General features: G+C 38.5%; 38 protein-coding genes (1 of these 38 running past the window's edge). 8 read left to right on the forward strand and 30 right to left on the reverse strand.

Features of this window, described 5'->3' with window-relative positions:
- The 7 genes from DUT68_RS16210 to DUT68_RS16240 all read right to left on the reverse strand — a co-directional run.
- Positions 1–182: the 5' portion of a hypothetical protein gene (locus tag DUT68_RS16210; protein WP_113639274.1), read on the reverse strand. 163 nt of this gene lie to the left of the window's left edge; the window shows 182 of its 345 coding nt (coding positions 1–182); it begins with the start codon at positions 180–182; its stop codon lies beyond the left edge, outside the window.
- Positions 183–384: 202 nt separating this feature from the next.
- On the reverse strand, positions 385–1,461 hold the full coding sequence (locus DUT68_RS16215) for an alpha/beta hydrolase (RefSeq protein ID WP_113639275.1): 1,077 nt from the start codon (positions 1,459–1,461) through the stop codon (positions 385–387).
- Positions 1,461–3,383: a TlpA family protein disulfide reductase gene (locus tag DUT68_RS16220; protein WP_113639276.1), complete on the reverse strand. Its 1,923-nt coding sequence runs from the start codon at positions 3,381–3,383 to the stop codon at positions 1,461–1,463. The genes DUT68_RS16215 and DUT68_RS16220 overlap by 1 nt, the downstream gene beginning before the upstream one ends.
- A 22-nt stretch (positions 3,384–3,405) precedes the next feature.
- Complete coding sequence (locus DUT68_RS16225) at positions 3,406–4,803, reverse strand: RagB/SusD family nutrient uptake outer membrane protein (protein WP_113639277.1); 1,398 nt, start codon at positions 4,801–4,803, stop codon at positions 3,406–3,408.
- Positions 4,804–4,814: 11 nt separating this feature from the next.
- Positions 4,815–8,402: a SusC/RagA family TonB-linked outer membrane protein gene (locus DUT68_RS16230; protein ID WP_113639278.1), complete on the reverse strand. Its 3,588-nt coding sequence runs from the start codon at positions 8,400–8,402 to the stop codon at positions 4,815–4,817.
- Between the two features lie 43 nt (positions 8,403–8,445).
- Positions 8,446–9,465: a FecR family protein gene (locus tag DUT68_RS16235; protein ID WP_113639279.1), complete on the reverse strand. Its 1,020-nt coding sequence runs from the start codon at positions 9,463–9,465 to the stop codon at positions 8,446–8,448.
- Between the two features lie 77 nt (positions 9,466–9,542).
- Positions 9,543–10,145, reverse strand: coding sequence for an RNA polymerase sigma factor (locus DUT68_RS16240; protein ID WP_157960893.1), 603 nt, complete (start codon positions 10,143–10,145; stop codon positions 9,543–9,545).
- 179 nt (positions 10,146–10,324) lie between these two features.
- On the opposite strand from DUT68_RS16240, the gene DUT68_RS16245 reads away from it, so the two are divergent.
- Positions 10,325–10,819 (forward strand): nucleoside deaminase, encoded by a 495-nt coding sequence (locus DUT68_RS16245; protein WP_113639281.1) that lies wholly within the window; start codon positions 10,325–10,327, stop codon positions 10,817–10,819.
- Between the two features lie 119 nt (positions 10,820–10,938).
- Here the strand turns inward: DUT68_RS16245 and DUT68_RS16250 are convergent, their stop codons facing one another.
- From DUT68_RS16250 to DUT68_RS16285, 8 genes are all read right to left on the reverse strand, one after another.
- Complete coding sequence (locus DUT68_RS16250) at positions 10,939–11,826, reverse strand: S1 family peptidase (protein ID WP_113639282.1); 888 nt, start codon at positions 11,824–11,826, stop codon at positions 10,939–10,941.
- A gap of 23 nt (positions 11,827–11,849) precedes the next feature.
- Positions 11,850–12,956: a thioredoxin family protein gene (locus DUT68_RS16255; RefSeq protein WP_113639283.1), complete on the reverse strand. Its 1,107-nt coding sequence runs from the start codon at positions 12,954–12,956 to the stop codon at positions 11,850–11,852.
- A gap of 11 nt (positions 12,957–12,967) precedes the next feature.
- On the reverse strand, positions 12,968–14,314 hold the full coding sequence (locus DUT68_RS16260; protein WP_113639284.1) for a TlpA family protein disulfide reductase: 1,347 nt from the start codon (positions 14,312–14,314) through the stop codon (positions 12,968–12,970).
- A gap of 200 nt (positions 14,315–14,514) precedes the next feature.
- Complete coding sequence (locus DUT68_RS16265) at positions 14,515–15,438, reverse strand: hypothetical protein (RefSeq protein ID WP_113639285.1); 924 nt, start codon at positions 15,436–15,438, stop codon at positions 14,515–14,517.
- An 11-nt stretch (positions 15,439–15,449) separates the two neighbouring features.
- Complete coding sequence (locus DUT68_RS16270; protein WP_198659614.1) at positions 15,450–17,024, reverse strand: RagB/SusD family nutrient uptake outer membrane protein; 1,575 nt, start codon at positions 17,022–17,024, stop codon at positions 15,450–15,452.
- Between the two features lie 10 nt (positions 17,025–17,034).
- Complete coding sequence (locus DUT68_RS16275) at positions 17,035–20,703, reverse strand: SusC/RagA family TonB-linked outer membrane protein (RefSeq protein WP_113639287.1); 3,669 nt, start codon at positions 20,701–20,703, stop codon at positions 17,035–17,037.
- Between the two features lie 126 nt (positions 20,704–20,829).
- Positions 20,830–21,984, reverse strand: a complete 1,155-nt coding sequence (locus DUT68_RS16280; RefSeq protein WP_113639288.1) for a FecR family protein — start codon at positions 21,982–21,984, stop codon at positions 20,830–20,832.
- Positions 21,985–22,060: 76 nt separating this feature from the next.
- Positions 22,061–22,651, reverse strand: a complete 591-nt coding sequence (locus DUT68_RS16285; RefSeq protein WP_157960894.1) for an RNA polymerase sigma factor — start codon at positions 22,649–22,651, stop codon at positions 22,061–22,063.
- A gap of 346 nt (positions 22,652–22,997) precedes the next feature.
- Here DUT68_RS16285 and DUT68_RS16290 point away from each other — a divergent pair, with 346 nt between their 5' ends.
- Positions 22,998–24,020 (forward strand): PAS domain S-box protein, encoded by a 1,023-nt coding sequence (locus tag DUT68_RS16290; RefSeq protein WP_198659615.1) that lies wholly within the window; start codon positions 22,998–23,000, stop codon positions 24,018–24,020.
- Between the two features lie 209 nt (positions 24,021–24,229).
- Positions 24,230–24,973 (forward strand): LytR/AlgR family response regulator transcription factor, encoded by a 744-nt coding sequence (locus DUT68_RS16295; RefSeq protein WP_113639291.1) that lies wholly within the window; start codon positions 24,230–24,232, stop codon positions 24,971–24,973.
- Positions 24,974–24,998: 25 nt separating this feature from the next.
- Here DUT68_RS16295 and DUT68_RS18400 read toward each other — a convergent pair whose 3' ends face one another.
- Positions 24,999–25,151: a hypothetical protein gene (locus tag DUT68_RS18400; protein WP_157960895.1), complete on the reverse strand. Its 153-nt coding sequence runs from the start codon at positions 25,149–25,151 to the stop codon at positions 24,999–25,001.
- A 184-nt stretch (positions 25,152–25,335) separates the two neighbouring features.
- On the opposite strand from DUT68_RS18400, the gene DUT68_RS16300 reads away from it, so the two are divergent.
- Complete coding sequence (locus DUT68_RS16300; protein WP_157960896.1) at positions 25,336–26,361, forward strand: sensor histidine kinase; 1,026 nt, start codon at positions 25,336–25,338, stop codon at positions 26,359–26,361.
- On the opposite strand, the gene DUT68_RS16305 is transcribed toward DUT68_RS16300, so the two are convergent.
- Complete coding sequence (locus tag DUT68_RS16305; protein ID WP_198659616.1) at positions 26,267–29,005, reverse strand: lantibiotic dehydratase; 2,739 nt, start codon at positions 29,003–29,005, stop codon at positions 26,267–26,269. The two genes, DUT68_RS16300 and DUT68_RS16305, sit on opposite strands and share 95 nt — an antisense overlap.
- A 414-nt stretch (positions 29,006–29,419) precedes the next feature.
- Here DUT68_RS16305 and DUT68_RS16310 point away from each other — a divergent pair, with 414 nt between their 5' ends.
- Entirely contained in the window at positions 29,420–30,817 is a 1,398-nt protein-coding gene (locus DUT68_RS16310; protein ID WP_113639294.1) for an MBL fold metallo-hydrolase RNA specificity domain-containing protein, read from the forward strand.
- 50 nt (positions 30,818–30,867) lie between these two features.
- On the opposite strand, the gene DUT68_RS16315 is transcribed toward DUT68_RS16310, so the two are convergent.
- Positions 30,868–31,146 carry a hypothetical protein gene (locus tag DUT68_RS16315; RefSeq protein ID WP_157960897.1) on the reverse strand — a complete coding sequence of 93 codons (279 nt, stop codon included), beginning with the start codon at positions 31,144–31,146 and terminating at the stop codon, positions 30,868–30,870.
- Positions 31,147–31,279: 133 nt separating this feature from the next.
- On the opposite strand from DUT68_RS16315, the gene DUT68_RS16320 reads away from it, so the two are divergent.
- Both DUT68_RS16320 and DUT68_RS16325 read left to right on the forward strand, forming a co-directional pair.
- Positions 31,280–31,795: a DUF892 family protein gene (locus tag DUT68_RS16320; RefSeq protein WP_113639296.1), complete on the forward strand. Its 516-nt coding sequence runs from the start codon at positions 31,280–31,282 to the stop codon at positions 31,793–31,795.
- A gap of 11 nt (positions 31,796–31,806) precedes the next feature.
- Complete coding sequence (locus tag DUT68_RS16325; RefSeq protein WP_113639297.1) at positions 31,807–32,007, forward strand: hypothetical protein; 201 nt, start codon at positions 31,807–31,809, stop codon at positions 32,005–32,007.
- Positions 32,008–32,090: 83 nt separating this feature from the next.
- Here DUT68_RS16325 and DUT68_RS16330 read toward each other — a convergent pair whose 3' ends face one another.
- The 12 genes from DUT68_RS16330 to DUT68_RS16385 all read right to left on the reverse strand — a co-directional run bounded on the left by DUT68_RS16330 (position 32,091) and on the right by DUT68_RS16385 (position 50,878).
- On the reverse strand, positions 32,091–33,473 hold the full coding sequence (locus DUT68_RS16330; RefSeq protein ID WP_113639298.1) for a glycoside hydrolase family 30 protein: 1,383 nt from the start codon (positions 33,471–33,473) through the stop codon (positions 32,091–32,093).
- A gap of 10 nt (positions 33,474–33,483) precedes the next feature.
- Complete coding sequence (locus DUT68_RS16335) at positions 33,484–34,911, reverse strand: glycoside hydrolase family 30 protein (protein WP_113639299.1); 1,428 nt, start codon at positions 34,909–34,911, stop codon at positions 33,484–33,486.
- A 7-nt stretch (positions 34,912–34,918) separates the two neighbouring features.
- Positions 34,919–36,370 (reverse strand): glycoside hydrolase family 30 protein, encoded by a 1,452-nt coding sequence (locus tag DUT68_RS16340; protein ID WP_113639300.1) that lies wholly within the window; start codon positions 36,368–36,370, stop codon positions 34,919–34,921.
- 57 nt (positions 36,371–36,427) lie between these two features.
- The gene (locus DUT68_RS16345) at positions 36,428–37,231 is read right to left on the reverse strand and encodes a PKD domain-containing protein (RefSeq protein WP_113639301.1); all 804 of its coding nucleotides are present in this window, start codon (positions 37,229–37,231) and stop codon (positions 36,428–36,430) included.
- Between the two features lie 89 nt (positions 37,232–37,320).
- On the reverse strand, positions 37,321–38,814 hold the full coding sequence (locus DUT68_RS16350) for a RagB/SusD family nutrient uptake outer membrane protein (protein ID WP_113639311.1): 1,494 nt from the start codon (positions 38,812–38,814) through the stop codon (positions 37,321–37,323).
- Between the two features lie 10 nt (positions 38,815–38,824).
- Positions 38,825–41,761, reverse strand: coding sequence for a SusC/RagA family TonB-linked outer membrane protein (locus DUT68_RS16355; protein WP_113639302.1), 2,937 nt, complete (start codon positions 41,759–41,761; stop codon positions 38,825–38,827).
- A 273-nt stretch (positions 41,762–42,034) separates the two neighbouring features.
- Positions 42,035–43,966 carry a 7TM diverse intracellular signaling domain-containing protein gene (locus DUT68_RS16360; protein ID WP_237088362.1) on the reverse strand — a complete coding sequence of 644 codons (1,932 nt, stop codon included), beginning with the start codon at positions 43,964–43,966 and terminating at the stop codon, positions 42,035–42,037.
- A gap of 375 nt (positions 43,967–44,341) precedes the next feature.
- Positions 44,342–46,018 carry a sodium:solute symporter family transporter gene (locus DUT68_RS16365; RefSeq protein ID WP_113639303.1) on the reverse strand — a complete coding sequence of 559 codons (1,677 nt, stop codon included), beginning with the start codon at positions 46,016–46,018 and terminating at the stop codon, positions 44,342–44,344.
- Positions 46,019–46,050: 32 nt separating this feature from the next.
- Complete coding sequence (xylA, locus tag DUT68_RS16370; RefSeq protein WP_113639304.1) at positions 46,051–47,382, reverse strand: xylose isomerase; 1,332 nt, start codon at positions 47,380–47,382, stop codon at positions 46,051–46,053.
- Positions 47,383–47,389: 7 nt separating this feature from the next.
- Positions 47,390–48,877 (reverse strand): xylulokinase, encoded by a 1,488-nt coding sequence (locus DUT68_RS16375; protein ID WP_113639305.1) that lies wholly within the window; start codon positions 48,875–48,877, stop codon positions 47,390–47,392.
- A gap of 36 nt (positions 48,878–48,913) precedes the next feature.
- On the reverse strand, positions 48,914–50,053 hold the full coding sequence (locus tag DUT68_RS16380) for a DUF4861 family protein (protein WP_113639306.1): 1,140 nt from the start codon (positions 50,051–50,053) through the stop codon (positions 48,914–48,916).
- 12 nt (positions 50,054–50,065) lie between these two features.
- Positions 50,066–50,878: an SDR family oxidoreductase gene (locus tag DUT68_RS16385; protein ID WP_113639307.1), complete on the reverse strand. Its 813-nt coding sequence runs from the start codon at positions 50,876–50,878 to the stop codon at positions 50,066–50,068.
- A gap of 202 nt (positions 50,879–51,080) precedes the next feature.
- Between DUT68_RS16385 and DUT68_RS16390 the strand changes: the two genes are divergently transcribed.
- Positions 51,081–55,238 (forward strand): hybrid sensor histidine kinase/response regulator transcription factor, encoded by a 4,158-nt coding sequence (locus DUT68_RS16390; protein ID WP_113639308.1) that lies wholly within the window; start codon positions 51,081–51,083, stop codon positions 55,236–55,238.
- Positions 55,239–55,385 lie beyond the last annotated feature (147 nt).

Consider the following 55,385-nt stretch of genomic DNA (forward strand, 5'->3'; position numbering starts at 1 on the left):
TTCACTTCAAGCACCACAATCCCATTATCTTCGCTTACTTCGCCCGGTTGGTAGTCAACGGCATCAGTGAATAGATCAACAAGATATGTAACGGCCTCTGTCGCCTTTTGCTGGTAGGTTTTTGATTTGCTTTTTGCCGAAGTTCCACCTCCTGAAAGACGGCTTAATTGTATCTGCTGCATCTATGGTATATTGTAACTTTGTAACAAATCGTTAAATAAAATGTTTGGCGCAACAAATATATTTTGAGCAAATATTTTTCAGACGTATCAATCTGTCACATTTCCATTTAATAAATGCGCAATTACGTACTAACCAAAAAAAAAGTGGGCTGACATCCATCACAAACCCACTCTTAATTATTAACTAGACCTAAAAATTATTCTACTTCGTTACACTATCCAGCCAAGTGGCTATAGTGTTTAATATTGCTCCACTCACCCCAGTTTTAATCTTGGCGTACTCGTCAGGTTTGCAAGTTTCGCATTGCTGCAGTAAGTGGTTCACATTTGGAAAATGTTGCGTTGTCACTTCGGTATTTCCACCTGAGGCAATGTAATTTTTCCAATTAGTCAAATTAATGGTTGGATTTACCATCAAGTCCTTATCGCCATTAATTGCTAGCACAGGCACCTTAATTTGCTTCATTGTTTGTTGTGCATCATACTTGATGAAATAACGATACCATTTGCCCGTTGCTTGTTTAACGTAGCTGTAAATTGGAAATCGGAAATGATCATAGGCCACACCCGAAAGTTTAAATAAGGAGTCATCAACCTTTTTCCAGTTATTGTAGGTTTCGTTCAACTCGTTACCCATGTTCGGCGAATCAGCATATTTTAAGGCCGTCTCAAACATCAATTTATTAATACTGTTGGCCCTATTTTTATCTGTCTGAGATAATGGGGAATGATTGACCAGGTCCTCATTTTGCTGTATTAAGGAAGCAAAACCATTGCTGGCCAATCCCGCTAGGCTAATTAAAAACTTCACATTGGTAGATTTGGCCGCCGCAATTGCGCTAGCCGCACCACCTTCGCTATGTCCAATTAAGCCTATTTTATCCCTATTGATTTGCGACACTGTTCTCAAATATTCCACCGCTGCTAAGGCATCATTTGCAAAATCAGCAGTTGTGGCATAGGCGTAGTTTCCAGTTGATTTACCAACGCCCCTATCATCCATTAATAAAATTGCGTAGCCTTTATTGGCCAAAAAAATCGCTATTTGCTTAAAAAATGGATAACCCGCCATCGTTCCATTACGGTCTTGCGCACCAGTTCCTGATACCATTACCAAGGCTGGCACTTTAGTTTTTTTAATAGGCAGATATAAAGACGCACCCAATTGAACGGTATCATTTTTTATGACGATGGTACTATCCACTGTATAGTTTTGCTGGGCAAAAGCTAATGCCGTTGAGAGCATCAAAAAAACATACGCTATCAAAAATTTACGCATTACTTCTCCTTCTTCGCCAATTCAACCATCATGCTTATTTCGTCGGCAAGTTCCGATGGGCTACCCATATAGCCTACTTCCGAAAAACGTAGTACGCCATTTTTATCAAGCACCATTTTATGAGGTATTGGCCCTACGCCATAGCTTTTAGAAAATTTGGCATCGGCATCAAACAATACATTAAAATTATAGTTGTTTTCTTTCAAATACTTAGTGACATAAGTCTCGTAATCGGCCATTTTTTCCTGTGTATCCACAAAATAGAAAACCACATCAGGATCGTTTTTATATTTCTGCACTGCCAAATTCATCCCAGGGAAGGCAGCTTTACATGGTGCACACCACGAGGCCCAAAAATCAAACACCACTACCTTGCCTTTTAAATCAGCTAATGAAATCATTTTACCATTCTGGTTGCTTTTCACTTTAAAATCGGGAACGGCTTTTTTTATCATTGATTTCTTCACCTTAGCTTCCAAAGCAGCATCAAGCTTGATGTCTTTTAAGGATGCCAAATAGCTTTCGTAACCTTCATCCGATTTATTTCTAGCGATGTAGTTTTTTCTCATCATCTCTAGCATGTTTACGCCCATCTGGTTTTTGCGCATGCTATTTTCCAGCACCTTTTGAAGCTCATCAGTTTTACCTAATTTTTCCAATAAAGTAGCCTGCAACTCATTTAAAGTTGCTTTTTCATATTGGTATTTTTGCTGGCAAGAACTTGCGAGATTTAAAGCCACTTCATTTTTACCTAAATGCATTAAAATATCTGCATAAATGGGCATGGTAGTAAAATAGGTATCCATGTAACCTTCAGGTTTTTCATCATTAAATTGAAAAAAGCGATTGACAATTGGACGAGCGTAAGCGTAAACCTGTTCGGCATTTAACGATTTCTGCGACACGTAAGGCACATCTACACACTTGTAAAAAATAGTAGATATGCTTTTAAAAGGAGCTTCAGCAACGTATTGCTTAAACAAAGTGGTATCCTTTTCTATAGCCGCTATGATGATGATATTGCTATAAATTCTCGAATAATCTATCCAGTTCTGCTTATCAAATGCTCTATCGGCTTTTGCGGCGGGGTACCTGTCAATAAAATTGATGTTTAATCCCAATACTTTTTTATAATCCCGCTCTGTGCTCATCGCTTTGTAAGCCGCAATTTTTTCGGGATTTAACTTTTTGATGGCAACCGAATCCGTTGTTGAAATTACCTTAGCCACAGAATCAGCAGCTGATTGGTTATGTAGCACCTCTGCATATATTTTCTTTAAGTTCACCAAATCTTCAGCCTTTGGATCTTGCAAATTTTTAAGGTAGAAAATATCTTTTTGGGCTTGTGCTTTTGCTTTTTCAGCATCCAATTTATTAAGCACTTTTAACCAAGGGTAGGCCAGTTCTCTTCGGGTTGATGGTTGGTGCATTACCTGTTGCTGCATCCAGTAAACAAACACATCATCGCCAATCATCTGTTTATTAGCAGTATAATCTGGAAAAAATTCTGGTACCGAGCCATTTCTTAAAAATGCCCATGCCGCATAAGCACCTGGCATATTTTTGCCATTCTTATCCATCAGCATCCAGCCGTAACCATTACCAATATCGGTTTTTTTACCGTTTTTAAACTTGAAGGCAATAAAGGCCGCATCGGCGGGAAGTAGGTAATCCGCTGTCCATAAACTATCTTGCTTAACCAGCTTAATTTCTTCTTTACTCCATTTGTAATTACGAAACTGATATACTTCAGCGTTGATTTTTTTCTCGTTTTTTAAAATGGTACGAGATGGATTATAGGTCACTTTTACAGTAGACCCAGGGCTAGCAATTTCGGGTGTTACGGCAAATACCTTTTGCGCTTTACTTGTGGTAATTGCAAGCACCAAAAAGGCGCTTGCAATAAGGATACTTCTTTTCATTTGTGTGTAATTAAAGTAAGTATTATGGATTTGGCTCTAACTCTGGATTAAAATTGATCAACGATTGTGCGATTGGGAAAACATAGCGATCGCTGTTTGGAGTTAACGTATAGGTTGTGCCGTTAAAAGTTTTGGTATATGTTTTTTGGAAAGCAGCTTCGTTTTTCAAACGGCGCATATCCCACCAACGTAACATTCTGCCAAAAAATTCCCTACGTCTTTCTTCAATTACTTTTGTTAAGGCATCAGCAGGTGACGTAGCAGTGAGAGCTACATAGTCGGCTGGTTTGAAACGTTTTTGGCGCAGGCGATTTACCCACAACATGGCATTAGCCGCATCGTTGTTTCTAGCAAAATATTCCGCTTTAATCAACATCATTTCAGGTACTGAAGGACCTACATTTCTGGTTTCGCCTATAGCACGTTCTTTGTAAAAAAACCTTCCTGTATAGCCGGTTCCAATAGTTGCCCCGGGTACCGTAAATAAGTTATAACGCTGATCTGCAGTGCCCAATAAAGTCAATAACTCATCACTCAATTTAAAGGCAGTTGGCGTAAAGGCCATTGTTCCACCTTGTGTAATTTTTGATAAAATCACTTCAGGATCCGCGGCACGACGAGGGTAATTTGTAGACGTGATTGCAGTAATTGCGCCTAAATCATTCAAAGTATTTCTTAAGGACAATGCTAAATCTGCATATTTATTGGCCTCAGTGTAATTGCTCATGTACAAATAACAACGGGCTAATTCGGCATAAGCCGATGCCTTACTTGGCAACGTATTGTAAGCCTGCGTATTTGGCAATGCTGAAATTGACGATGTCAAATCATCCAAAATTTGATTATAGATTTGCTGAACGGATGCTCTTTTAAGACTTTGACTGACCGTTTGTGTGGTTAACAGCGGCAAGCCTAAATCGGTACCAGCAGTTACTGCATTGTAAGGTTTTGCGTAAGCATTTACCAAGGCCAAATAGGCATCAGCTCGGTGTACTTTAGCTTCTGCTGTGAGTGCCGCTTTTTCCTGATCGGTACCATCGCTATTTGGCAACTCGTTGATGATGGTATTACAATTAAGAATTACCGCATAAGAGGCATTCCAGTTCAAATCATTTTCACTTGTACTTCCAACTGGATAAAATACCGGCTGCCAGGTGTAGCTTGCCACATAGTAATTATATGACAAACTTCCAGTTAACGAACTAACCTGAGTAGCATCTGTGATATTGATATCATCAGAAGCCATATCAAATAAATTAGGGTTTGTTTCGAAAGCCGAAGTATTATTGAGCAGATAACGGTAATTGATAGTTTGGTTAGGCACCAAATTACCTTGCGTTTTGATATCTACGTATTTTTTACATCCTGCAAAGACCAATGCAGCCGCTGCAAAAACGATAGCTTTATAATTGATTTTCATGATCCTTGTTTTTAAAAGTTTAGATTAAGCGAAAAGTTGTAAGAAACCGTTGCTGGCAAACCAAGCGTAGTAGACGATAAGTTTGGCAATACATCAGGATCCAATCCTTCTTTATTTGCAGTCCATAGCAAACCTAGGTTACGTACATTAAAGCCAAAAGTTGCTCCCTTAATTTTATCCGTAATTTTCTGTGTTGGAATTTTATAGCTTAAAGAAAGTTCCCTTAAACGAATGTAATCCCCTTTCAACACATTAATATCCGATTGCTGATAGCGAAGCAAGCTAGTTGCGGCAAAAGTTCCTGCCATACCCGGCACTACTGTATTTGCTTCATCGCCCGCTTTTTGCCATCTGTTAGCTACGTCTTCATGCAAATCATAACGTACACCTAACCTAGAACTAGAGTAACTGCTCACCGTAGGTTTTAAGAAAACGCTACCAAATTGATAACTAGCTATCGCTGTTAAGGTGAAGTCTTTATATCTTACACTTTGTATAAAGCTACCAAAATGATTAGGTGTCATCCTGCCAGCATATTTTAATGCAGCCACGCTGGTCACATTTTGATTAGCGCTCAGCTTATTTCCGTTCTCATCGTAAACCATTGTCATACCTGTTGCATCTAAACCGGCATTACGGTAAACAAACATCTTATCACTAGGATAGCCAGCTAACAAAGAACCGTATGCAGGGTTAGCGTAAAAACTCGCAGTAGGAATAAAACGCGTATCATTAATTTCATTGGTATTGTACGCATAGTTTATTCTTGAAATTACCTCCCAATCTTTTTGAGTATAAAGTATCGCATTCAAAGCGGCATCAACACCTTTGCCCGTCATGGTACTAGCATTTCGGGTAAGTGTAGTTACACCATAAGTTCCATTGATTGGAAATTGATAGAACAAATCCTCGCCACGTTTGCGATACACATCAACTGAACCTGATAATCTATTTTTAAATAAACCGAAATCCAAAGCTAAATTGCTAACATAGGTTTTTTCCCATCTTAACTCCGGATTTGCTGGTGCAATGATACTTGCACTTGGCAAGCCTGTAACCAAATCAGATGGGCTTACAGAAATCCAAGTAAATGGATAAAGTGTGGTAGAAATATTACCGTTTACACCATAAGTAGCCCTTAAACTCAGGTTCGAAATCCACGATACATCTTTCAAAAATGATTCCTTGTAGGCATCCCATTTGGCACCGAATGAATATAAAGGTGTTGCTCTAAATTTTCTATCCAAACCAAAGTTATTGTAATCATCGTATCTCACACTACCCGAAACAGTGTATTTACCTGCATAAGTATACGAAGCATTACTGTAGTACGATAAAAATCTTCTTCGTTTATCCTGGCGATCAGGAGCACCACTTAAATTTTGGTTAAAGCCTTGTAATGTTGGATAGGCAGTAGAAAAATTCACTGGCCTAGAAATACCAGTACCGATATTGTAACCGTAAAGCGTTCCTGAAAGCTGCCCCGCATTGGTTTCCCTAATTTCGCTACCAGCAATAGCAGAAACTTGATGGTTGGTACCGAAGTTACGATCGAAATTCAACTGACCACGAAGCGTATAATTGTTAGCAGTACTATTTATGGTATTTAAAATACCCGCACCTCTAGACAAACCGATGCTATTTACCGCATTACCTGAAGTTGGATTAGGCGTATATCCATTCACTAAATCACGATAAAAATAAGTTTGTTCGTTGTAAAACTTGCGTACCTCGCTAAAACCTCTTTCGTTGGCATAAAATGCATTAGCTGTTAAGCCTTTAAAAATTGGAACGCTTAAATTTAAGTTAATGCTGTAGTTGTTATCTTTTTGGCTATCGTCACTGTTTTCAATCTCGTCAATCGGATTATAGTCCCAATTAAGAAAACCCTTTGCATATAAAGTATTTACCCAACCAGAATAGTACTTCCTAGAGTAATATACCCTGTTGCCATTATCATCTACTATTTGATTATAAGGCATAAAAGTAACTGACGATGGGTTATACAGAGACGATAGGGAAACGCCATTGTTATTATATCTTAAGAAAGAACCTTTTATGTTGGTTGACAAAGTAGCTACTTTGAATAGCTTGAAGGTGTTATTGATAGTTGTAGTTAACCTTCTCCCACTATTTCCAACAGCAAAAGGATTTTCATTTGCATAAGACGCAGAGTAGAAATAAGTGGAATAATTGTTACCGCCACTTACCGAAAAATTGTAGTTCTGACTGCTTGCTGGCCTTAACAAATAGTCTTCAACTTGTCCCCTGCTATCCATGGCGCTGTAGCGTGCAATGGTTGCATCGTATTCGCTTTGTGTAATTGTACCGGCCCTTAATTTGAAAGTTAAATCGGTTACACCAGCCAAAGATTGGCCAAGCGCAGTAGTATTGCTTGGTGCAGTTACTAAATTTTTGTTAACCAGTTCCTGTTCAAAAGCAATGGTTTGCGCCGATGTCATTAACGGCAACTTGCTTAAATTTGGATGGTTGGAAAATGCGGCGTTTACAGAGAAATTAATTGCAGGCGATTGATTGTTTCTGCCTTTTTTGGTTGTAATAACCATTACACCGTTTGCAGCACGAACACCCCAAATTGAAGCTGCAGCAGCATCCTTCAAAAAAGTAACGTTTTCTACATCATCTGGATTGATGGTAGAGATATCATTTTCCGAAATTGCACCATCAACCACAATTAAAGGAAAGCTTTCACCTTGTAATGTGCTGTTGCCTCTAATGTTCATGTTATAATCGGATCTGCCTCTTGTACGTGTACCGCCATTGATAGAAGCGGTTTTAATTCCATATACAAAACTATTATCGCCTGAGTTTAAGGTTATTTTAACACCAGGCGCCAAAGTTTCCAAACGGTAAAGCAAATTAGCAACCGATACTTTTTTAATGTCATCAGGTGTAATTACAGTTGCTGCTCCAGTTGATCTTTCTTTTGGTAGTTTTTGATACCCGGTAGATACCACATTAACTTCATCTAGTTGATTTAAATCTGGTTTCAGTACAACCCTTAAATTTCTAGGCTCGCCATCTAATTTTAACGCAGTTGGTTGAAAGCCCACGTAAAACACGCTAATTTCTGTAGCGCTTAATGGCACAAACATGGAGAAATCACCGTTGGAATTGCTGATATAACTTTGGTTAGAAGCATTGGTTTTCAGCGTAGCACCTGGCATAGGACTGCCGCTCTCATCAACCACTTTTCCCGTCACATATTTATCAGTATTGGTTTTCCCTCCTGAAATAGTACTAGGCTCAACACTTACCGAAATATCGTTTGTTTTATCTCGGGTAACGATGGTATAATTTTTTTCACTGACGTAAAGAAAGAGCAAATTATTTGGATAAAGTACGGCTTTGAGTGCTTCCTCCAAACTTTTTGCATTTGCCAACTGACTGTTGGTTGTAGTTTTACCTTGCACAATACCGTGCTCATAAGCAAACTTAGCGTTATATTTTTTGGCGATTTGATCTAGTGCATCAGATAGCGGAACCCTCCCCTGTTGCGCAAATGCACAAATGGAAATAGCAACGCTCATAAGCAATAGCACTACTGCCCTTTTTAGGGTGTGTGTTAAATGTTTCATTAAGTTGGTTAGGTTAGTTTGTTGTTGTAAAAATTTTAGTTGCTCATCGTTTTTCTAGGTAAATTGTTTTGCCCTGTTGCCTCACGTTGACATTTAAGATGTTTTTGATAACGAAGAGCATGCTTTCTTCGCTAGCAGTTGAAATGGTACCATCAATTCGCTTATTAGCCATTGCAGTATCAGGCAAAATGATTTTATAACCGTATAGGTTTTCAAATTCCGAAATAATATCGCCCACACGAGTTTGCGACATCAGTAGTTTATGTTCTGTCCAGGCAACTTGAGGAGCAACAGTTGCCTTTTGATCTACTTCAAAAGTTTTGTTAGCATTTAAAACTGCTAAATCACTAGGTTTTAGCACTTTATTGGCACCGCTTCCAACGGCTTTTACGTTAACTTTACCTTCAATTAAAGTTACCTGATTAAGATTTGGCCTAGCTTTTAAATTGAAAGTGGTTCCTAAAACCTCCACACTCAATGCTTTACTTTCGGCTATAAACCTTTCCCCAGCTTTAACTTCTGTTGGGTTTTGGTTAATGTGCTTTACCTCAAAATAGGCTTCTCCATCAACACTTACTTTTCGTATATCGTTCCAGTTAAATGCCCTAGCATAGCTGATAGAAGAATTGGCATTCAAACGAACTTTTGAGCCATCAGGTAAAAGCAACACTTTCTGTTCGCCGAATTTTGTAGAGATGGTAATATCTGAATAAAAATACCAGCTACCATAGCCAAAAAACGCTAAACAGGCAGCGGCACCACTTAACCAAATGTTACGAAGCCTGATTACTTTTGAACGGCGCTTGTTTTTCTGTAGGGTATTTTCAATATCGTTCCACAAACTATCCGTGAAGTTTGCTGGCATTGCCAAAGGTTGAGCGCTTAAAATAACACCTAATTGATTCTCAGCATTTTTAAAATCGGTTTGCTTTTCAGGGTGCAATGCCATTACCTCTTCCCAAAAAAGGTTGTCAACTGGTCGTTGATATTTTACGTAACGGATAAAATCTTCATCCTCAATAAAACTCTCAACCGTATAGTTTTGGTAATTTTTAGCTTGCATTTTAGGGGCTATTTATTATACAAACAGCTAGGCTTAAAAAATTACCCCACGAAAATTATTTTTTTTTGAAAAAAGTTTTAGTGCCACAATTGATGTTTGGCAGAAAGTAACATACCAATGAGAACAACTTTATCTACCTGCATAATTTCTTTGAGTGCTTCAAGAGCTCTAGCGCTTAACTTATACGCTCCTTTAACAGTAATATCCATCATTTCGGCAATTTGATCGTAGTCCAGCTCCTCAAAAAAACGCAGGTAAATAATTTCCTTTTGTCTTGGAGTTAACTGATTCATGGCATCTGCCATTTTTTTGGTTTGCTCGTTAACTTCTTCCTTACGGATATAGACAGATTCTACACTGAAATCGAGCATAAAATCTTCCATGTTCAGCGGGTTGTGATCGTAGCGGTTTTCCTTGGTTTTGTAATTGATAATTTCATTACGCAAAGCCGATATCAAATAGTACTTTACGTTATCAGTGTAGCGCAGCGATTTGCGATTTGTCCAGATTTTAACAAAAAGATTATGGATACAATCACGACAGGCATCTTCATCCAAAATCATGCGCATCCCATATTGAAACAAAGCTTTATGATAATCAAGGTAGATTTGTTTCAATGCGCTTTGGTCGCCACCTAAAAAGTTGGTCCAAATATCTTTTATTTCAGGCTGCTTGCTCAATGTATTTGCTGTATTACAAATGTATAAAAATTAACACATTTCGTTGTGAAGTACAATTATTGCAAGCTCGGGCATTACAAATTGACAGTAATTTCCATCTCGGAATGCAGCAATTACATCAGCTGATAAATCTTGATAAAAGTTAAAACAGAATACCAAGCTAATGCGTTGAGATACCGATGGAACAACACGAAAAATTCATGAGAAAAGCCATTGACTTGGCTGAAAAGAACCTTAAAAGCCTACACGGCGGGCCATTTGGCGCTGTAATTGTACGTGACGGGAAGATATTAGGTAGTGCGGGCAACACCGTAACGCATGAATGTGATCCAACTGCTCATGCAGAAGTAAATGCCATTAGAAAAGCGGCAAAACACATCGGAAAACCTGATTTAAGTGGTTGCATTTTATACACCAGTGCTGAGCCCTGCCCTATGTGTTTAAGTGCCATTTATTGGGCCAACATAGCAACCGTATATTACGGAAACACCAAACGAGATGCGGAGTGGGCTGGGTTTGGCGATCAATTTATTTTAGATCAACTGCAACATCCGATAGAAAATCAAGAGGTAAAGTTTGAACGCATTTTAGCAAGCGAAGCCATTGTTGCTTTTGAAAAGTGGAGAGCTACAGACCCCGATATTCAAGAAAAGGTAAAAGATGGTTCCCTTTAGCGAAAACAAATGGCTAAAAAACAAAACCCCTTCTGAGCAAACTCATCAGGGGCCTGTACTAAAAACTAACCTTGTTTTTCTGTTTATTGTGTGTTAAATCAGACTTTTTAATGTCGCACTTATTTCACCAGTTTCCTCAGCGATTCCACTGGAACGGTATTTTTAATCACCATTTGTACGCTAGGATTCATTTCACTGTGCGTTAACATTTTTGTATTGGATACGGTACCAATCACATTACCGTGACTATCCATTACCGGACCACCACTTGATCCGGTGGCATAATCTGCAGATATGGCCATCATTTCTCGAAAAAACTTCTTATCATGTTCGCCTGCTTCTTCGAAATATTTATTAGTTACGTAGCCTTGCGAAAGAAAGTAGTGCATCCCCTTTGGATGTCCTAAAACATACACCTTATCTCCTACATTACCTGCTTGCGCCAAGGCCAAAGCAGGAAGTTTTTCACCATCGGTAACTAGCTCAAGTACAGCCAAGTCGTCTCTTTTTGAGCAAGCTAAAACCTTTTTAATGGCATAAGCTTTTCCGTCAGCCATCCTCACGGTAAACCCAAGTGGCTTATTCCCATCGCTAATGTTGGCATACATGGCTACCACATGATAGTTGGTCACTACAATTCCCTTAGGATCAATTACGTAACCTGAAGACTCACTGATATGTGAATTAGTACATCTTGGACATAAATAAGCGATACCAACGGTTACTGTCGATAGTTTTGCATGTTCATAAACTTCATTTCCAGTTAATACTTTTTTATTCGGTTTCACCAGATTTAAAGAAATGGCGCTGGTATTATCAGCCAATTCGGTTTTAGCCTCAGGCGCAGTAATGGTTTTCACTTTAAGGAAAAGCGAATCCAACGATTTTTGATAATTCGTCAAAATTTTTGCATCATCCGTAAAGCTTTGTGCCATTGCAGCACTTGCGCTTAAGCACCATAAAATCAAGATAAATCCAACGCTCCGTTGTGTTATATGCTTTCTCATCTTCTCTCCTATATTGCGCTTGATTATTTGCCAGCAATTCTATTTAAACTTTGTGCTTTGTCAGAATATGCTTTTGATTCCTTTTCATAAATCTTCGCTACATTATTAAAGTATTCCTTGATGGCTAGTTTTTGAGCATCGTTAGCTTTTGCCATTTTATTCATTAAAATACCGTCAAGTATACCTTTAAATACGTCATTATTAGGAATTAATGCAATGTTGCGTTTGTAGTATTTAATTAATCCATCCAAATCTTTGTTCACCACATAAAGCGCAATTTTGCACATGTGTGATTCTGGTTTACTTTGATCTAATTTAAGTAGCGAAATGGTATAGGCCACTTCCTCCACCTCTTTAGGCGTATAAACAATGTTGTACCTTGCAGCTGTTTCACTGGCAACTTGATACATATCTTTACGTACTTTATCGAAAATGATCCTATTGGTTACTTCCGTTCCCCAAGCTGCATCGATATTTGATTTTTCTAACATCAGTTTTCTGAAAAATGGGCTACCGAACTTGGTGATGCCGAAAGCCAGCTCTAAATAGTCTCTGCCGAATCGCTCAAAATCTTGTGCATTTTCAAACAGTTCTTCTAATACTGGAGATGGATCTTTTGAACTTTGATATAGCGCCAAAGCGTAAGGAAATCCGGTGGTCATATTTTTGCTCTCATCATAAGCAGCTTTTAAACCTGCCAAAGAGTTTTTAGGATCAAGCGCAGCTTTTATTTTTTCTACAAATTCCTGCGCTGTTGATTTCCCAACAACCCTGTTGATTTCCTGACCTTGTGCATTCAAAATTAAGAATGTTGGATAGGCAGTTACATTATATTTCTTGCCAATTTCTATCCCTTCGCCCTTTTCCATATCTATTTTAACCGATACAAATTTGGGGTTGATGTAATCTCCGGCTTCCTTTTTCGGAAATTCTTGTTGTGCCATTTCCAAGCATGGAATACACCAAGTGGTATAGCAATCAATCAAAATGTACTTTGGCTCTGCAGGATTTCCCGCTATTCCCATAGCCTCTTTAAGGCTCATGGTTTTAAAATTTATACCCTGTGCTGATACAACTTGTGCCGTGAAAACACAAACCGCCAACACCATCAATTTAAAAAAATGTTTCATACATGTACCTATTAAAGTTTCGACTCAATTAATGCTTTCAATTTAGGATCTGATGGTCTTGGAGCATTGATGTTCACTGTTTTTCCATTTTTGTCAAATAAAATGAATCTTGGAATTTCAGTTACTTCGTAGTCTTTTACAATCACTCCCTGATTGTTAGAAAATAAGTGTAGACCCGATAGTTTTTTCTCATCAACCATTTTTTGCCATTTAGCTTTATCAGTATCAATTGAAAGACTGATGAAAACTACATCTTTGCCAACAAAAGCTTTTTCCAATTCTTCCAAAGCTGGTTGTTCTTGCAAACAAGGCACACACCAAGTGGCCCAAACATCAATTAACACTACCTTGCCTAAGTTTTCAGATAATTTGTGCATTTTACCATTCACATCAGGATAAGAGAAATCAATCCAGTCGCCACCTGCCACATTCATACGAGCTCTTTTTAACAACTCCTTCATTTTAGCACGTTGCTGGTCATTCAACATATATTGCTCGTTGCTTTCTAGGTATTTCACATAATCAATAAAAGCACCTCTTTGAGCTTGCGCTAAAACAAATTTGGCACGAAGTTCTTTATTTGAAATTTCTGGTATCAGAAAATCTGCAGCCATACCTTGCTTGCCACCGTAAATAATGTGTTTTACAAAACCGAAATAAAGCATATAATGATATCCCATTGGTAAATTCCAAACATTAGGATCGTTCCATTTTTCATCATTATAAAAACTCACTAAACTTGCAGGGTATTCTTCTTTTTTCCCCATGTTTAAACCTGATGCAACAGGGATCACTACATCATATTTGTAGCTATAAGTTAAAAAGTTCTTTGCTTGTTTATCAAAATCAGCATTACCGGTATGAATATTATTAAGAAATTTCTCAACAGGAGCTTTTAGCGAATCTATTACTTTCAAATAGCCTTCAGAAGGCAACCTGTAATTATCTTTCGTATAGCCATAAAACCTAAGTGGTTTTATCAATTTATACCAATCAGCAAACACTTTATTTTCTTTACTGAGCGCACCTGAATAGGTGATTTGTCCATCTCCAGCGTCTATAGTTAATTCCTCTCCTGATTTTAGGTAAACCGCATATTGCTCGTCAAAAACGCCAACATATCTAATTGCGTTAAGATCTTCTTTTTTTACTTCAGATCTAAAAACTTGGTCTTGCCTACTTTTTATCATCGGAGTAATCACTTCGATATCGCCATCCGAAGATTTCGAGAAGAAAACTTCGCTTACTTCCTTATTATTCGGCAAAAGTTTATGGAATTTTCCTTTGATTACTGCAGTTTGCGCCCATACAGATGCTGATGTAGCTAGCATCACGGATAAAATGATTGTTTTTTTCATTAAATTTTTAGTTGTGTGTTAAAGTTGTCCCACGTTAAAATGGGTGTGAAGTTATTATTTGGTTATTCTCTAAAGTTCCGCCGCCATTCAGTACCCGGTATGAAAGCCGTTTTCATTATGGATGGTCAATGAGAATCCTAATCCCATACTTGTGGGACAGAATGACGGACGGAACAAATTAGATTACTAACCTATTTTATTTAAAGATTTACGCCTATATCGGTTAATATTTGTTTGATGTAGCCATACTTCAACAAGATATTTGGACTAGCCGCAAATCTCTGTTTAAATTCAGCATCGGTGGTTCCCAAAATCGTTTCCAAGTAAACACATACATCAATCCAATCTGACATTGGAGTATAATAAGGGTTGCGGGGATCAGTTCCTATAAATCCAATTGCTTGTGGTGTTGCCGTAGTGCCTGCAGGTAATCCGGTAACAGCTGTTGTTATTTGATAGATATAAATTCCTGTATATACATCCTTACCTACTACGTATTTCCTCGAAACCGCATAAAATTTATCCAGCAACTCGCTGTATTTTTTATCAAAAACGGCGTTGGTAAGCATAGCACGTAATATGGCACCTTTATAGGCCATTTTAGTAGTAGCGCTCATCGTTGGAATTGTAGAAACACCGCCAATTACCACCGTATTTAATCCCTTAAAAGCATAGGACCCAAAGGCAACGGTATTTAAATTTTCAACCAATAAGATGCTTGGAACATATACTTTCTTAGGTATCACCGGAAGAATATCGCTTTTTAAATATGCTAACGCAGCCGGAACATCCGTTTTTTTGCAATAGGTAAACGAAAGCACCATAGGACGAGCGCCAGTTTGTATACCGCCTAAAGAATAACTTAATGAGAGCTTTTGGTAGTGGATATAGTTTTTACCATAAACATCTACGCGTGGCTGCGAACCAATGGTGTCATTGATAAAAACAGGAATGCCAGTTTCTTTGTAAAAAAGATAATTAGAATGCAATGTTGCGTCATTTGCATTATCTTCCAAAGCAAGCCAATTTTTATCGTAGTCTTGAAACGTAAGCGTTTCTTCTTTTCTGCATGAAGCCAATGCAACGCCAATGGCTAACAAAACAATGTAGTTTATTTTTTTCATGTGTTAAACTATTAAGGTTGAACAGGACGTAATGGACGTATTGGATTGGTCAATGATCCGCGGTTAAATTCGATAGCATATACTGGAATTGGCACTTGCCAAGCGGCAGCATCTTGCGATATGGACTTCAGTATATAGTTTCCAGTTTTTGCATGAGTTTTAGATTGCGGGTCATAGGTATAAACTGGATGCTTTATGGTAAAGCTGGCCGGCAGTGGATATTTCGAATTTACGGCATATCTTCTTAAATCAAACCAACGTTGTCCCTCAAAGCACAATTCTCTACGGCGCTCATCTCTAATAAATTCTACCAATTCTTGGTTAGTTTGAGGCAGTTGCGCAGTTGAAGCATTGTTAAATCGCATGGTACGCAATTTTTGAATTTCATTTCTGGCATCAGCATCAGCGCCCATCATAGCCATTGCCTCGGCACGGTTCAATATTACCTCCGCAAAACGGAAAGCATAAAGGCAAGAAGTTTGCTCTGGATCGTTATAGGTAGACCATGTGCGGTACTTAGCTGGAAGCCAAGCTTTTGCTTTTGCAGATCTGGTAAAGAACGCATTAAGTCTTAAATCACTTGCATCATATTTATCAATTAAATTGTCCGATGATTTAAATGACGAAGCAATTCTATCACTACTCCATTGCGAAACCGAATCATTAAGCATGGTTACTGGTATCACGTTAGATCCCATGGTAAAAATAGTTTCGGTAGAACTACGGTGTGTAAAGTTAGATTTGGCAACGTAGGTTTTAAGATCTTTTAAAGCATAGCCCAAATCTTCCATGCCTTTAGCAGCCTCAAGTACTTTGTCGTATTGCTCTGTATACAAGTAAACCCTACTTTGCAAAGCTTTTACAGCACCAATTCCAACTCTAATTCTTGTGGCTGGATTATAACCGCTTAAATTTTGTGCAGCAATATCCAAATCGCTGATAATTTGCTTGTAGATAACGTCGTTTTTATCACGTGTAAAATACTTATCTTCTACTTTCTCGCTTACTTTCAACGGCACTCCCTCATCAGTACTTGCTGTTGCTTTACGGTAAGGCGAACCATACACATTTGTTAAGAAGAAATAATAATAGGCACGTAAAAAGTAAGCTTCACCAAGTATACGTTTTAGTTTAACATCGTTAGGTGATTTTGCTACCAACTCATTTCCTTGGAAGATAATGGCGTTGATGGCACCAATGTTTTTATAAACTTTTCGCCATAAGACATCCTCCCAACCAAAATTTAAAATGTTAATGTTGGGCGTAGGTTGCCAATTATGGAATGCCGAGAGCATATAAAATGGCGTAGATTGATCTGTAGCAACAAAGTCTAACAAAAATGGCTCGGTATCATCATCCATTACGTGTAACCATGGCGCTAAAGCCCCAGTTTCAGTGAGATTTGATAAGGTAGCCTGACTGTACACCGAAAATGAGAGGCTGGTCATAAAAGCCTCACCAACCATCAGTTTATCAAGATCTTCTGGAGTTTCTACGTACTTCTTATCCGTTGAATATTCTTCCAAAAATTTGCTGCATGAAGTTAGTAGCAACAAACAGACTAAAATGGCATAAATATATTTCATGAGTTTAGTTTTAAAATGAAACATTGATACTGGCCGAATAAGTTGGCCTTAACGATAAGTTGATATTTGGTGCTGAGCCTGACTGCGTAGGATCTTGTCCTTTTAATGCTTTGTTACTTATGATGAACAAATTAGTTCCATTTAAGCTTACATAAGCAGATCCTAAACCAAGCTTGCGCAGTAAGTTTTCATTGAAGCTGTAGCGGAAAGATGCCGACTGTAATTTCACGTGATCTGCACTTACCAACCTAACATCTGAATTATCATACAGCTCATATACGCTACCTCCTAGCATTAAGCTTGAGGCAGGGTATTGTTGCCACCACGAAGAATTTAAATCAACCGAAGTTTGTATGCCTGGAATATTGGTGTAAGCCTCATCACCTGGTTTGCGCCATCTGTACACAAATTCTTTACGCAAATTTTGTTGCGGGTAAGCAGCCAACGTTGCATAATTTCCAGAAGTAATTTTCATTAAACGGATTTTATTCCCTAAAGAGTAAGTCAAGTTGAACGAAAGACCAAAGTTTCTCCAGCCAAAATAATTTGACAAACCACCTTGAATAAAGGGCTCACGACGACCAGATTCACTAAGCACCTCTAAATACATATCTTCACGGGTCATCTGCGCATATTTCTGTTGCAACGCTGCCGCGTTTTCTGGCTCTGCCCCGTAAAAAATTGGTGTGCCGGTAGTTGGATTCAGTCCTTTAAATTTATATGAATAAAAAGTATTGATTGGCTTTCCTGAAAGCTGTACCGAACCATCCAAGAAATTAGCATAGGTTAAATTATCCACCAATACATTGTTACGATTGTTAATGGCTCTATTTAAAACCTTGTTCAATACCTGTCCCAATTGTGGATCAAAACGCCAAACAAAACCTCTTTTTGATTTATTTAGTCCGGCACGGTCAATGGCGGTAATGTTAAGTGCAACTTCAATACCTTGATTTTCTAACGTACCGCTGTTAATTACGTAAGTTTGAACGCCATTAATTTCTGCCACTGTCTTATTTAAAAAGGCATCAAGTGTTTTTTTGTAGAAATAACCCAATGATCCTTTTACCTTATTACCAAAAATTGAAAAGTCAACCGCTACGTTGGTAGATGAGGTTCTCTCCCACTTCAAATCAGGATTTGGATAATTACTGATATTAGCATAAGTAGTACCGTAATATGGATTGGTTACTGTATTGGTGCTGATAACCATGTAAGGAGATTGCCCTGGAAGCATATTTCCTTGCCAACCCCAAGAGGCTTTCAATGCGATATCGTTGATCCAATTGGTGTTGTTGAACAAATCTTCCTTCATGTTCCATCTTCCCGATAGCGCCCAAATTGGCAGTAATTTATTATTCGATCTTCTGCCAAATAAATTCGATTGCTCGCCGCGGATGTGCACATTGAAGATGTATTTATCTCGGTAAGAGTAACCTGTAGAAGCGTACCAAGCCAACTCATTGGTAAGTTGACGCTCGTAGTAGCCCAAAGCACTCTTGTTGATAGCCATCCATTGCTGATAGTAGGCAGAATAAGTGGTTGGTACAGCATCAAAATATCCGCCCATCTCAGTAAAGTAACCTCTTCGAGTAATGTTAAAGCCATTGTACTCGTTTGATTTTATCTCAATACCAGCCATAGCATTAATAGAATGATTTTTACTTTCACCTAAGCCTTTGATAAAGTTAGCTTGTAAACGACCTGTGTAGTTGTTGTTGGTAGTTTCATTTTTTTGAAGCTCACCACCAATTGGTGCCAAATCACGGTTTAAAGCTCTATCTGCACGTAATTTGCTGATGTAGTAAGTATCCTTTGTATAATAAAGCTCACGGTTGTTATTACTGATACCATAAGCAAAAGTGCCTTCCAAATTAAACTCCTGCGTAATTTTCAGTTTCAATAAGGCCCTAATTTTAGCCTCAATAAGTTTCGTATTATCGCCACTATTTTGTTGTTCCGATAAAATATTGAAATTGTAAATCTGTCCGTTATCAGTTCTAGGATAGTAAAACAAACTACCATCTGTATTGTAGGCAGGCATGGTTCTGCTGGTATTATAAGCATAGTTTAACACACCCAAATCTGATGGAGAATAATTTCTGTTAGAATAACTCCCGGTAAAACCAATTTGTGCGGTAAACCTTTTATAGTCGGCAGTAATATTTAGCATCGATGAATAGCGCTTACCGAATTCACCATTCAGGGTACCTTGCTCATTAGTATAGCCTAACGAAGAGTAGTATTTGATCTCGTCAGATCCGCCAGAAAGCGTAAGCGTATGATTTTGCGAAAAAGAATCTCTGGTTAATAAATCAAACCAATCTGTATTTACACTTGCATAGTAATCGCTTAAACGCTTAAATTCGTTATAGCCAATGGTGCCGTTGTTATACTTTATCAAGGCATCTTCATAACCAGACCACTGCGTTACATTGCTGTAGTAAACACCTTTTTCCACCAACTCTTTTGAAACGTCCATACGCTCTGCAGAGTTCATCATATACATGTTAGCATCCGAATATCGTGGACGTTGGGTAAACGTAGTAACTGCAGCGTAAGCGATAGTTGGCTTTCCTTTTTTACCTTTTTTTGTAGTAATTACAATTACACCATTGCCAGCTCTTGCACCGTAAAGCGCTGTAGCAGCAGCGTCTTTCAAAACATCTATTTGGTCAATATCTTCTGGATTAAGTCCTGCAATAGCATTTCCCAAAAGATTTACGAAATCCAAATCGTTCATGCGCTGTGGGTCAATATTCACGGGATCCTGAAGCACAATGCCATCTAAAACCCAAAGCGGCTCTCTGTTACCCAAAATAGTAGATGTACCTCTTATCCTTAATTTAGGTGCTGCACCCACTTGACCAGAATTTTGCATGAAAATTAAGCCTGGTACCCTACCTTCTAATAGTTTATCAACGGTATTAATGCCTGGCGCAATAATGTCATCCATTTTAAGGGTAGTTACTGCGCTTGTAAGTGCTCGTTTATCTATCGTTTGGTAGCCGGTGTTAATTACAACCTCTTGCAAGTCAGAAGTAGTCATAGATAAAGTCACTGTACGAGCTCTTTGTGCACTGATTTCCAAATCTGCATAACCCAGTAAATGAATTTCTAAAATAGATTCTGCATATTGCCCCGGAACGGAAAAACGGCCATTTTTATCTGTTCTAGTAGAAAAACTGGCTCCTTTTACTTTCACGGTTACGCCGTCTAGCGGGCTTCCTTTATCGTTGGTTACTATACCGCTCACACTACTTTGCAGTCCCTGAGCAGATGTACCTGCAGCATTTTTATCAATCAGGATAATCATCCTGTCCTGTACTTCGTAACCAATAGGTTGTTCAGCAAACAACTTTCTCAAAGCACTTAGTAACGGTTCTTTTACTAATTTCAATGTTACTGGTTTCGCTTTCTTTAGTATGAGGTCGTTGTAAGAAAAATCATACTTGGTTTGTCGGCCAATTTCCTCGGTTGCTTGTGCCAAGGAGGCATTTTTTAGGTTAATTGTTACAGTTTGCGCTTTTACATCATTTAAAACCTGCATGGTAAAAAACAGTAAAAAAGTGGCTAAAAACTTCATCGGCAACGTTAGGTTATGGTTGCATTTTGCCTTCAAATTTTGAGCGGAAGGCACACGCCAGTCTTTGTCCTTGTAAAAAAGGAAATACTTCATAATTTTGTAAAGATTAGATAGTTTGTTAGGTTGTTAAGATTTCTCAAATATCGGATCTATATCAGCTGGTAATGTGGCGACATTGCCGGCTTTTTTTATAGCTAACCGATGCAAATTAAACTGCTTTTAACGCATAAGTTGAATACTCCTTCCTTTAACTTGAAATTTTAGATTAGTTATTTTTTCAAGAGCGTTTAATACAGTTGAGAGTTGTCTATTTCTATTGATCGAAGCGTGAATATATACTTCGGCAGGAACGTTAGTATAATCAACATCTACATCATACCAGCGTTCAATTTGTCTTAAAACATCAACTAAGGAGCTGGCTTTAAATCTAAACTCGCCATCTTTCCAAGCGCTGAAAACCGTAGCATCTACATTTTCAACAGCTACATTATCGTTATTTAACACCGCCTGTTGTCCTGGAATCAATTTCGCCAATGGGTTATTATCCTTTTTATTCAGTTGTACGCTACCAGAAAGCAATGTGGTTATGGTTCTAGTGTCGTTTTTATAAGCGTTTACGTTAAAACTGGTACCTAAAACTTTTATGTTTTGGCTTTTTGTCGCTACAATAAAAGGTTGCTTAGGGTTATGCGTAACTTCAAAGTAAGCTTCTCCAACAAGCTGCACTTTTCTTTCATTTTCGGCAAAATTTGTTGGATAAATTATTGATGATTCGGCATTTAACCACACTTTAGTTCCATCACTTAAAGTTACTTTATACTGACCACCGCGTGGTGTACTCAAGGTTATAATTTCGTTTTCATCTTCGTTTTTCAAAATTACACCATCTTCGTAGTGTATGTTGTCGTTATCTACAATGATTTCTCCCTTTTTACCACTTAAGTTGTAAACAAAACCGTTGGATGATTTAAGTATTGCCTTATTACCGCCGGGCTGAATGTCGGCTGCGATGGAGAGCTGTAGCTTATCAGTATCTTTTCTTGTATTGAAAAAGTAAAGGGTCAGGGAAATCATTACCAAAATAGCTGCAGCAACCCTAAACCACCAAAGCTTAGCAATTGAGGCTCGCTTCACTGGCTGATTTATGCGTTGATGGATTGACTCCCAAGCCAAATTTTTAACTAGATTAGATTGTTTTGAGAGCTGTTCGCTATCTGTTAAATGGTTTGAAAAGTGTTGTTCGAGCAGTCCATCTAGCTTTTGCTGTTGAGCTTGATCATGCACCATTGCATTCAACAGCATCAACTCTGGAGCAGTGATGGTTTGGTCAATATATTTCCGAAACAGTTCGTTGATGTCCTGTTGTGCTTTCATTGTTTGGTTAGGAGCGCTTTTAGCGGCTCGTTAACTTATATACACATGAAAAGAAAAAAGTAGCACCCCAAAATGATTATTTTTTTAAAAAAGTTGGAATTAGCAGAATTATTAGCTCTAAATATTGATTTTTAAGCGCCATTTTCAGTTTTTTACCCGCCTCTTGAATATGATGATTAATTGCAGAACTACTTATTTTCAACAATTCTGCAATCTCTTGGTAACTCCTACCCTCCATCTTGTGCATCACATATACCTCTTTTTGACGGGGTGTAAGCGTATTCAATGCAGCATCAAGTATGGCTTTTGCATCTGACTGATTAAGCGAATCTTCAATAGGATTGTATCCCAAATCTTCTTCAAAACTGGCATAAAGTGCTTTATCATACATGCTTTTTCTGTAAGCATTTTTAGATAGATTAGCCGCCATTTTATAAAGCAGGCCAACAAAACTCAAGTCTGGATCAATTGCCTGTCTTATTTCCCAAATTTTAACAAAAATATCTTGAAGGATATCTTGAGCAAGCTCTTCCGAACGCAACAATTGGATTAACTTAGCTGCCAAACGAGGTGCGTATAACTCATAGATTGCTCGGAACGCTTCCTGATCATTATGTTGCAGCCTCAGCAGTAATTCCCGCTCGTCACCATTGGAAGATATTTTCACTTTAATAGGTTGTTAAGTAGACCTAAATTACTAAAAAACGTTAAACTCAAAAAAATCTTATTGAATTAAATAAAATTTTGAAGCATTCACATCATATTTCACTCAATTAATCAGACATCAAAATTAAAAACACTATTATTTTAGATTAACCGACGTGAAACAAGGTAAACATAGACAACCTTAGCACTCACAATCGTTTTTGCACCTATATTTCCCAACATAACACAAGCCTTCTTCGATATTTTTCATCAACAAAAAATTTAAAGCACTTAATGATAAGGCATTTGCAAACGGAGTACTCAAATTTGTTTTAAATAAAATAATGCATTTGTATAAAATGTCTATATTGAACATATTTTTGAAAACTTACCAAGCGCAAACTAACACTTACACAAATCCTAAAATGAAGGATAGAAAAACGCTCTATGCCACTTATCGAAAACGTGTAGAAACTATCCTGGAAAGTTTTACGGATGGCTTTTTTGAAGTGCACAACAGTTGGACCGTAACCTACTGGAACCGTACCGCCGAAGAACTTCTAAAAATACCCAAGGATACCATCATTGGTAAAAACCTTTGGGATGTTTTTCCTGAAGCTGTTAGGTTAAAATTTTATACGGAATATCGCCGTGCCATGTCAACGCAAACCTCAACTCGGTTTGAAGAATATTTCTATCCTAAAGATATGTGGTTCGAAGTATCGGTATTCCCAAATGGGCAAGGCCTTTCAATTTATTTTAAAGATATTACCGAACGTAAAAAAACCGCTGAAGAACTAGAGAGTGAGCGTAAAAAATATAGGGATTTGTTTAATCAAAATCCACTTCCGCAATGGGTATATGATATTGAAAGCCTGGCCTTTTTAGATGTAAACCAATCAGCAATAAAAAGCTATGGTTATTCTAGAGAAGAATTTTTGGCCATGTCAATTCTACAAATAAGGCCCAAAGAAGATATTGCTGAAATATCAGTGATATTAAACGAAGTAAAAAAGAGTGGCGAACCTATGACTAGTTCAGTGAGGCATCTCAAAAAAAATGGCAATTTGATTTACGCAGAAGTTAAAGGCACTCCTATTATGTTTAATGGAACGCCGGCTAGAATGATCGTTGCGGTTGACAAAACTACAGAGATCAAAGCAGAATTAGCTAAGCAAAAGAGCATTGAAAAACTACACGAAATTACTTGGATACAGGCTCACGAAGTAAGGCGACCGCTATCTAACATCCTGGGATTAGTCTCTCTTTTAGAGGCAGACCACTGTAATCCAGAAAATACAGTTTTAATTCAAAAGTTAATGGACCAGGCAAAAGAGCTGGACCAAGTAATCATTAAAACTGCTAAGAGCACTAACCAACATCTCCTTTAATTGCTAGTTAACCAGTAGCGGCTGAGCCACACTACGGACAATTTCTTTAGCGCTATATAAAAAAGCTTTAGTTTGCGAAACTAAAAAGCCGTGATTAGAAATTAATCCTTTAACACGTAGCACATTGAAAACTTTATGGAATACTGCGCTTTAAAAATCGGGAACAAATCCTTAATTTAAGCGGTAGAGTTTCATTAAAATAGAAAAGTGTGAATATTAGCTGTGTAATTGTAGATGATGACCATGATGCAGTGGCTGGGTTGGTGACTTATTTGGAAGCATTTCCAGAAATAATTGTAGAACATACTTTTACCGACCCAGTTGAGGCCATGGCCTACCTTTTAAATAAAAAAGTTGACCTTTTATTATTGGATGTAGATATGCCAAAAATTAATGGTATTGAACTTACAGCGGCAGTTAGGACACAGGTAGATAAGCTTGTTTTCACTACTGCGCACACCAAATATGCATTTGAAGCTTTTGAACATTTGGCAGACGCCTACCTGCTCAAACCTTTTTCGTTGGCTAAATTTGTAGCTACGCTACACCGTCTTTATCCTAAAACCAAAGAAACCGAAAAAACACAACCGGAAACCATTAGCGAAGAGGATTTCATTTTTGTAAAAGCAAAGCAAGACTCAAAACTAGTTAAGGTGAAACTGAAGGAACTTATTGTGATAGAAAGCAAGAATAACTACGTTGAGCTACAAGCGGTAGATAGGCAGGTGATTACGTACATGACGTTAAGCGAACTTGCAAAAAAGCTAAACGGACAACCCGATTTTATTCAGGTACAACGAAGCTTTATTATTAACAAGCACTATATTGAATACGTAGATGGTAACACGCTAGTGATGGCCAGTGGGGCAAAAGTAACGGTTGGCGAAATGTACCGACCTACTTTTCAATCGTTTTTAGATGAAAGAATAATAAAAATGGGAAAAAAGCGCTAGTCCTTTTTCCCATTTAGAGAGCTGTTTAACGAACAATTTGTACACGTGGTCCCATTGTCGTTTTTACTGAAGTTAATTCAGAGGTGGGGTCGCTGGTAAACAGTACAGCATTTGTGGCGTGGGATTTTTTGAAAGTTCCAACTTTCCTAATCTCCAATTTGATCTTTTTATTTTCCATAATCGTACAGTTAACGAATTGAAATTAGCGCTAGTAATTACCACTAAAAAATCTGTTATTTGGAAACCTTATTATTCGATGCGGAATGGCAAAAAATCTAGATAAAAAAGTTTTAAGACTTCATGTTTTAATATGGGCTCTCTTTATTAGTTGGGAAACAATTATCACCAATTTACTTTATGATATGGCTGTAGAGCCAATCATTTATATTGTTCACTATGCTATCACTATAGCACTTTTCTATCTACAGTCAAATGTAATTTTGCCTCGGTTAAGTAAAAACAGGTTGCGTTGGCTGTGGATTCCTTTGTTCTGCATCATCTTCCTTTTGATGTATATCGCAGCACATTTGATTGGTGAAATCTTCTTAATCCACCTTTTGGACAAGCCAATTAAACCATGGTACGGCTATACTTGGCAAAGTTTTCTAAAAAATGGTTATCGGGGGTTATTTTTTATGGGATTTTCAACCGGTTACTTTTACCTACGCAACTACATGGCGCAACGCAATTTGACGCAACAGTTAGAAACCGAACGTTTAATATCGATTATTGAACAGCAACAAATACGGAGCGAATTGGATGTCATGCAAAATGCTTTCTTAAAAGCACAAATCAATCCGCATTTCCTGTTCAACATTCTTAATTACATCCACCTTCAAACAATAAAATCGGCACCTCAAATTAGTGAGGCCGTAACTACCCTAGCCAGCGTTATGCGTTTTGCTTTTGATATAGAACATGCCGGAGAAAGAATTAGATTGGGTGATGAATTGGAGCAAGTGAATGATATTAGTTATTTGTACAGCCTAAAAAAAGGGCAAGGCACACTTAAACTTGATTATGAACTAGCAGTGTGCGAGTTACAACTTATTCCACTAGTATTGCTAACGTTAGCAGAAAACTGCTACAAACATGGCAACTTAGCTGAACAGGATGCTGAGATGTCTGTGCTATTGGAAAATGATCATTTGAAGATTTCCACTTGGAACAGAACATCTCAACAAAAACCTCTCAGTTCTACTAAAAATGGCTTAGCCAATTTGGAAAAAAGACTACTTACAGCTTATGGCAATACACATTTGTTTACTTATGGTAATGATGGCAATGGCGGGTTTACCGTTCAACTAGATATTCCTTTGGAACAAGTACTGCAGTCCTCTGCGAATAGAGGTAAAGAAACTGGTATAGTTGAGCCTCATGGAGCCTAGCGTGATTCAAAAAGCGTCGGTTTACATGCATGTGAATCAGATCTGCAAGTAATTGCGTTTGTTTCTCAGGAATGGATTTGGAGGTGATACATTGCCATACGCAACGCTGCTTATTGCTAACTAAGTACGTACTTTCAGTATGATAAAACGATCTCCATGTTTGATTGATATGTTTAAACTGCAAATGCCCCCATCCCATTTCGGCACTGAAAACCGTAGCCATTTTTTTAATAAACGCTTTCCGTTGCTGCCCATCCGGATAAACCAAATGCAGAAAATCATTGATCCAAGTGAAACAACTTTGAAGTCGCTCTTTTTCACTTAACTGCATTTCAAGCAGCGCTTCGGTACTATCGAGATGAAAAAAATCCTCAATGAGCGGCATCGTATCAACGCCATACCTTTGCCATTCGGGTGCATATGGGCGAATTGCCATATCACTGATAGCAAGCTGACCTAACCAATTACCAATTTCCGCAGCTATAAGCCAACGTTCCGCCAAAGGTGCTTCTGTTCTCCACTTAATTCGAAAGCGGATATGTCGGTCAGGGTCAGCATAAAGCACATAAAACCAACTTTCAATTAAGTTTTCATAGCGTTGAACCAGCGGAGCTATTAGTTGCAGTAGTACCGCATCTTGCATTGTTGGGCTAACGTAAATTGACACGAAAAACCAGTGGTTTCCCAAAGGCCACACTTTATTGCCTGCTAGCTTTTCAAATGTCTCAACACACTTATAAACCCTATTTGTGTGTGTAAAATTAAGTTGTAATTGATAGGAAAAACACCTTCCTAATTCATCAGCTAAACCACTATCGCTACCCGAAAGCCAACAAGAAACATATTCCACTGAACTGCTTCGCTGTAGCGTATCAAGCAGTAATTTGATATCTGTAGAATTTTCGGTATCTAAACAGAGATATTGATCGGCGTTACCTACCTTTACATATCTGGCAACTTTTGCCCAAGCTAACCAGTCCCGTAAAGCCACCTCATCTATTCTGGCTTCTTTAGGTACACGCCACATGGCTGGTTGGATAATGAGGTTGCCAAAACAAAGCTCAGGATAATAATCTATTGAAGGGAAACGCAGGGACAAATCAGGTAAAAATTGATGGTGCAACCCTTGGTATTGCAAATCGGCCAAGAATCGTAGTAAAGGATGACTAGAACGCTGGATATTGTAAGCTGAAGCCATTCTGGGCATCAACCTGCAACGATGACGATGGCTATATAAAACTAGCTCGTTATTTACCACATTTATAAAGATATCAGAAAGCTGCAACTGACAAGGGTGGGTTGACCAGCCGCCTAATAGCAACTCCATATCGTAAAGCTGAGGTCGTCGGTTGATATTATCTGTCCGTTCTCCCGTTTGATAGGCCAAGTCAAAAAAAAGCACTTCCGGATTAGCTTTTTGTTCCACCTTAGCAAAATCCTGAGCCACGTTTTTTATTTGCTCATCTACCGCAAATCTACCTAACAGTGCATTTGCAGTGGCACCGCCTAAATGCTCCACAGCCCACTTTCCATCATCAGCAGGTTGTAGCAATGCGCTCATGGTGTTTGGTAAAACTTTCGGATCAGCTACTTTATCATCAAAACGTTTTAAATCAATTGTGTTGCCACTAAGCATGCCGGCCAATAAGAAATTATTCAGCGCATCCATCTCTAAAACAGGTGTGTTATTGATTACTTGTTGAGATAGCAGCGCTTCAATTGCTGTATCTTCTGTACCTGACAGCCCGGCGTAACCTAGCCCTCTGCTTGGATCAAGCACTAATGCCAGCGGCTGCCATTGATTTTCGTATCGCTTGGAAAATGCAGTCTTAAATGCTGTTAAGTCAACAGGATCTGCGCAAGGAAAATGTAATTTCGCAAATTCCACATAATTCAACAGTTCAATTTTTACTGTTTCAGCTATTGGCATCCCCTTGCCATGTCTACACGAAATCACATAATCATTTGTAGCGCTGCTGTGTACCTGCTTCCCTAGTCTTTTAAAATAATCCTCTCCAGTTATATTTGGCATACCGCTATGAAACATTACCTGTAATTCTATGAGCTGCTGCAACATTTCGCCGAAAAAACCCCATTCATCGCCAGCTAAAGCGATAATCTCTGCTGTAGTACGCGGCTCGGTACAAAACTCTAGCAGCTTATCCAATTCGGCAAAGCCCTGCACACAAAAAAGCTCCGTTTGTCCCTCTGTAGATTGAAAAAAAAAGTGACTCCCATTTTCAGTATATAAAGTTGACTGTATACGCCAAAGTCGATCTTCTGCGAACAGCATATCTTGTTCAAACCATGTCTTCGCTTTTGTCCAATCTGGCAAATCAATCACCTCCAATTGATGGCTGAGGCGTGTTTGTTGCGTTTGTTTTTTAGTAGTGATAAGACCCACACTAGCAAATTTGCCATAGGGAATGGGACGAAATTTAGCTCTGTTAAAGTAACGAAGGACGCTAATTTGTGTACGCCTATCCAACACTTCAAAATCGGAAGCGTTTAGCCCTTTTAACTTTTCCCATAGTACAGGAGAAGATGCTGCAATCAGCTCCAATAATTCATCCCAATAATTGACCATTTCCGCTGCCCTTGGTAGCGTACAGGCCCTACAAATAATTTGTTTTGCAATATCCATGCAGGCAAAACTATCGGAGCAAAAGGCCGCAAAAGAAAGCATGAAAATTGCAAAATCCCGCTTGTAAGCCAATGCTTTTAACAGCCATTCGGCAAAGAAAACGAAGTACTACGTCACGGAAAAGAATGTGTTGTCCAAAATCATAGAACCAAAAAAACGCTAAAAATACTGATATTGATAAGCCAATACTTTGTGGAAACTGTACTGTGCTAAGTAGAAAGTTGGCTGTAAAAAGAAGAGTGGGAACATTCCGAAGAACATCCCCACGTCTAAATTAACGCTCTCGCTACAAACGTACAAAAATCAAACTAGAACTAAAAGAAAATCAAGCAGTAATCTCAAACTTAAAATATGAATGAAACTTTTATTTCCTTCTACTTGTTAGGCAGCGGTAAAACTTATTATTAGCAGTAAATGAAAATAGCATTTCACGGCGCCGCCAGAGCGGTAACAGGCAGCAAACATTTGATCAAACTAGAAGACAATACGCAGATACTATTAGATTGTGGAATGTTTCAAGGCATGGGGACTGCCACGGATAAACTGAACGGTTATTTCGGCTTTAAACCTACTGAAGTAACGATGATGATTTTATCTCATGCACACATAGATCATTGCGGTTTACTACCAAGGTTAGTAGCTGAGGGTTTTTCGGGACCTATTTACGCCACTCCGGGCACAATGGATTTGGCCAGGATACTATTGCTCGACTCGGCAAAAATACACGAACAAGATGCTGAATACAGCAACGCAAACCGAAATATAGACCAGCCAGAAGAAATGCCACTATACACCGAGGAAGATGTAATTAAAACCATGGGGCAATTTAAAATTGTGGAATATGGCCAATCATTTCAGATCAACGACAACATCAGTTTATTGCTAACCGATGCCGGACATGTGGTGGGTAGTGCAGCCGTACACCTTACCATAACCGAATTTGGAAAGCAAACACAGCTGACATTTAGCGGCGATATAGGTAGATACACAGATTTACTGCTGCGAAGTCCGCAAACATTTCCGCAAGCCGACTATATCATTATGGAGTCAACCTATGGCGACTCACTACACAAGGACCAAGAACCTATCGAAGAACTTTTATTAGACGTTATCAGAGATACCTGTTTGAGAAAAAAGGGTAAAGTAATAATTCCTGCGTTTAGCGTGGGCCGAACTCAAGAATTATTATTCGCGTTGAATGCGCTAGAACTTAATGGAAAACTACCAGATTTAAATTACTATGTAGATAGCCCACTTGCCATGCAGGCTACGCAGGTGTTAAAGAATCATCCTGACGTGTACAACAATGGCACAAAACAACTCCTAAAAATTGATGATGACATCTTTGCCTTTAAGGGGCTTCGTTTCATTGAAAGCGCACAGGAATCAATGGCATTAAACCAAGACAACCGTCCCTGTGTAATTATTTCATCTTCTGGTATGGCCGAGGGTGGTAGAGTGAGACATCATATCCGAAACAATATCGAGAGCGATAAAAACACCATTTTATTGGTTGGATATTGTGATCCACATTCGTTAGGTGGCCAACTAATGGCTGGCAATAAAACAGTAGATATTTTTAGGGAACACTTACAGGTATTAGCTGATGTAAAAACCATCAAATCAATGAGTGCACATGGTGATTATGAAGACTTACTCCATTTTTTATCTTGTCAGGATCCAAAAGCAAATAAGCAAATATTCCTAGTTCATGGTGAATATGAAGTACAGCAGCGCTTTGCTGATCATTTAAGAGAGAAAGGCTTTAAACACATCGCAATCCCGAGTTACCACCAAGAATACGAGATTTAATTCACCACAATTTAACCGCGGGACCATCGCGGTTAAATTTGAAAATCCGACTACAATTCATCCAACCTACCACCGCCTTTACGGCGATCCCTATTGTCTTCAGCATCCCCTCCGAACTGTTCGTCAGCACCTTCATCGTTATTTCTTTCATCGTGAGCATCAATAATTTCCCTGCTGGTATCTTCTTCTGCTGGCTTTTTAGAAGTGCCATCCGAATAGGTATTGTGCATTCGATTAATGTTTTCTTGATCAATGCCTTTGCTGCTTAAAGCTTCGTTTTTATTATCCTTCATGATGATATCTTTTACCATATTAAGTGTTTGCCGCATAAAATAGTTTTTAAAATAATGAATTGATCTTCCACAATCAGAGGTGGAGACATACTTAATAAGTATTTTACTTTCAGATTAAGTATTTATATCACAAGCAAAATTGATTTTAAATGGTTTTTAATAGGCAATTATGGATCCAAAAAAATCATCTCCAATAAATACGCTAGCTCAATTAACCTATGATTTGAGCAATTTAGAGAAAACTAGCAAAAAGTTGTACGATACCATACGTAAGCATGCCAACATGCCTGAACTGGCAAAAGCTGTACATCCTGAACAAACAGGCATAATGTCACACATCAAACGATTAAAGCTAATTGCTCAAGAAATAGGCAAAGTAGATGCGAAAGATAGCGGCTCGTTATTGGCGCCTATTCGTATAACTAAGCAACTAAAAAAAGGGAGTGAAAGAGATTTATGGCTAATTGCTAAGTCGCAACAAATTATTTATCAGAAACTGCCGTTGTACAAAGTTGCGCATGCAATTGCTACTCATCTACAATTGGAAAATTCAGCTCTAATTTTAGCGCAAACCATAGAAGATAATGAAGCCACATCTACTTGGCTTCAAAGAATTTTACCAAGAATTTTAAATGGCGAAACTATTGTTCCAATCGCTTCTAATGAATCAAAAATTACAATTTAAATTATAACCACATGGAAACTCAAAAGAAAAATCAGCAAGAAAACGGGAACGAAAACCACATTCAAACGCCCAACAAATCAAATATTGAAGCGGGCAACAACGTGAAGAAAAACGAATATACTGCTCAAGAAAATGAATTTGCCGATGGAGAAGGTTCACGCTTGGAGCAAGCTTTTGATGACGATAGCGAGAAAGACCAGCAAGATAATTGATTACGCATTACATGGAAACGGGGAAGTAAATTAACTACTCCCCCGTTCGGTATATCTACAAAATATTATAACTATCTAAAATATCACCACACTAACGTAGCCGCGGCATTGCTATTTAACGAAACTTGAACAGTCTTATCATTATAACCCACTGTGAAATTTTTCTGCTCTTTTGAACGGTTAATTACCACCATTGCCAATTTCCCATCTGTATTTCTAAAAACTACGTTAGGCAACTCTTTGCTGATATTTGAAGCAATGCGAACTGCTCCAGGCCTTGCAAATTTGGCTGCTTGAGCAATGATGTAGTAAGCTGGGTTTCTTTTCACTTCATTTCCATCGATAGTTACCGCACCCAAACAAGAGGTACATCCACCCCTGTCGGTAAACGGTTCATACTTACTATTAGCCGCCAAATTCCATTCTAAAACTGTTTTTGCCCAGTTTCTGGTAGCACCTATGATTAAGTGCTCAACATGAAAAGGAAAATCCGTTTTGATGTTTCCTGGCCCACCAACCCATTGTTCTGTGAAGTAAATATTCTTATCCGGATGTTCCTCATGAACTTTGGATAACGCTTCAATTTTCCCGCCATATAAATGGAAAGCGGAGCCGTCGATGTATTGTTTCGCCTCTGCATCATCTAAAATACTGATTGGATACTCCGGCTTGTCAGCATTGTGATCGTAAATAATGATCTTTGTTTTCAACTTTGCCTTTTTAAAAGCCGGCCCCAAGTGCTTTTTAACAAATTCCGCCTGATCTTTAGCTAACATTAACAAGCTGGGATTATTGCCAGGATGCAAAGGCTCATTTTGAACAGTGATCGCATCTATAGCGATACCTTGCTTTTGCATTTCCGTAACGTATTTTACCAGATATAAAGCATAGGCAGCATAATATTCCGGTTTTAAACTACCACCTCTGGAGTCGTTATTGGTTTTCATCCAAGTTGGTGGCGACCAAGGCGAGCCCATCAATTTTATTTTAGGGTTAATGCTTAAAATTTCCTTCAGCACAGGGATAATATCCTTTTTATCTTGTCCCAAATCAAATTTCTGCATAGCCACATCTGTTTCTCCCGTTGGCAAATCATTATAAGAAAAAACGCTATCATTTAAATCTGACGCACCAATGCTCAATCTTAAATAACTTGTCCCTATTTGATTTCCCTTTGTGCCAAAAAGTTCTTCCAACAAAGCTTTGCGCTGTGCTGCCCCCATGTTTAGTAAGTGCTGTGCACTGCCTCCATTGAGTGTAAAACCAAAACCATCAATGGTTTGAAAGCTTTGTTTTGGGTCGACAGTAATATTGGAATTACCAGCCGCTTTTATAAAACTTAGATCAGCTTGTTGTTGGAAAAGTATATTTTGTGAAGGGTCTGTTAACCATACGGCAACCGTTTGTCCGTAGCTGAACGAACAAGTAAAAAACAAAATAGGTAGAAGTAAAAAACGATAACGCATTGGCTTAAATTTAATCGATGATAAAAGTACTGATGGAATGAGCGAGGCTTTTTGTTTTTGCAGCCTGCCCTTCAACCCATAGTTGATAGTTAAGGTCTTTATCGGTCCTATTCATTACTACAACCACGGTTTTTCCATCAGGATTGGTGAACGCTGTTGTTTCTAAAATATCACGTGTTGAGGCTGTTGCAATACGTTTAGCACCAGCTGCAATGAACTTAGAAAAATGGCCCAAATAATAATATGCGTTGGTATAAATTAGCTTATCACTAGTTAAATCAGCATGAATTGGCGCAAAACATAAGTTATTAGCATGATTTGGCCCACCTTTTTCATCCAGTAGGATATTCCAATCTGTCCAGGCGGCAGTTCCATTATTAAAGTCATTAATCATTGACAGGCCATAGCGCTCCCCTAAGGACCAGTGTCCTATGCTATCCATGCTAAACTTCTCTTTACAACCTTCAGTAAAAATCAGTTGCTTATCAGGAAAAGCCTGATTTACCTGCTTTACATTATTGAATTGCATGGCACTCCCGGTCCAAGTTTCGTACCAATGAAAGCCAATGCCCCAAACATATTGCGCTGCTTCAGGATCTCCTAAAATGGTACTTGCCCGCTGGTAAATCAAATCACGATTGTGATCCCAAGCAATCAATTTTTTAGTACTCATCCCCTCTTTTTTTAAGGTTGGGCCAAGATACTTCTTAATGAAATCCCTCTCCTCTTCAGCAGTAAAAATACATGATTCCCAACGTTGTTTAGCCATAGGCTCGTTTTGTACACTCAAGCCCCAAATCGGGATTTGTTGTTTTTCATAAGCACGAATGAACTTGATGTAATAATTTGCCCAAGCTTGCTTATACTCCTCTTTTAACTTTCCACCTTGCATCATGTTGTTGTTATCTTTCATCCAAGCTGGCGGGCTCCACGGACTTACATACGTAGTTAGCTTACCTCCTGCAGTGGTTAATGCCCGCTTGATCATTGGAATACGATATTTCTCATCGTGAACAATATCAAACGTACTCAACGACTTATCGTTATCTTTCACATAAGTGTAGGTATCAGACGAAAAATCGCAACTATTGATATGCGTACGTAGCAAGTTATAGCCAATCCCTTTATTTTTATCGTAGTAGGCATCTAATAATTCCTTTTGCTTACTGGCAGATAACTTTGCAAAGACTTCAGCCGAGGCATCGGTAATTGCTCCGCCAATACCTACCATTGTTTGGAAAGATCTTTTCTTGTCGATGAAAACAGTTGGCTCGGTTTCCAAAGGTTGTGCGTTTGGCACAAAAGAGAGCTCATTAGTTTTTGTAATTCTTAGATCAGAATTGATTGCTGTTGTAAATTGCTGCGCTTTGCGTGGTGGAGTTTTATCTCCGGGCGCTATCAACGATAAAGCAATTAAGATAGGGCTAAATGAATACATAGTGATATTACCAAACGTAAGTACCTGCAGCGTTTGCTTTAATGGTACTAGTTACAGTTTTATTATTAAATTTAATATTAAATGATTGATCATCAGTGCTTTTATTTTGCACAATTAAAACTTTTTTGCCATCAGCATTTTTAAAAGCAACGTTAGGCAGGTTACTCGGAGTGTTAGATGCAATTCTAACAGCGCCCGGACGTACAAACTTTGAAGCATGGGCAATGACGTAGTAGGCGATGTTTCTGGTTACTGACGAACCGTTGATGGTGATGGCTCCTAAACATTCCGTACATCCGCCTGGCGTATGTGGATTGTTACTTGGATCAGCAGCTAAATTCCATTCTAAAACATTTCTACTCCAGTTTCTTGGTGCGCCAATAATTAGGTTTTCCATATGCCACTGTAAGTTGCCCGGAAATGGCCCTGGCGACTGTACCCACTGCTCCGTAAAATAAATAGCTTTATCGGGATGTGCAGTATGAACCTCACTCAATCTGTCAATCGAACCTCCGTATAAGTGGAAAGCAGAACCATCTACAAAAGCTTTAACAGCGTTATCATTAAGAATACTGATAGGATAATCTGGGCGATCAGCATTGTGATCATAAAGTACAATTTTTGTGCTGATATTAGCAGTACGAAAAGCTGGCCCCAAGTTATTTTTAATAAATGAAGCTTGCTCTGCCGCCTCCATTACCATGCTTGGATTGTTGTAAGGATTTAAAGGCTCATTTTGAATAGTAATAGCATCGATAGTGATGCCTTCTGCTTTCATGGCCTGAATATATTTCACAAAATACTGTGCGTACGTGGCATAATGTTCAGGTTTTAACTTGCCTCCAATAAAACTTGTATTCGTTTTCATCCACACCGGCGCCGACCAAGGTGAACCCAATATTTTGATATTAGGGTTAATGGCTAAAATCTTCTTTAGCACAGGAATTAAATCCGTTTTATCAGGATTGATGTTAAAATTGGCCAAATTAACATCCGTTTGCCCAGAAGATAAATCATTATAAGTAAAAGTGGAAGCGCTCAAATCAGAAGCACCTATGCTCACCCTCAAATAACTTACGCCAATACCATCGCCATCCGTGCTGAATAACTCTTTTAGCAAGGCAGCTTGTTCTGCTGCTCCCATGGCATTAATTAAGGAGGCACTTCCACCAGTTAGCGTGTAACCAAAACCATCCATAGTTTGATAGGTTTGCGATTCATCTACAGTGATGGTAGGAAAAGAATTGTTTACCGTACCAAAGTTCATCACTTGAGCTTGCTTTCTGAACAGTGATGTTTTATCAATGGTAGTCATGTAAAATGCCACGTCAGATGGTGCATTTGGATCTGGAATTTCTGGAGTAACTACATCCGGTGCTGGGGCAGATTTACCACAGGCCATCATTAAAGTAAGCATTCCAGCGATGACAGTAAAGTTAAATTTCGGCTTGAAAACCATATGGAACATATTTAAATAAAAGGCGCCGAGGACAAGCCTCGACACCCAACGGTTGAATTATTTTTTTTCTGTGATAGAGATATTATCTAGGAAGATGCCCGTACCAAGGTTATCACCTCCCACTCTAATCACTAAGTAGGCATCGCCAGAAGTACTAAACGAAAATGTATTTTTATTAGCGGCACCACAGTTGATTGCTGAGCTAGAAAACACGCCATCTACTGGTTTGTTATTTCCATAGCACCAAGTGTTCCATCCTAAACGCTGACCACCATCATTGTAATCGCCGCTACCTGGAGGAACTACTCTGCCTACGTACACTTCGCACCACGTGTTGGTAGCACCACCACTAGTAATCAGCATATCCAATACGTAGGTTTTATTAGCTTCAACACTGATTTTTTGATAATAACCACTGTGGCTCCATGCGGTAGATTTAAACTCCATTTTTCCGTTAGTGATGCCAACGGTAGCCGCACCGCCCATTACGTATTTTGTCCATTTGGTCTCATCACCCGGGTTCATTTTACCGCCAGTAATTAAATTAGCTGGTGCAGTAACCTTTACTTGTTTAGTGGTAGATAGTTTAGAACCATCCCTGCCAATTACACTCAATTTTACGTTATATGTTCCCTCGTCCTCGTAGGCATGGCCTGGATTCATTTGAGTAGACACCGGTGAGTTATCACCAAAGTTCCATTCAAAATAGCGTCCATTGGTAGAATTGTTAGTGAAGTTGACCAAAAGGTTATTTACTGATGGTGTAAAATCAACCGATGGCGCAGGAACATTTTCTTCGTCTTTACAACCTGCAAATGCTGTTATTAGGCACAGCGCAAATGCGATGAATTTAATTTTCATTTTCTCAATTTTTTAATTTGTAGTGAATTACACTGCATTTATATTTCTATCGTGGGATTTTCCGCCCACATCATTAATCGATTTTAGAACTACAAAGGATTAGGAGTTAAACTTTTGTTTCTATCCAACTCTTGTTGAGGTATTGGATATAGCAATTTAGCTGTAGTAGCATTGTAGTTGGTTTTGGTGTTGGTACGCAAATCAATTTCGTTCAAATTGTTCATGGTTTGTACCGCCACACCGAAACGTTTCAAATCGTTCCAGCGCTGTGCTTCTTGCGCTAATTCTAAACGTCGCTCGTTCAAAATCGCAGTACGCATAGCTGCTTGGTTAGCCGCGGCAACTGGACCTAAGCCTACACGTCCTCTTACTTCTTGTAGTACAGTCCTAATATCGGCAATGGGTTGTCCCAATTCATTCATTGCTTCCGCTTTTAGCAAAATGATATCCGCTAAACGGAACATGTATTGGCGGCTTGTACTGTTGTCCCAACCTGATTTATTTCTCCATTTCCATGCAAAAGGAATACTGCTATTGATGGTATTGTTCCAATATTCATCTACCCATGGTGCTGATTCGAACTTAACGGTTGCATTCTTTCTAACATTATCGCCAGCAGCATCAAAAGCTGCTACTAAGTCTTTAGATGGCACCACGAATTTTCTCCAAGTATCAATTGTAATAGATGGAGGAAGCAATAAAGATGGTCCGTAGTTCCCGTTTCCGCCAGTTGTACCAGTAAACTGAGCTTCCATAATAGACTCAGAGTTATTGTAATGCGCACCGTCAAATAGGAAATCGTAATTAGGCACTAAAACATAGCCTGCAGGACTAGTAATTACTGCATTACAATACTGCAACACTTTGTTGTAATCCTTTGTTGGTTTCTGCGCATAAGCTTTTGCTAAAAGCGAATTCACCGCTCCTTTGGTAGCTCTTGCCTTGCTGATAGAAGCATCGCCAGGGTAAGTATCAGGTACTAATGGAAGTGCCTGTTCTAAATCTTTAATGATTTGACCATAAGTTTGTTCTTCAGTAGCTCTAGGAACATTTGTAGCTTCAGGCTGTGTAGAAGTAACTGGAGCAGTAATGATAGGTACACCACCAAATAATGTTACAAGTTGGTAATAATGATATGCTCTTAAAAATAAGGCTTCACCGATAATTTGATTTCTCCTGTTGTTAATGTCTAATTTAGGATCCTGAATTAAAGCTACCTTCTCAATCACTAAATTAGCCTTTAAAATGGCATTGTATAGTGAGCTCCAAGTAGTTAAAAACCTTGGATTGGTTGGCGAAAAATTCAGTTTGTCAATAGCTATGATGTTCACATCATCACCACCAGCGTAATAATTATCAGAAACCACATCACTCATAATAGTGTTGTCCCAAATGTAATACTGCTGCGAACGGAAGGTTTCATAAGTTCCCACTAAAGCAGCTTCAGCATCTTGCGCTGTTTTGTAAGCATTTGCTGTGGTAGCTTCAGAAATTGGTGAAAGGTCTGTGAATTTTTTACAGGCTGTTGTGCCAAGTATAATGGTTGTTGCCAGTGCAACAAGTTTAGTATGCTTTGTTTTCATTATCATGGTATTAGAATGAAACATTTAGTCCAAAAATTAGATTACGAGTGTGAGGATAGGTACCAAAATCAATGCCTTGTACCGTATTGCTACCACCTGCGTAGTTTACCTCTGGGTCAAATCCCTTATAGTTAGTGATGGTGAACAGGTTTTCGCCGGTTACGTAAAATCTTGCACCAGCAATTTTTACTTTACCCAGCAATGATGCAGGCAACTGATAAGATAATGTTGCCGCTTTCACCCTCATGTACGACCCATCTTCGATGAAACGAGTAGAAATAAGAGAGTTATTAGAATTTCCAGAACGTGGAATATCTGTAACGTCTCCCGGTTTTTTCCATCTGGCCAATACAGCTGCAGATTGGTTTTTAGGGCCTTCCATTGCTTCGGTCTCGATACGGGTTGCATTTAGCACATCATTACCTTGAGATCCTTGTAAGAAGATATTCAACGAGAAATTCTTGTAAGAAAAGTTGTTGGTAATCCCGTAAATAAAATCTGGATTAGGGTTACCGATATAAACACGATCCGTAGCTGGATTTGGATTAAAAGTGCTATTTCCATTTGCATCCAAATAGAATAGGTTACCGGTTACTGGATCTACTACATCAGCTCTGTAACCATAAAACATACCCAAAGGCTGCCCTTCTCGATTTTGAACGGCATCTCCACGAGACGCCACACCACCTGCGGTGAGTTGTTGCCCTACAATATTTAATACTTTGTTTCTGTTAAACGAGATATTTAAATCAGTTTCCCATTTGAAATTACCAGTGAAATTTTTGGTGTTTAATAAGAACTCCAAACCGCGATTTTCCAAGTTACCTACGTTTTGTACACCTGAACTAAAACCAGTAGAATAAGGTATTGGAACATTCAATAACATGTTATTTGTCTTTTTCACATAAGCTTCTGCAGTAAAATTTACTCTTGAATTAAACGCAGATAAATCTATTGCGATGTTGGTTTGCTCATTACCTTCCCAACGCAAATCAGTATTTCCGATACTTGCAGGATAGGTTCCCGGTAAAATTGCACCGCCAATTGGGTAACTAGAACTTACGCCAACCCTTGCCAAATACGCATAAGAACCGATATTATCGTTACCTACAATACCCCAACCAGCTCTCAATTTCAAGTCGTTAATTACTTTCACATCTTTAAAGAAAGCTTCTTGGGAAATACGCCAGCCGGCAGAGAACGATGGAAAATATCCCCAACGATTGCCTGGCCCAAAATTCGAAGAGTTATCAGCCCTGAAGTTAGCAGTAAACAAATACTTGCCATTAAAATCATAATTGATACGGCTAATTACCGATTGATTTGCTTTTTCAGCTTTGGTAGCACTTGCATTTTGCACAATTGAACCTCCATTTGGCGTAGTAACCGACGTTCCAGAAAAGCCTCTACGTTCGATAGAGCTATCTTCCCATCTGTATTTTTGAAGGATGTAACCAGCCAATACGCTAAAGTTGTGCTCCTTGATTTTTTTAGTGTACGACAACGTGTTATCAGCAATCCAATAATTAGATAAATTGGTGCTGTAACTGCCTATACCACCGTTCGCCCTGCCCCAACCTGTTCTAATTGGATCCTGAAAACTGTCAGAAACTGCATTGCTATAATCAATACCGAAACTTGATCTGTACTTTAATTCAGGAATAAAATTGATTTCTGTATAGGCGTTTCCAATCATACGTTGGTTTTTATATCCCCTATCGGTACCATCTGTAGAGGCGATAGGGTTTTCCCAATCTTGAAAAGGATTTCTTGTGAAAGTACCATCTGCGTTGTAAATTCCAATTACTGGTGGTGTAGTAAGTACGCCAAGCAACACACCGCCTTGGTTTACCGCTTGATTATCATTCACGCTCACATCGTGATAACGGGTGTAAGCCAAATTGGTACCCACTTTAAGCCAATCGGTTACTTTGTGATCTAAATTGATTTTAAAATTGGCACGATTAACATCTGATGAACGTACTGCACCCTGATTTTGCGACCAACCACCGCCAATGTAGTACAAGGTTTTGTCGTTACCGCCAGAAACATTCAACTGGTAGTTTTGCGACGAGGCATTTCTGAAAACTTCATCCTGCCAATTGGTGTTAGCCGTATATTGTGCCCAATTGGTAGTTAAACCAATTTCGGTCATCAAATCTCTGTATTGCGTAGCATCTAAAACATCCAACTTTCTCCAAACTGAAGAAAAGCCCGTATAAGCATCAAGTGTTACGTTTGTTTTACCAGCCTTACCTCGTTTTGTGGTAATCAAAACCACACCGTTACCACCCTGAGCACCATAAATTGCAGATGCAGAGGCATCTTTCAAAATTGAAATGTCTTCGATATCTGCCGGATTTAGCGAGCGAGTGTCTAACGTTGGTACTCCATCAACCACGTAAAGTGGCTCACTAGAAGATGAAATTGAAGAAGTACCGCGGATACGCATGCTAAAACCTTGAGACGGCTTTCCAGATGGCGAAATTACCTGTACACCGGTAGTTTTTCCTTGTATCAGGTTACCAAACTGCGTGTTCGGCCTAGATTCGATAGCCTCTTTACCGATCACAGAAATCGATCCAGTAATGTTGCCCTTTTGCTGCGTACCATAACCAACTACCACAACTTGTGATAAAGAAGTTGCGTCTTCTGTTAGTGTGATTTGTAGCGGAGCATTTGAGGTCGAATTAGAGACGGTTACCTCGTAAGGTTTCATGTTCAGCATTCGAAATGTAAGTGTTGAACCTACAGCTGCACTAATGCTAAAGCTACCAGTTGCATCAGTGCTTGTGCCTTTGTTAGTTCCTTTGATAAGCACACTTACACCGGGCAGCGGTATTCCGTCTCCGTCTTTCACTGTGCCTGAAACTTTAATGTCTTGTGCGCTAACATTAGTTATAAGCGCAAACATTAAGGATAGAAAAAGTAGAATTTTTCCCTTCATAGTCATTATCATTTAATATTTGGTATTAGTTAATTGCTGATTTAAGCTCAGCATATTGTAATTGATACACAAATTGAAATATATTAAATGAATTACGCAAGAACTATTTTGCATAAAACATTGATTTACAGTTAATAACGTAAATTTTGATACGTTTTAGTACCAGCGTAAAAAAGAGTGATTTCGTTTGAAAACCAATGTAATAGCTCGATTAAGCTAGAAGCAGAAAAGTGAAGCTGATACGCTTCGTTACCCGATAAAAAAAATTGAAATTTATTCTAAGACCAGTTTGCTCCAACCCTGTTCACCAGCTTTTTTTAGCTCGTTTTTCCGATCGTTCATCATTTTCTTGATTTTTGCACTGTAGGTCCAACAGGTATTCTGCCTAATTTCTAACACTTGCGCAAGCTTGTGAGAAGAAATTCGTCCTTTGGAAGAATAAATTAAAAATACGAGATAGAATAATTTGTTAATGGGTATCCTAGAATTTTGAAAAATGGTGTCAATCAATACGGACTCTTCGTATCCGCAGGAGTTACATCGCCTGCTGTAAGGCGTATGTCCTTCGATGTATTTACTAGTGTTGCATTTTTTGCAGTGGTAACCTTCGCCCCATTTTAACTCTGCCAAAAACTTAAAGCAGCTATCTTTATCGGGATAAATTTTGCTGAACTCGGTAAAATCCACATCAGCTGACATGATACGAGCACGAGTAACGCTCTCTATTCCAACTTTAAGCTCTTTATTATCTTGCTCAAGTAATGCGTTGATCCTAGAAATTTCATTGGCCTGTTCCTTTAGTAAATTATTACTTTCTAGCAATCGTTTATTTTGCTGTTCAATAATTTCAGCCTGCTCTGTCACCTCCCTGGTTCGCAGTTCCACTTTTTTCTCTAGCTTTCTATTTATCGCATCCTTTAACTTTTCATTATCACGCATCTGCTTAATCATCGCCTGCTGCGCCTTATCTTTCTTACGTTTAAATAACCTCACTTTATCGCCTATGGCTAAAGAAAGAAATACCATTTCAAGAATAAAACAAATGGTTAAACTGTAGTAGCTAATTACGCTAAAATTTAACCAGCTTAAGCCTAACATTATCAGGAACTTTAGCAAAAACCCTGCAAATAGGAAAGAATATCCGATAACGAAATAACGTGCCGGACGATAGCCTTTTTTATAAATCCAAATGCCAGTAAAAAAGGCTGCAGTTAACGGTATCGACTCTATAAATCGGTAAGTAAACCATTCCTGTTTCCAAAAATACATACAGAAAAAAGTAAGTATTCGAACCGCTATCAATGCATTTAAAAGTTTATACAGGCTTGGCGCCTTGGTTTTTACATGCAAAAGTTTTAGTGTAAATAGCATTGCGAAAACACTCATGGAACATATGGCAACCGCGTAAGCAGTTTGATTCCATGCGGGACTGTTTGGCCAAAGATATTGGTAGGCAATCCCATCTACACACATTTCATACAAACCTATGCTCATGTTGTAGCCAACATAAAAAAGATATTGAATTTGACGCAAATAGATGTACATGATAAGGTTATAGAAACTAAAAACCAAAATCATCCCATAAAAAACACCAAATGTAAAATATTCATTTAAGGCATATTCAATGAACCAATTTACAGATCGCAATACAATGATTACATCGGCAGGCTGGCTTGATTTGATGCGGAAATAATAAGTTTGATCCTTCCCAACCGGAAGTGTAATTGGAATTTCGAAATTCTTATGATGAACAAATCTTGAAGAAAAATGATGGCTATCGCCCAAATTTAGCCGGTTAAATCCATTATTTTCATTTGGCACATAGGCGGTAATGCTATCTATCGTTTGATCAAAAAATTCTAAAAGAAAATTCTTGTCTACTTTTTGGTTTGCCCTAACTTTTATGCGATACCAATATGCAGTACCAAGATCTTTATTAACAGGAGTACTTTTTAGAGATGGCCTAAAAAGCTTATTGTATGCGGCACTGGAAACTTCCGTTATGCTCAATTCCTTGCCCTGTTCTTTGATCCATTGAATATCAGCAAATGAAAATATATGTTGCTCGGTGCTACTATCCACTTCCAAAACACGTTGCGCAGATGCACAAATTTGTTGCGAAACCAAAAAGACAAATAACAACAAGAGCTTTCCAATGAGCTTTTGCAATGTATCTTTCTTAAAAATATTTGTTAAAACGGGCACAATTGACGGTTTGGTTGCTAAAAATCGTTAAAATTATTTACCAAGGCACAAGGAATAGGTAAAAAACTATTTTTTTATGCGCCAATTAATTTTTAACAGCAAGCCCATGACTTTATGCCTTATCATCTAATTACAAGGAAACGCAAAATTTCGAGAGCTGATATTTAGCTTTTACTTAGCTGAGACATTGGCTATAAATTCCCTAGTTAACATCTCCATTGGAATGCCAATATGTTTATTGATTACATAGCGCACTCATAAAAAAATATAGCTTCTTGATTGGGATAAGGAATGATCTCAATCAAGAAGCTAACTTATGCTTGTAAAAATCGTTAACTAATAGCTACTTTTTGAAACAGTATTAGTTGTGAAGGTTTACCAAAAATAAGCGTACAGCACTGTCAAAATTAAGACAACAACACCGGCACCCAAACCGAACGCATTATCAAACTTGAACATGCTTTTATCTATCGACAAACCTTTCTTTTCTTTGTTTCGATCTGCATTACTTATCAATACCATACCCAATACGGCGACTAAGAATACAAAACCCATCCTATCTAAAAATGGAATTTCATACAAAATGGTACCGTCATCCTGTTTAATTGGATATGAGAAACCAGAAGAGGCAAGGAACTGTAGATCGACTAAGCGAGGTAAGAATTTAAAAAGTACCGATAGTGCAAAACCGCCTACTGTAGCAAACATAGCTGCATTTGAGCTTGTTTTTTTCCAAAAGAAACCCAATATGAACATGGCAAAAATGCCCGGACTTACAAATCCAGTATATTCTTGTATAAATTCGAAGCCTCCTTTTTTATCGATACCTAGGAACGGAGCCATCAATACTGCGGCAACCATTGCTATAAAAACCACTATTTTGCCCACTTTAACCAATTTCACTTCACTAGCTTGAGGATCAATTTTCTTTTTGAAAATATCCAACGTAAAAATAGTAGCGATGCTATTTACCTTGCCGGCCAATGACGCTACTATTGCAGCCGTTAAAGCAGCAAAAGCTAAACCTTTTAATCCAACCGGCAACAAATTCAACAATACAGGATAGGCCTTATCGGGATTTAAGGTGCCATTTTGAAGCATCTCTGTTTGCAGACCACCTTTTTGATAAATTACATATGCGGCAATGCCCGGTAAAACCACAATTACTGGCATTAAAAGCTTTAAAAATGCAGCAAACAGCAAACCTTTTCTTGCAGTTTTTAAATCGGCACCTAAAGCACGCTGTGTGATGTACTGATTACAGCCCCAATAATTTAGGTTCACTATCCACATGCCGCCAATAAGCACTGTTAAACCTGGTAAGCTTGGATAATTGGTATTCTCCTTTTTAAATATCATGTGGAAATGACTATCGGCATGCGTAGTCATATATTTAAATCCGCTGACTATGCCTTGCTGTCCATTGAGTTCGGCGACACGATCAAGTGCCAGGTATGTGGTCACTAAACCACCAAGTATGAGAAAAAAAACCTGAATTACATCGGTATAGCCAATCACCTTCATGCCTCCCAATGCAATAACAATGGCAAAAGCAGCCAAAGCGTACATACAAAGTTTTGTATCGATACCAGATATGCCGTTGATAGCTAAAGCTCCCAAATATAAAATAGAGGTAAGATTTACGACAACATACAAAGCCAACCAAAAAATAGCCATAATCATAGCCACAGTATCATTATATCGTTGCTGCAAAAATTGCGGCATGGTATAAATTTTATTTTTCAGATAAACTGGAATAAAAAATATAGCTACAATAAGCAAAGTGCCGGCCGCCATCCACTCGTAAGTAGCTATGGCAAGCCCCATTTTAAATCCATTACCGCTCATGGCAATAAATTGCTCCGAAGAAATATTGGAAGCAATCAGCGAGGTTCCGATGGCCCACCAAGTAAGCGAGCCTTCAGCCAAAAAGTAATCATGTGATGCTGAAACTGCTTTTTTCTTTTTGCGGTAAATCCACCATCCGTATGTGGCTACAATTAAAAAATACACTAAAAAGACGATGTAGTCTTTTAAATCTAAGCTGTTCATTTGGTTTGGTTTAATTTATTGTTTTTAAATTGTTAGATGTATCTGTTTATCACATTTTCCAAGTATTCTTGCTTGCCACTAATTGTTTCAGGTTCTCCATTAGCCAAGGCAAAACTCCTTAAATCGTCAAGTGTTAGCTTTCCATGTTCAAAATCAGCACCGGCACCTTCGTCAAAAGCTGCATATCTATTTTTCCTTATTGCCAGGTAATCTGACTTTTGAAGAATTTGATCAGCTGTTAATAGTGCTCTTGCAAAAATGTCCATCCCGCCGATGTGTGCGTAAAACAAATCTAATTTATCGGTAGAATTTCGTCTAATTTTTGCATCGAAATTGATGCCTCCACCTTGCAAACCACCACTTTCTAAAATAATGAGCATGGCTTCGGTTAATTCATTGATATCATTTGGAAACTGATCGGTATCCCATCCGTTTTGATAATCGCCACGGTTAGCATCTATAGATCCTAGTAAATTATGGTTGGCTGCCACCTGCAATTCATGCTGAAAAGTATGCCCAGCTAGCGTTGCATGATTTACTTCGATATTTAGTTTAAAATCATCCAACAGATCAAATTCCTGCAAAAAGCCTTTTACGGTAGCGGCATCATAATCATATTGATGTTTTGATGGTTCACACGGCTTAGGCTCGATAAAGAAAGTGCCTTTGAAACCTTGTTGGCGAGCATAATCTTTAGCTAAGTGTAGAAACTTGGCTAAATGCTCCTGCTCACGCTTCATATTGGTGTTAAGCAAACTCATGTACCCCTCTCTACCGCCCCAAAAAACGTAGTTTTCGCCACCAAGTGCAATAGTAGCATCCAAAGCAGCTTTAACTTGGGCACCTGCATGGGCCAGTACATGAAAATTTGGATTAGTAGCCGCTCCGTTCATGTAACGAGCGTGACTAAATAAGTTTGCGGTGCCCCATAGCAGTTTAACACCGCTTTCTTCCTGCTTTTGTTTGGCATAGGCCACCAATTGCTGCAAGTGCCTCTCGTTTTCCGCAATGTCGTTGGTATAATCTACCACGTCTACATCGTGAAAACAGTAATAAGGTAATTGCATTTTAGTGATGAATTCAAAAGCAGCATCCATTTTGTCTTTAGCCCGTGCTACCGGATCTTCCTTTTTATCCCAATCAAAAATGTGAGTTGGCCCACCAAAAGGATCTGCACCGGTACCGTTGAAAGAATGCCAATAAGCACAGGCAAACCTCAAATGTTCCTTCATAGTTTTCCCCGCTACTACCCTATCAGCATCATACCACCTAAAAGCTAAAGGGTTATCACTGTTTAAACCTTCGTATTTGATTTGGTCAATTCCTTTAAAAAATGTGGTATCTCCGGTAATTACTTTTGTCATTTTTGTATTAATTAGATTCGTTTAGTTTATGAGTTAAAATTTGCATCCACTCTTGATAGATGGATTCATAGGTATCGCTATTTTTAGGCAACACAGTTTTAATTGGCTTCAAGTTATTGAAAGCCTCCTGTTCATTATTGTATATTTTTGCTCCAATACCTGCCCCTAAAGCAGCGCCTACGCTCCCATCGTTGTAAAATAATTCCACAGGTGTTTGGGTGACATCTACAAAAGTTTGTACGAAAGTTTCACTTAAAAAAAGGTTGGCTAAGCCAGCACGGATAACATTTGGATGTAAGCCGTTTGAACGCATAATGTCCAAGCCGTATCTAAAAGAAAATGCTATTCCCTCCTGCACCGCTCTAAAAACATCGGCACTGTTATTTGTATTTAAAGAAATATTTAGGAGTTGTGCTCCCGTATGTTTGTTATTCAACATCCGCTCTGCTCCATTGCCAAAAGGGAGTACTTTTAAGCCATTACTTCCTACTAGTGATGTTGAGGAAAGTTGATTAATTTCCTGATAAGTGAGATTTGGAGCCCACTGTTGCTTGGCCCAACGATACATACTCCCAACGCCATTAATGCACAGCAGCACCCCGGTGTATTCCTTCTCTTTTGAGTAGTTTACGTGTGCAAAAGTATTTACCCTTGATAGTTTATCGGCTTTCAGCTGATCACTAACTCCGTAAATCACTCCGGAAGTACCAGCGGTTGCAGCCACCTCACCCGGGCGCATCACATTCAGTGAAAGTGCATTATTTAACTGATCTCCAGCTTTATAGGTTACTGGAATATTAGCAGGTAAACCCAGCTTTACGGCCACATCGGAATTCAAACGCCCATGTTCCGAAAAAAGAGGTACTAGCTCAGGTATATGTGCGGTTTCTAAGTCGTAACATTTGATTACATCAGCGGCTGTGGTTTTATTTTTAAAGTCCCAAAGAATACCCTCCGATAGCGCAGACACTGTTGTGGTAACTTGACCTGTAAGTTTCATCGCAATGAAATCACCAGGCAGCATCATTTTATAAATTTGCCCATAAACATGAGGTTCATTTTGCTTTACCCAAGCTAGCTTAGAGGCGGTAAAATTCCCAGGAGAATTCAACAAATTGGACAAGCATTTTTCTCTGCCAATATCTTCAAAAGCTTTATTGCCTAAATCAACCGCCCTGCTATCACACCAAATAATGCTGTTGCGTAATGCCTGCTGATTTTTATCAACTAGCACTAAACCGTGCATCTGGTAAGCAATTCCGATAGCCTTTATTGCTGCTGCTGCCGCTCTATTTTGAGATGTGACTTTAATGATGGCCTTTTGTACATCGTGCCACCAATTGTTGGGATCCTGCTCCGCCCACTCGGGTTTTAAGGAGATGATTTCAGCCTCATTTTCTGGATACTGAGCAGTACAGATAACTTTTTGGGTATCAGCTTCCACTAAGGCCACTTTTATTGATGAAGTGCCAACATCAATCCCTAACAAATACATGATATCATTTGGTTATAAAGAAGATAGTTAAGTTAGTTATTTTTTTGATACTTTGACAGTTAATGGCGCTGCCAAATATTTTTTATAGGTTTTCAAATATTCGAACCACTGCTCGCTACTGGTAATTTCTCCAGCTTTATTCCAAGCTGCGCCAGCATAATAAATAAAAGGTTGGCCGTTGTTTACTGCACTTACAGCTAGCAGCTGTTTCTTTTGCCAAACGTACTTTTTAGGTTTATTGGGTAGTATAGCTCCTACTCCAATAATGCCATCTTCACCATGCGCAGGTTCCCAATATCCCACTATACCATTTGGATCAGTTAACGATATTTTATCTGGCTCATTTCTAAGAATGAAACCAATAGCAACTGGAATTTCTGTTTGTTTATCGAAGGAATAAATTTGCGATATTTTGTTCAACTGGCTACCAGCATCAAGTGTGATTGTTTTAACAGCACTAATTTTCAGACCATCGGCGTTAGCTGCAGGATAGATTAGTTGAAAAGTAGATCGTAAGGGGCCATTATCAAGTACTTTGTAGGAAGTGTAATTTCCAAGGTACCAAACGCTATCCGCGATGTAAGGCGCTATATTCCCCGCACCTAAGGTTTTGCCAACATGATAATAATCCAAACCATCGCCATTATCAATGTGGTATTTATCTAATTTGTACCTCTCATTAATAACCATTTTGGTAGTTCTTTTTGCCCAAACATCAATACCATGAGCATTTTCCTTTGTGTTTTCTAATGCTTTACCGTACATTCTGAATGCAATTTTGTCGTTTTCCCAAGCAAAATCGTCCTTACGTTCTGGAACAAAACGGGCAAAGGTTTTAACAACTTCTGGCGATGGCTTTGCGTTTTTAATTAACAAGGTTACCGTTTTACCTGCCGGTACGGACAGTTGCAATAATAAATGCTGTACGTTTTTTGAACCTTTATACTCTAACTGATGAGCTACCGCTTGCTTGGCAAGGGCTTGTACGACCAACAAATTTGCAGTATCTATATTTGGACTAACTTTCAAAATATCAGCCCAAGGAACTTCAACAACTGCATCTTTTCTTGAAATATCACTTTTGTTGGCTACTGTAATTTTAACCGTTCCCTGTGCAGCAACGTCAAAATATAAACCATATGCAAATACTAAAAATAGGATTAAAAATCTTTTCATTTTGATAAGTTATTAAACGCCTCCATTTACAAAAAAACCGCCGTCTACATTAATGATAGTTCCGGTAACAAAAGCCGAAGCGTCACTTAAGAGCCATTGCAAAGCACCTATCAATTCATCGGTGTGGCCAAAACGTTTAAATGGCGTTTGTTGAATCACCAAGTTACCTCGCTCTGTGTAGGTACCATCCATATTGGTAAGTAAAGTCCTGTTTTGTTCTGTCAAAAAGAAGCCCGGAGCAATGGCGTTCATTCGCAATTTATCTCCGTATCGATTGGCCAGCTCCACAGCAAACCATTGTGTATAGCAATCAACAGCCGCTTTTCCCATACTATAGCCCAGCACCCTGGTGATAACTCGCTTTGCGCTCATTGAAGATATGTTAACGATGCTGCCACCATTTTCAATCATCGCGGAGCCGAAAATCTGCGATGGTAGTAGCGTACCCCACAAATTCAAGTCTAGCGCTTTTCTCATACCATCCATATTCATCCCAAAAATGTCATCCCCTTTTTGAAGAATGGCCTCTGGCATGTTACCTCCTGCTGCATTTACCAATCCGTCAATTTTACCAAACTGGTTTAAAATCTGCTCCTTTGCTTTCTGTAACGATGTTTCATCCAACACGTCGGCTACCAAAGCTAGCGCCTTGCCTCCGTTCTTTATTAATTCATTCGCTCTATCTTGTGCTACAGCCCCATTCCTTCCTAAAATACATACCGCTCCACCTGCCTCTACAATTCCTTTAATAAATGATTTACCTATAATGCCTGTACCTCCAGTGAGCACAATTACCTTATCCTTTAACGAAAAGTCTTTATTCATTTCTGTTAGCTTATTCTTATTATTTGCAACATTTATTCATTGCAATTGCGAAAACATAAAATAACGGCAAGCCAAAAAGTATCATACAGGACTAAAGTTTCAATACTACATGGCAAATGAAAAATATGTCTCAAAACCAATCGCCAACAAAAAGCAGTAAGATAATTTATCATATATTTAAATAACCAAATTCATATTTTCCATGTATCAACCTAAGGGACTGTTTATTTGCTTAAGCATCTTATTTTTAACTTGTTTAAACATTAGTGCATTAAAGGCACAGAAACAGCTCAGTTTTAAACGTATCACTATTAACGAAGGGCTTTCACAAAATACTGTTTTCTGTATTGCGCAGGATAAAACCGGCTTTATTTGGATTGGCACTGAAGACGGTTTAAATAAATATGACGGTTATGAATTCACGATATACAAACACCAAAACAATGACCCAAAAAGTTTAAGCCACAGTCAAATTAATGCGCTACTTGAGGATAAGAAAGGTAATTTTTGGGTGGGTACTTCAGATGGTTTAAATCTCTTCAACAAGCATACCGAAACCTTTTCAAAAATTGGCTATGCCACGTCAGGCGAAGGCACTTCTGGAGATTTTATCAGCACCATCTACAATGATAGCAGAGGAAATTTATGGATTGGAACCTATAACGGACTTAAATATTACGATTATGAAAGCCGCAAATTACATGCTTACAACGTTGGCTTTGTAGGAAAAAATCGCGAAGCTAGTAACCGTGTACAAACTATTTTTGAAGACAGAAACCACAACATTTGGGTAAGTATTGGAAAAAGTTTGAAGTGTATTAGCGCACAAACAAAAAAACTTATCGAACTTCCAACTCCAATAGCAAATGATAAAATTTTATATGCTGCCAATGTGAGGGCTATCAATCAAACGCCCAATGGTGACATGTGGTTTGCTACAGAAGGTTTGGGGTTGATCAAATTTATATCGGCAAGCAACAGCATCCAACGCTATTCACACGAATCAGGAAATTCAGGTGGCATCCCAACCAATATCATCCGCACACTTTTTAACAATGGCGACCACGAACTTTGGATAGGCACTCGTGATGGTTTAAGTGTGTTAAATACGCAAAGCAACCAATTTTTAAATTACCGTTACAGCACCTTTGATGCTCAATCCCTAAGCCATAATTCCATCAGATGTATCCTGAAAGATAGATCAGGCAACATTTGGTTGGGCACCTACGCCGGGGGCGTTAATTTTTACGGGGCAAGTAGCAATAATTTCGGTTATATAGGTCAAAAAAGTGTTGGCAATACAGGTTTAACGCATCGTGTTGTGAGTTCTATTATTGCCGATGGAAACGGACTTTGGATTGGTACCGAAGGAGGTGGACTAAATTATATCAATCGCAGCAGTGGAGTTACTAAAAGCTATGTCATTAACAGCGTACAACAAAACATTGTTAAATCACTAGCTAAGCAAGGTAATTTGCTTTGGATAGGAACTTACGATGGACTGAGTTGTCTTAACACGCAAAGCAACCAACTGATTAATTATGAAATTACCCAAAATGATGGCAAGCCCGAAAACAAGCAAGTTTACGCCATATCAGTAACCAATAACGGTATTTGGCTTGGCACCGATGGCCGGGGGCTGAAGTTTAGAGACGTGAATGGCAATATTACCAGTTATTTGAGCGATAAAAAAAATCCGAACACCTTAAGTGGTAATGTGGTGCTATCCCTACTTAAAAATACCGATGATAAAATTTGGGTTGGCACTGAGCATGGCCTTAATTATTTCGATGCTAAAACAGGAAAATTTAAGCGATACCAACATCAAAACAATAACCCATTTAGCTTACAACACAATACTGTTTTAAGCTTATTTTACGATAGTAAACACCGCTTATGGGTTGGCACCGAGGGTGGCGGCTTGAGCTTTTTAGATACCAACAATGGAAAATTCTATAACATTAACGAAACTTATGGCTTAGCTAGCGCAGTAATTCATGCCATACGTGAAGATAAACAAGGCAATTTATGGGTTAGTACAAACAAAGGTTTGTCCAAAATATCTTTTAAAAAATTTAGCCATCCTTTTAAAAACGAGAATATTGTTGTTTTAAATTATACGGTACAAGATGGTTTGCAAAGTAATCAGTTTACCTCTGGAGCGGTAGAAACTAATGCGCAGGGCGAAATATTTTTCGGTGGCATTAATGGCGTAACTTATTTCTATCCAGAAAAAATAATTTACAATAAAATAAAACCCAAAGTGGTTATCACTGATTTTCTCATTAAAAATAATCCGGTGAAAATTGAAGATGATTCGCCATTGAAAAAGAGCATTAACGAAACTGATTTGATCACTTTAAATTATGACCAAGCATTCATCACGTTTAAATTTGCAGCCTTAAACTACATCAATCCGGAAAAAAACAAATATGCCTATAAGCTGAAAGGTTTTAACGACGATGACTGGCATTATGTAGGAAATCAGCGACAAGCCACCTATACCAATTTAGATGCAGGAACGTATACTTTTGAGGTGAAAGCTGCAAATAATGACGGTCTTTGGACTAACCAAATTAAAAGTGTTAAGATTGTTGTTTTACCGCCGTGGTGGAAAACTTGGTGGGCTTATTTATTGTATGCGGCAATTATTGGGACTTTACTTTATGCATTCAATAGTTACTCTGTTAAAACCACTAAACTAAAGCACGAGCTGGAACTGCAACACGTAAGCCACGAGAAAGATCAGGAATTGGCTAAACGTAAACTCAGTTTTTTCACCAACATCTCTCACGAAATTAAAACACCACTTACATTGATCCTCGGCCCTATTGATAAACTCATCAATCAAAATGAGGGTAATAATAAAACGCTGAACCAACTACGTTTGATACAACGCAACGGTGAACGTTTGGTGAGGCTAATTAATCAACTATTGGATTTTAGAAAGTTTGAAGAAGACAGCATGGTGTTACAAACCGCAGAAGGCAACATTGTAAGATTTGTGCGTGAAGTGGTGATTGCCTTTGAACCTTATGCCCAACACAGGTATATCAAATTGAAATTTTCGAGTGAGCAACAGAGTTTACGTTTGTGGTTTGACAGGGATAAGTTGGAAAAAGTAATTTACAACCTGATTTCGAACGCACTAAAGTTCACCAACGAAGGTGGACAGGTTTTAGTGAGTGTGCATGAGGTGGATGTTGAGGGCGTAAAGATGGCTTCGATAGCGGTGGAAGATGATGGAATCGGCATTCCGCCGGATCAGATTGATAAGATTTTTGAGAAGTTTAAGCACTTTGATAACGAAGGCGTAAATAGTTCAGGTACGGGAATTGGCTTGGCTTTTTCTAAAGGTTTGGTGCAGCTTCATCGAGGCAAAATCAATGTGGAGAGTATTTTAGCTAGTCCGAACAATAGTGGGCGTACAGTTTTCACGATGTTGCTTCCTATTGGTAATGCACATCTTTCTGAAAGTGAAATGATCCAGAACTATAAAAACAGTGAAGATATTACCAGTTATAAAGGAACCGAGATATCAAACACTTCAAAATTAGCTTTGGAGAAGCGCAAACAACAGGTTTTAAGTGCAGCGGGCAAGGATAAACTGATTTTGCTAGTAGTAGAAGATAATAGTGAAGTTAGGCAGTTTGTATCAAGCCATTTTGAAAGCAACTTTGAAATACATGAAGCTGAAAATGGAAAAGTGGGTATAGAGCAAGCGTTGAAAATAATCCCAGATATCATTATTAGTGATGTGATGATGCCAATTACAGATGGAATTACTTTGTGCAAAACTTTAAAAACTGATACAAGAACAAGTCATATACCGGTAGTGCTGCTTACGGCACGTACACCCATTATATTTAACATTGAAGGCTTGGAAACTGGTGCAGATGACTACATCACCAAACCTTTCAATTTAAATATGTTGGAAGCCAGGATATGGAATTTATTGGATAACCGCCAAAAGTTGAGGGAAAGATATAGCAAGGAGGTCACTTTACAACCAACCAATGTTGCCATTACATCACCAGATGAGAAGTTTTTGGAGAAGATAATGGCGTTTATTGAGAAAAACATTGCTGAACCTGAATTGAGCGTAGAAGAACTTGGAAACGTGGCAGGTATGAGCAGGGTGACTTTATATCGAAAAATTAAAGCATTAACCAACCAAACTGCTATTGAGTTTATACGCAGCGTACGACTTAAAAGAGCTGCTCAGCTGTTGCAGCAAAATAAATTTAATGTTAACGAGGTTGCTTACATGGTTGGCTTTTCTGACGTAGATTACTTTAGGCGTTGTTTCAAAGAAGAGTTTAAGTTAACGCCAAAGGAATATGCTAATAGTTCGCTTTGATTTTAAGGGTTAAGCAGGTTTGTTTCTTTTTATGATGGTGGAATTTTGCGAGTTACGAATATCATTATGCAGAATGGTTTAATAGATGTCTCGTAGCCTCGACATGAACTGTGTTTAAATCCAAATAAAAATTAAAATTTGCTAAAA

The organism is Pedobacter zeaxanthinifaciens (genome assembly GCF_003313335.1).
GTDB classification, from domain to species: Bacteria; Bacteroidota; Bacteroidia; order Sphingobacteriales; family Sphingobacteriaceae; genus Pedobacter; species Pedobacter zeaxanthinifaciens.

Bases quoted from the DNA above. Each gene is read 5' to 3' on its own strand.
- DUT68_RS16215 (WP_113639275.1), bottom strand. From the start codon at position 1,461: ATGCGTAAATTTTTGATAGCGTATGTTTTTTTGATGCTCTCAACGGCA.
- DUT68_RS18400 (WP_157960895.1), bottom strand. From the start codon at position 25,151: ATGGAAAATAAAAAGATCAAATTGGAGATTAGGAAAGTTGGAACTTTC.
- DUT68_RS16345 (WP_113639301.1), bottom strand. From the start codon at position 37,231: ATGAAAATTAAATTCATCGCATTTGCGCTGTGCCTAATAACAGCATTT.
- DUT68_RS16310 (WP_113639294.1), top strand. From the start codon at position 29,420: ATGAAAATAGCATTTCACGGCGCCGCCAGAGCGGTAACAGGCAGCAAA.
- DUT68_RS16250 (WP_113639282.1), bottom strand. From the start codon at position 11,826: ATGAGAAAGCATATAACACAACGGAGCGTTGGATTTATCTTGATTTTA.
- DUT68_RS16265 (WP_113639285.1), bottom strand. From the start codon at position 15,438: ATGAAAAAAATAAACTACATTGTTTTGTTAGCCATTGGCGTTGCATTG.
- DUT68_RS16385 (WP_113639307.1), bottom strand. From the start codon at position 50,878: ATGAATAAAGACTTTTCGTTAAAGGATAAGGTAATTGTGCTCACTGGA.
- DUT68_RS16255 (WP_113639283.1), bottom strand. From the start codon at position 12,956: ATGAAACATTTTTTTAAATTGATGGTGTTGGCGGTTTGTGTTTTCACG.
- DUT68_RS16280 (WP_113639288.1), bottom strand. From the start codon at position 21,984: ATGAAAGCACAACAGGACATCAACGAACTGTTTCGGAAATATATTGAC.
- DUT68_RS16350 (WP_113639311.1), bottom strand. From the start codon at position 38,814: ATGAAAACAAAGCATACTAAACTTGTTGCACTGGCAACAACCATTATA.
- DUT68_RS16300 (WP_157960896.1), top strand. From the start codon at position 25,336: ATGGCTGTAGAGCCAATCATTTATATTGTTCACTATGCTATCACTATA.
- DUT68_RS16270 (WP_198659614.1), bottom strand. From the start codon at position 17,024: ATGAAATATATTTATGCCATTTTAGTCTGTTTGTTGCTACTAACTTCA.
- DUT68_RS16375 (WP_113639305.1), bottom strand. From the start codon at position 48,877: ATGTATTTGTTAGGGATTGATGTTGGCACTTCATCAATAAAAGTGGCC.
- DUT68_RS16335 (WP_113639299.1), bottom strand. From the start codon at position 34,911: ATGTATTCATTTAGCCCTATCTTAATTGCTTTATCGTTGATAGCGCCC.
- DUT68_RS16275 (WP_113639287.1), bottom strand. From the start codon at position 20,703: ATGAAGTATTTCCTTTTTTACAAGGACAAAGACTGGCGTGTGCCTTCC.
- xylA (WP_113639304.1), bottom strand. From the start codon at position 47,382: ATGACAAAAGTAATTACCGGAGATACCACATTTTTTAAAGGAATTGAC.
- DUT68_RS16220 (WP_113639276.1), bottom strand. From the start codon at position 3,383: ATGAAAAGAAGTATCCTTATTGCAAGCGCCTTTTTGGTGCTTGCAATT.
- DUT68_RS16315 (WP_157960897.1), bottom strand. From the start codon at position 31,146: ATGCGGCAAACACTTAATATGGTAAAAGATATCATCATGAAGGATAAT.
- DUT68_RS16235 (WP_113639279.1), bottom strand. From the start codon at position 9,465: ATGCAAGCTAAAAATTACCAAAACTATACGGTTGAGAGTTTTATTGAG.
- DUT68_RS16245 (WP_113639281.1), top strand. From the start codon at position 10,325: ATGGAACAACACGAAAAATTCATGAGAAAAGCCATTGACTTGGCTGAA.
- DUT68_RS16365 (WP_113639303.1), bottom strand. From the start codon at position 46,018: ATGAACAGCTTAGATTTAAAAGACTACATCGTCTTTTTAGTGTATTTT.
- DUT68_RS16355 (WP_113639302.1), bottom strand. From the start codon at position 41,761: ATGAAGGGAAAAATTCTACTTTTTCTATCCTTAATGTTTGCGCTTATA.
- DUT68_RS16305 (WP_198659616.1), bottom strand. From the start codon at position 29,005: ATGGATATTGCAAAACAAATTATTTGTAGGGCCTGTACGCTACCAAGG.
- DUT68_RS16340 (WP_113639300.1), bottom strand. From the start codon at position 36,370: ATGGTTTTCAAGCCGAAATTTAACTTTACTGTCATCGCTGGAATGCTT.
- DUT68_RS16390 (WP_113639308.1), top strand. From the start codon at position 51,081: ATGTATCAACCTAAGGGACTGTTTATTTGCTTAAGCATCTTATTTTTA.
- DUT68_RS16325 (WP_113639297.1), top strand. From the start codon at position 31,807: ATGGAAACTCAAAAGAAAAATCAGCAAGAAAACGGGAACGAAAACCAC.
- DUT68_RS16230 (WP_113639278.1), bottom strand. From the start codon at position 8,402: ATGAAACATTTAACACACACCCTAAAAAGGGCAGTAGTGCTATTGCTT.
- DUT68_RS16330 (WP_113639298.1), bottom strand. From the start codon at position 33,473: ATGCGTTATCGTTTTTTACTTCTACCTATTTTGTTTTTTACTTGTTCG.
- DUT68_RS16225 (WP_113639277.1), bottom strand. From the start codon at position 4,803: ATGAAAATCAATTATAAAGCTATCGTTTTTGCAGCGGCTGCATTGGTC.
- DUT68_RS16380 (WP_113639306.1), bottom strand. From the start codon at position 50,053: ATGAAAAGATTTTTAATCCTATTTTTAGTATTTGCATATGGTTTATAT.
- DUT68_RS16260 (WP_113639284.1), bottom strand. From the start codon at position 14,314: ATGAAAAAAACAATCATTTTATCCGTGATGCTAGCTACATCAGCATCT.
- DUT68_RS16320 (WP_113639296.1), top strand. From the start codon at position 31,280: ATGGATCCAAAAAAATCATCTCCAATAAATACGCTAGCTCAATTAACC.